Origin of the sequence: Janthinobacterium sp. HH104 (genome assembly GCF_001758715.1) — a bacterium.
Lineage (GTDB): Bacteria > Pseudomonadota > Gammaproteobacteria > Burkholderiales > Burkholderiaceae_D > Janthinobacterium > Janthinobacterium aestuarii.
Map to the genome: position 1 here is coordinate 1 of NZ_LRIB01000042.1, position 57671 is coordinate 57671.

Consider the following 57671-nt stretch of genomic DNA (forward strand, 5'->3'; position numbering starts at 1 on the left):
TCGGGTTATGAGCCCGACGAGCTGCCAGACTGCTCCACCCCGCAGGCGAATTATAACCGAGTTTGTTGCATTGCGAAAGAGCGGATTGACACGAAGGGCATTTGCTTTGCATGAGGGCGGTAGGCATGCTGCGCCGCAATGGAAAAAGCCGCCGATCCCTTTGCAAGAATCAGCGGCTTTTTATATATCTGGTTGCGGGGACAGGATTTGAACCTGTGACCTTCGGGTTATGAGCCCGACGAGCTGCCAGACTGCTCCACCCCGCAGGCGAATTATAGCGGGGTTTGCTGCAATGCGCAATGGCCGGGTTTCAGACCCTCGATTACGCCCCCGCCAGGCGCCACAGCGACGTGACTTCCTTCGAACGGGCCGCATGCAGGCTGTCGGTGGCGTCCTGCGCGCGCGGGTGCGTAGGTTTGACGTCCAGGCGGTCGACGACTTTCAAGCCCGCCTGTTCTATCCATTCGAGCAATTGTGCGCGCGGGCGCAAGCCCAGGTGCTCGGCCAGGTCCGACAGGATCAGCCAGCCTTCGCCGTTTGGCTCCAGGTGGTCGGCCAGGCCGGCGAGGAAGCCGCGCAGCATGCGGCTGTCCGGATCGTAGACGGCGTATTCGATCGGCGAGCTGGGGCGGGCCGGCAGCCAGGGCGGATTGCACACGACGAGCGGCGCGCGGCCGGCAGGGAACAGGTCGGCCTGCACCACCTCGACCTTGTCGATCACATCGAGGCGGGCCAGGTTTTCGCGCGCGCAGGACAGGGCGCGCGGGTCCTGGTCGGTGGCGACGATGCGGGCGACGCCGCGCTGCGCCAGCACGGCGGCCAGCACGCCCGTGCCGGTGCCGATGTCGAAGGCCAAGTTGGCGCGCGCGGGCAGCGGCGCTTCCGCCACCAGGCCCACGTATTCGCCGCGGATCGGCGCGAACACGCCGTAGTGCGGATGGATGCGCTGGCCCAGGGCCGGCAGTTCCACGCCCGTGCGGCGCCATTCGTGCGCGCCGATCAGGCCCAGCAGTTCGCGCAAGGAGGCGATAAACGGCTCTTCGCCGCGGCCATACGCTTCATTGCACGCCAGTTTCACGTCCGGCGCGCGGCGCAGCGGGATCGTGTAGTCGGCATCGAAGGGCAGCAGCAGCATGGCCAGGGTGCGGGCGCGCTGCGACTGGGCCTGGCGGTGCAGATGGAACGCTTCCGTGGCGGTCGGTTCCGGCTTGGCCAATTTGGCGGCCTTGGCCTTCTTGCTTGGCTTGTCGTTCTTGTGGTCGGCGCGCCGCGCCAGTGCCTGCAGCAGTTGGCGCGCGTTCTGGAAGTCGCCGCGCCACAGCATGGCCGTGCCTTCGCAGGCCAGGCGGTAAGCCTGGTCGGCCGTCGTGCGGTCATCGGCGATGACGACGCGCTTGGGCGGCGGCATGCCGCTTTCCGAACGCCAGCGGGCCGAATGCTCGGCGCCGTTTTCGCTCCAGTGGATCTGCGGATGAACGGTAGGTGAAGAGGTGTCGGACATGGGATTCAATCGATAGAAGGGGGCGCGCGGCATGGTCGCCTGCGCAGGCCGTCTTCCATTATACGTTGCTGGCCGTGCCGTCTGTGCTGCTGGCACTGTCCGTGCCATAGGCGAGCGCCAGCGCGCGGGCGCGCGCCTGGTCTTCCGGCGTGGCTTCCACGATTTTCTTGCCGGCGTCGGCCACCGCGTCCGGCTGCACCAGCTTGAGCAAGCGCAAGCTCAGGCTGCCCGCCAGGTCGCCATCGTTGCCGCTGGCGCTGGCGCCATCGGACATGCCCTGATAGAGATTGCTTTGCAATTGCTGGCCCAGCAGCTTGAACAGGTCGTGCAGATTGCCGCCGAAATGCGTGTCGGGCAACTGTTTGGCGGGCAGGACGCCGTCATCGGATACCGGGGCTTCCGGCGTTTCATTTTGCGTTTGCTCAAGCACGCCCGCGCTGATGTTCGATTGATATTGCACTTCCACTTCGAAGTCGAAGGTCTGGCCGTCGGCCGTCGTGATCTTGCCCTTGCCGATGAAATGCGCGTTTTCATCGAGGCTGAAGGCGGCCGCGCGGCTGCTGCCATTGGGGCCCGAAACACTGGCGCTGCCGCTGCTGAAACTGGCTCCCGCCTGCAGATCGACGGAATCGAAGGCAATGGTGGCGCCGTCGCCGAACAGCTGGCGCGTCATGTTGCTCAGAAAATCCTGCGCCACGTCGACGGTCGCGTTGCCCAGCGCATCGGTCCGTTGCGACAGCCCCTTGGCCGACAGGTCCAGGCCATTTTTCGACAGGGCCACGACGTCTTGCGCCGTGCGCTGCATCAGGGGTGAGCCGGCCAGGCCCGTGGCGCCGTTGCCCGCGCGGGACGGCTGCTGGCCAGCCAGCGTATTCGGGGCGGGTTGACGGCTGGCGAGGGCGGGGAGCTGGGACATGGCGGTTTCTCAATGAGCGAAGTACCGTTATTAACGGCGTTCTACGCCCATTCTTTAACCATTAGTGGTGGTGCGACCAGCTACCGTCCGCCGACTCCAGGTAGGACTTGACGGCATCGGCCTGGCCCGTGGCGTGGCGCTTGAGTTCGCCGCACGCGCAAATGCCCTGGTACGGCTGGATATGCGAGCAGGCGGAGACTTTTTGCAGGTAGACCTGCATGGATTTGTGACATTTGACGCACTTGAAGGTGAGGCTGCGGGCGGCTTTCATGGGGTTCCTTGAACTGTTGCGGGGCGCAGGCGGTAGCTGCGCGAAGGCGGCGATTTTAACCCACTCCGCCTGCCGTTACATACTGTTGCAACTGCGCCACGCTGAAGTCAACTGAATCAGGTCTATCACGTTGAGACACTACGGAGGCCATCTGGCATCCATTGACGAGGTAGCACCATGGACAAGCATGACAAGGAAAAGCCTGCACAGCCCGCCAAGGAGCTGGTCAGAAAGTGGCTGAAAGCGGAGCTGGAACAGCGCCGGCCGCCGCCCGACCCCGAGCAGATCCGCCGCGAGCTGGGCTGGGATATGCTCAGATTGTGCCGGGAGCCGGCCAGCCGCTAGCGACCTAACGCACCGTCACCACGCTCTTGCCGCCGGATCCCGGCTGCACGAGAATGCGGGTGGCGATGCGCTCCGTCATTTCCTGTACGTGCGAGATGACGCCCACCTTGCGGCCCATCGCTTGCAAGCCGTCGAGCGCATCCATGGCCACGCGCAGGGTTTCCGTGTCCAGGCTGCCGAAGCCCTCGTCGATGAACAGCGATTCCACGCGCACGCGGTTCGAGGACAGCGAGGCCAAGCCCAGCGCCAGGGCCAGCGAGACGAGGAACGATTCGCCGCCCGACAGCGAATGCACGGAGCGCAGCTCGCCGCCCATGTCCTGGTCGCGCACCATCAGGCCCAGCGACGGATTGTTCGGGTTGTCGATGCGTTCCAGCTGGTAGCGGCGCGCCAGGTGGTTCAGGTGCGCGTTGGCATAGCCGAGCAGCACTTCCAGGGTGAATTGCTGCGCGTAGTTGCGGAATTTCTTGCCGTCGGCCGAGCCGATCAGTTCATTCAGGCTGGCCCAGCGCCGCTCGATGACGGCTTGCGCCTCGATTTGCGCCAGCATCGCTTGCGCGCTGTGGCGCCGTGCATCGTCCTGCGCGATGGCCAGGCGCAAGCGCGTCGCTTCTTCGTTGGCCGCCTGGCGTTCCTGCAGCAGGGCGCCGAGCGCCGCCTGCAGCGCCGCCACGTCCATTTCCAGCGCCTGCGGCGGCTGCTGCACATGCGCGGCCAGTTGCTGCCGGCGTTCGGCCAGCACGGAGACGGCTGCCGTGTGGCGGTCGGCGATCACTTGCAGGGCGTCGCGTTCGGCGCGCATGGCGTCCGGCGCGATGGCCAGGTGCGCGCGCAAGCCGGCCATGTCTGCGGGTGCGTGGGCCGGATGGGCATCCTGGAACTGGCGCAGCCAGTCGTGCAGGGCGGCGGTGGCGCCGCGTTCCTGTTCCCGCAGGGCGGCCAGGCGCTGCGACAGCTGCGCGCACGCTTCGTCGAGGCGCGTGCGTTGCTGGCTGGCCGACTGCGCCGCCGTTTGCTGCCGCGCCAGCTGTTCTTTGGACTGCGCGATGGCCGCTGCCAGGCTGCGCTCGACCTCGGCCACGCTCTGGCCCTGCCATAGCGCGTTGCGCTGCGCTTGCAGTGCCGTTCGCTGTTTGTCGGCGGCGGCAAAGACGGCATGGGCTTCCTGCGCCGTGTGCCGCGCCTTGCCGGCGGCCAGCAGCGCCGCTTCCAGTTGCGCGGCCAGGGTCGCCAGTGCGTGGCCGCGCTTGTCCTGGTCCGCCTGCTGTTTCAGCCATTGCCGGCTTTCCGATTCACGCGCCGCGCGGAAGTCGGCCGGGCCGGCGCGCCAGCCCTCTTTCCAGTCCTCGGCGCCGTCGGCGTCGGCAAAGGCGCCATCGAGCTGCGCCAGCAAGGCATCGAGCGTGGCGCGCGCCGTCTCGCCCTTGTCTACGCTGGCCGCTTGCTGCGCCTGCAGCTGCGCCAGCCGCGCTTGCGCATCGGCGACGGTGCTGGTGCAGCGTGCGTGCTCGCTGGACGCCAGTTCGTGCGCCGCCTGCGTCTGCTCGCGCCGCGCGCCGGCCTGGCGCAGCGCCGTTTCCTGCCGCGCCAGCGCCTGCAAGCCTGCCGCATTGGCCGCCAGCTGCTGCGTGAACCAGTCCGCGCGCTCGTCTTCCGGCGGCAGCTGCAAGGTATCCGCATGCGGTTGCCATTGCGCATTCAGACTATCGATGGCGGGCGGCAGTGCAGATAGTTCTTCCGCCGTTTGCGCCTGTTCGCGCATATGGGCGGCCAGTGCCGCCTTGTGCGTGGCCAGCCTTTCCAGATTGCCGCGCGCCTGCGTGCGGCAGGCCAGCACGTCATCCTGCAAGCTGGCCAGCATCGCCTGCAAGGCATCGTCGGCGTGGCTGTACGGGTGTTCCAGCGCGCCGCAGACGGGGCAGGGCTGCTCGTCCTGCAAATTGGCCCGCAGCTGCTCGACGCTGGCCGCGCATGCCGCTTCGGCGCCCTTCAAGGATTTTTCCGCCTGCGCCAGGCGTGCTTCCAGCAGCGCCGTTTGCGCCGCTTCCGCCGCCAGTGCCGTGCTTTCCGTCTGCGCGGCCTGCGCCAGCTGGGTCGCCTTCGCTTGCCAGTGCGCCAGCGCCTGCCGCTGGCGTGCCAGTTCGCTCCAGGTTTTTTCCGCGCTGCTCAAGATGCGCGCGCGTGCCTCCAACTGGCCGCGCTGTTCCTGCAGCCCCAGGCCATCGATGGCTTGCACGGCCGCCAGCGCCTCGCGCCGTTCGGCCTCGCGCAGCGCCAGTTCGGCAGCGGCGCTGGCCAGCGCCGCTTGCGCCGCCTGCGTTGTGTCAAGGGCCTGGCGCACCTGCCGCGCCGATGCGGCCATGCTGGCGTCGGCCGCATCGGCTTGCGCGGCCGCTTGCCCGGCCTGGGCAAACAATTGATCCCATAATTGCCACGATTGCGCCAGCGCCTGCCACTGCTGGTGCGATGCCAGCCACTGGCTGCCCGCTTCCTGTTCCGCCTGCGCGGTCTGCTGGCGCTGCTGCAGCGTGTGCAGCGCGGCGCGCGCAGCCTCGTTGGCCTGGTCGGCACCTTGCGCCGCTTGCTTTGCCTGCTCATGCGCGGGCAGCTGGGCCAGGATACCGGCATCGAGCGCCTTGGCCTGGTCGAGCAGGGGCGCCGCATCGTGTTGCGCCGCTTCTTTGGACAGCAAGTCCGCTGCCGCCAGCTGCACGGCCTGCGCCAGTTGCGCTTCGCTGGCCACTGCCTGCGCCGCTTCCGCGCGCGACGCTTCCAAGGCCGCGCCCGTGCTGGCGATGTCGTTCGCCAGGCGCGCCACGTCGTCGACGAGGGGCCGCGCCGGCTGCAGCAATTCCCACTGCGCCAGCGCCGCGCGGCGCGCTTCGGCGGCGGCCCGTTCGGCATCCGCGCCATCGAGCGCCTCTTGCGCCGCCGCCACCTGGGTTTGCAGCTTGTGCGTCTCCTGGTGCCAGCGCTGCTGCAGTTCCAGCACGGCCTTGCGCAAGTCGATGGTGTGCAGGGCGGTGTCGGCAGCGCTGCACAGCGTTTCGGTATCGGCCCGTTCTTCCGGCGACAGGGGACGCTGGTCGGCCAGTTTTTCGCCCAGGCGTTCGAGGACCTGTTTTTCCTTTTTCGCCCGCTCGAAGGCGCGCATGGAGATATCCGTATAGATGCTGCTGCCCGTCAGGGTTTCGAGCAACTCGCCCCGTTCATTGTCTTCCGTCTTGAGGAAGGTGGAAAACTCGTTCTGCGCCAGCAGCACGGCGCGCGTAAACTGGTCGAACGACAGGCCGATGCGCTTTTCGATCTCTTCCTTGACTTCCGTCTTGGTACCGCCGATGGGCTGCAGCGCGGGCAGCTGGTGCAAGCTCATGGCGGTGGCCTGCAGCGCGCCTTCCGCCTTGGTGCGCGAGCGGCGCACGCTCCAGCGGGCGCGGTAGCTTGCGCCGTCGTTGCCGACGAAGTCGACTTGCGCGTAACCGTCCGGCGTGCCGCGGCGCAGCAGGGTGCGCGTATCCTGGGCGTTGACGGTTTCCTTGCCCACGTCGGGCAGGGCGCTACCCCGTCCCAGCACTTTCAGCAAACGCGGCGTGGCGTCGTACAGGGCCAGGCACAAGGCGTCGAGCAAGGTGCTCTTGCCCGCGCCCGTGGGGCCGCTGATGGCGAACAGGCCGGAAGACGCCAGCGGCTCCTGCTGGAAGTCGACTTCAAATTCGCCGGCCAGCGAGGCCAGGTTCTTGCCGCTGATTTTCAGTATTTTCATGGTTCTTCAGTTGCGCTCACGCGCCGGGCAGCAGCAGTTCGGCCAGGGCCGACAGTTGTTCGGGTGATGCTTCCTTGCCGTATTTTTGCAGGTACAGGCGGCGGAAGATGTCGTCGGGCTGCAGCTGGGCCAACTGGTCGAGCGTCAGGTTCTCGGGCGCGCTGCTGCGCGCGGCGCTCGACGTTTCGATCTTCGCCAGGCGCACGTGCTTGCCGTCGAGCGCCGTTTCGATGCGCATGCGCAGGCCAGGTTCCGGCGCATCGAGACGCACGCGCACTTCCAGGAAGGGTTGCGCTTCCGCTGGCGCCGCGGGCACGTCGAGGGCGGCCAGCTGCGCCAATACCTCGTCTATCGGTGCCGGCGTGCCTGGCACGCGCAACAGGGGCACGGCGCGCGGCACTTCGATGACGCGCACCTCAGTCAACTGCTCGCCATCGATATCGAGGCACAGCACTTGATGCCGATAATTCACCTCCGCGAACGACAGGGGAATCGGGCTGCCGCAGTAGCGGATGTGCTCCTGACCGCCCACGGCCTGCGCCTTGTGCAGATGGCCCAGCGCCGCATAGGCGATGGCGGTATCGAAGATCCCCGACGGCAGCATTTCCGTGCCGCCGATGACGATGCGGCGCTCGGAGTCGTTCGACATTTCGCCACCCACCATGTGGCAGTGGCCCATGGCGACGATGGCTTGCCCGGGCTGGCGGCGCGCCAGCGCCAGGTCCGCCAGTTGGCGGTACAGCAGGGCGATGCCACCCAGGTAGGCGTCCTGCGTGTCGCCGGCCGGCAGTTTCGGCACGTCGCCGGGACGCAAAAAGGGCACAGCCAGGCACCAGGCCTGCACTTGCCCGTCGCCGCCGGCGAGCGGCAGCAGCAGGCGTTCCAGGTCGATATTGCCTGCCTCGTCGCGCAGCAGATGGCCGATTACGTGGGTGCCATGCGCGGCCAGCAGGGGGCCGGGCGCTTCGAGCCGTCCCGCCGAATCGTGGTTGCCGGCCACGACGACCAGTTGCAGCGCGGGCAGGCGCGCGCGCGCCTGCTGCAGGAAGACATATAACTGTTTTTGCGAGGCGGCCGACGGGTTGGCGTTGTCGAATACGTCGCCCGCCACCAGCAGCACGTCGGCCTGTTCTGCCACGAGCGTGTCGAGCAGCCAGTCGAGGAAGCGCTGGTGTTCGTAGCCCCTTTCAAAATTGTGCAGGGTCTGGCCCAGATGCCAGTCGGAAGTGTGCAGCAGGCGCATGGTGTGGCAACGGTAGGGAGGACAGGCGCCAATATAGCAGGAATGATAGGGGTCAGACCCGTTGGGGGCATGTTTCCTGGTAGGGAACTTGCCGATCGCGAAGCGACTGACCCCAGCCTTCAGTTGGGCTTGCCCTCAGCCATCAAGCCGTCAATGCGCCAGCTCTGTATGTATTGCGTCCATCCTGCTTGGCCTTGTACAGCAGCACGTCGGCGCGCTGCAGCAGCACGGCGGGGGAAATGTCTTCGTCGCGGTAGAAGGCCAGGCCGATGCTGGCGGAAATGCGCACGGTGATGCCATCGAGTTCGAACGGCTGCTGCATGGCGGCGACGATTTTTTCCGCCAGCACGGCCGCGTCTTCTGGCCGGGTGATCTGTTCCATGATGATGGTGAATTCATCGCCGCCCAGGCGGGCGATGATGTCGGTGGCGCGCATGGTGTGCGTCAGGCGCTGGGCGAAGGCGCGCAGCAGGGCGTCGCCGGTGCCGTGGCCGTGCGTGTCGTTGACGGGCTTGAAGCGGTCGATATCCATGTACATGACGGCCATCAGGTGCTGCTGCTGGCGGCTCGCGTGCATGGCGTCGCTGAGTTTTTGCTGGAAGCCGGCGCGGTTCGACAGGCCTGTGAGCGCATCGACCTGGGCCAGCTTCAGCAGGCGCTGTTTTTCGCGCTTTTGCACGGTGATATCCTGGCGCATCACGTGAAAGCCCACCACCTGCAGCTTGTCTTCGCCGATCTGCGGGATGTAGATCACTTCCAGGCAGCGCTCGATGCCTTCCTTCTCGTCTTCTTCCTCGAAGCTCAAGGTTTCACCGGCCAGCACTCTTTCGATATACGGCGCCACCGTGCGGTAGCGCGTCTCGCCCACCGTGTCGCGCACGCGCTTGCCCAGCGCCTGGCGGCCCGTCAGGCCGAATTCGCGTTCATAGGCGATGTTCAGGAAGCGGTAGACCTGGTCGGCGTCGATGTAGGCGATCATGGCCGGCAAGGTGTCGGCGATGGTGCGCAGGCGCGCTTCGCTTTCCAGCAGCGCCACTTCCGATTCGCGCAAGGTGGTGATGTCGTCCAGGGTCCCCACGTAGCCTTCGATCTGGCCGTCGATGAGGATGGGGGCGATCTTCACGGAGACCCAGACCAGCCTGCCGTCGCGCTGCAGGTAGCGCAAGGTGGACTGGAATGGCGCATGGCTGCGCGTGAGCTGTTCCAGCGCCACGTGCATCAGCGGATAGTCGTCCGGGTGCAGGGCGCTGGTCCAGCCGGCGCCCAGGGCGGCCGCGCGCGGCAAGCCCGTGATCGATTCGAAGGTGCGGTTGACGTAGGTGCAGCGGCGCTGGCGGTCCAGGCGCACCAGGCCCAGCGGCGAGGCGTCGTTGACGGCGGCCAGCTCGGCCTGTTTCTGGCGCAGTTCCAGCTCCTGTTGGCGGCGCTGCGAGATATCCTCGGCGATGCACAGGATGTGTTCGATCTGCTGGCGCTCGTCGAACACGGGCACCGAGACGGCGCGCAGGTAGCGCAGGCTGCCGTCCGCCAGACGCAGCGGCTTTTCCGTATGGTCGATGACGCCGTGTTCGGCCAGGATGGCGCGGTCGTCCTCGGCATCGTGCAGGCCGAAGTCGGGCGGGAAGGCCTGGAAATCGGTCTTGCCGATGACGTCGGCGGCCAGGTGGCCGGTGATGTCTTCGGCCGCCTTGTTCCACACTTCCATCTGGCCGAAATTTTCCGGTCGCGCGCTTTTCACGTAGACCAGCACGGGCAAATGATCGATCAGCGATTGCAGGAAGCTGCGGTTGTCCTGCAGCGCCAGTTCGTCGTGCTTGCGCGCGCTGATGTCGCGCGAGGTGACGGCCACGCCGTCGGTGATCGGCACCACCTGGTGGCGCAGCCAGCGCGTGGCGCCCGAGGCCAGTGTCAGCTCGAATTCATCTTCCAGCGGCTGGCGTGTTTCCATCACCAGCACGAAGCGCTGGAAGAAACGCTCGCCGCGCAGCAGCGGCATGTGCGCCAGCACGCGCTGGCCCAGCAGTTCGGAGCGCGGCTTGCCCAGCATGTCGGCGGCCCGCTCATTGACGTCGGCGAAAATGAAGTCTTCCACCGGCTTGCCCGGGGCGGGGCGCCAGGCTTTCAGCAGCAGCACCGAGTCGAGGCTGCCGTGGTGCGCCGCGCGCAGCAGCGCCTGCGTTTCCGTTGCCTGGCGGATGCTGCGGCGCAGGCGTGCGCTCTGGCGCATCAGCAGGGCCGTAAAGCCGGCAATGAGCACGCTGGCGGCGAGCAGCGCGCCCACATACAACAGGCGGCGGTGTTCAAAGCGGGCCAGGGCAACGGCGCGGCTCACGCCCACCACGGCCAGCAGCGGGTAGCGCGGCAGCTCGCGGTAGCTGTAGATGCGCGGCGTCGCGTCGACGGGCGGCTCGATCAGCAGTTCCTCGGGGGCGTGCCGCGGCGGACCCGGCATGCGGAAGTCGATGCGGTCGCTGAGGATCAATTGCTCGCCGATGCGGCCCACCGTCAGGCCGCTGTCGCGCGCCACCAGCATCAGCGCGCCATGCTCGTCGAGGTTCAGGCGGTCGTAGTCGTCGACAAAATACGTGGGGTCGACGTGGATGACGATGGCGCCGGCAAAGCGGCCCCGCGCATCGTTCAGGCGGCGCGCCAGGCGGATGGTCCAGCGCTTGCCGTCCGCGTCGAGCATCGGTGTGTCGACCAAAACCGTGTCGGATGCATTGGCGGCCAGCGCCCTGAAAAATGGCTGCGCGGCCAGGTTTTCCGGCAGATAGGCGTGGGCGCTGTCGATGACGTTGCCATGCGCGTCGATGAGGGCGATCGGCAGTTCCAGCTTCGATGGCAGCACGCTGTCGAGCAGGCCCTGGCGGCGCGTGAATTCATTGAGGCGCAGGCCGCCGTCCGTTTCCTCGTATTTGAGCTTGAACAATTGCGTGGCATGGTCGGTCTGGCGCAGCGTGAAACTGGTATGGTCGGCCAGGGTACGCGCCAGCGACTGGCTCGCGGCCACGGCGTCGCGCACGGCGCTGGCCCGCTCCTGGCCCACCTGATAGTAGACGGCCGCCCACAGCGCCAGCAGCAGGATGAGCGCGAACAGGGGCACCAGACTGATGCGGTACAGGCGGCGGGCAAGGCGTTGCAGGGGTCTCGTTATCGCTATCACGGGCGCTTGCAGGCTAGATTCATGGAAAAAGGGAGGGGCGGCGTGGCGCGCATGATAGCCGAAATCGGCTGCCTTGCGCATAAGCCCGTCGCCGCCACGCCCATCGTCTGTTCGCGGTCTGTCGCTGGGCTTATTTTGCGTTAAATCAAGTATCTGTGGTGCCGCGCACGCTAAAAAAGGTGCGCCGGTGGCGACACGGGCTGGCGGCGTGGCAGAAAAAGTACAATTGCGCCCCCATCCTCATTAAAATGGATGCTTCTACCTCCCATATCGAAAGTTGTCATGCAGAGTAAAAAGCCCGATGCGGCACGGCTGGACAAGATCGTGGCCGAAGCGCGCCGCGCCGCCGACCAGCGCGAGAGCGGCTACCGCGAGCGCTCGCTGAAGATGTACCCGTGGGTCTGCGGCCGCTGCATGCGCGAATTTACGCGTGCCAACGTGCAGCAGCTGACCGTGCACCACCGCGATCATAACCACGACAACAATCCGCCCGATGGCAGCAACTGGGAACTGCTGTGCCTGTATTGCCACGACAATGAGCACTCGCGCTACCTGGAAGCGTACCGTGGCGCCGGACTGCTGTCGGCCGAGGTGGCGCCGGCCACGCACAATCCGTTTGCCGCGCTGGCGGGCCTGATCAAGAAAAAGGACTGAGCGGGCCGCGCCGCTTCGCCATGCGCATCTTGCTGACCGAAGACGACCCGCAACTGGGCCGCGCCACGCAGATCGGCCTGGAGCAGGGCGGCTACGCCGTCGACTGGGTCACGAGCGCCGAACACGCGCACACGGCCGTGCGCCTGCACGACTATGGCTGCATCCTGCTCGACCTGGGCTTGCCCGGGCAGGACGGCATGCAGGCGCTGGGCGTGCTGCGCGATAATGGCTACAGCGGCGCCGTGCTGGTCGCCACGGCGCGCGACACGGTGGGCGAGCGCATCGCCGGTCTCGACGCGGGCGCCGACGACTTCATCGTCAAACCGTTCGACCTCGACGAGCTGGCCGCGCGCATCCGCAGCGCCTGCCGCCGCGCCGCCGGCCGGCTGCGCGAGCACCTCGTGCACGGCGACCTCGTGCTCGATATCGCGGACCGGCAGGTGACGCAACGGGGCTTGCCCGTGACCCTGACGGTGAAGGAATTTCGCATCCTGCAACTGCTGCTGGAGCACGGCGGCCGGGTGCTGAGCCGGGAACAGCTGGAGAAAAACCTGTACAGCTGGGGCGGCGAAGTGGAAAGCAACGCCGTGCAAGTGCACATCCACCACCTGCGCAAGAAGCTGGGGCGGGACTTGATACGCACCGTGCATGCGATCGGTTATTGCATCGACAAGCCGAAAGCGGCCTGACAAAGAAAACGGGCCGCCCTGAGGCAGCCCGTTGTGCTCTATGGCTGGTCAGCCATCAACTCATCAGAAATCGACGGTGGCCGACAGCCACAGGCGGCGTCCGTCCAGGCTATTGACATAGCGGTTGGCGTAGGTCAAGGTCGGCGCCGACGAACCACGGTACGGCTGGTAGTCGATGAAGTCCTTGTTGAGCAGGTTGTACACGGCCGCGTTCAGGGTGACGCGCTTGTTCAGCTGGTAGCTGGTGCCCAGGTGCAGCATGGTGTAGCCCTTGTAGTCGCCCAGCGCGGCCTTGGCGGCGCGCGTGGAAGCCGAGGTGCCCGGATCGCGGAAGCGCTCGCTGCGGTACTCGGCGCGTAGCCAGCCGTTCCATTCGCGCGAGATATCCCACGACAGGCGTGCATTGACGGCGTGCTTGGGCGTGTCGCTCAGCGGCTTGCCCGCGTTGCTGCCACTCTTCTGTTCGCTTTCCGTGTACGTGTAGTTGGCGCTGGCCGACAAGGTCTTGCCCAGCGGGAAGCGCGTGTTCAGCTCGACGCCGCGTGTGACGGCCTCATCCACGTTGACCGACTGGCCAAACGCATCGACGTTGGGCCAGTTGCCGAAGCTGACGCAGCCTGGACGGTTCGGCGACGGACGATAGTCGCAGTTGACGAGACCGGTGCCCGTCGTGATCTTGTCCTTGAACTCATTGTTGAACAGGGAGCCGCTGGCCGTCCAGCCGGCCAGGTTGTCGAAGTAGGCGCCGATTTCCGTTGTCGTGCTCGTTTCCGGCTTCAAGTCCGGGCTGCCGACGAGGGGGATCGTGCCCTGGCCGCCGAAACCGTTGATGCCGGGCGACAATTGCTCCACGCGCGGCGTCTTGTAGCCCTTGCTGATGCCGCCTTTGACGGTCCAGCTCGGCGTCGCGTTCCACACGGCATACGCGCGGGGGCTGGTCTGGCCGCCGAAGATGCTGTGATCGTCATAACGGGCACCGAAGGTCAGCGCGACGTTCTCCAGCACTTGCCATTCGTCTTCCACGAACAGGGCTTTTTGCGTGAATTCGAATTTCTTTGGCGCCACGCCATCCGTCATTTCCGCCTTCCACCATTGCGCGCCGACGGTCGCCATGTGCTTACCTAATGGCATGACCAGCTTGGTGTCGAACACCTGGCTTTCCACTTCCAGCGTGCGCGCGCTGCCGGCCACGGCGCCGGGCGTGCCTGGCGGGATCGTGCGGCCCAGAGTTTTCGTCTTGTTCACCATATAGCTGCTGTCCACGGTGCCGAAGCCGAAGCGGCCCGTGTGCGACAGGGTCCACTGGTCGCGGTTATATTTTTGTTCCGGGCCGTAGCCGCCCTGCAAGCCCAGGGTGCCCAGCTGTTTCTTCGAATTATCGTAGGTCTGGCGGCCCGCATCCGCGTCGAGGATGACGGTGTGGTAGCGGTTCGGCGTGAAGGCCAGGCGCGCGCCAAAGTTTTCAATGTCCGCACGCACGGGGTTGGCGCCCATGTTCGGCACGACTTCCGTACCGGTACCGTCGTTGTAGCGGATGTCGGCCGCATCGCGGCGCTGCTTGCTGCCGCGCAGGGACAGGCCCAGCAGGTCGGTGGCGATGGGGCCGCTCAGGTAGAAGCGGCCGGCCTTGACGTCGCCGAAGTCCGATTCCTGCTGCACGGTGTAATCGGCCGAGACGGAGCCCATCCACTGCTTGCCCACCTTGCGCGTGATGATGTTGATCACGCCGCCCATGGCGTCCGAGCCGTACAGGGTCGACATGGGGCCGCGGATGATCTCGATGCGCTCGATGGCGGCCAGCGGCGGCATGAAGCTCGTCTGCGTGCCGCCGAAGCCGTTCGGGGTGACGTTGCCGGCCGCGTTCTGGCGCCGTCCGTCGATCAGCACCAAGGTGTAGTCGCTGGGCATGCCGCGGATGCTGATGTTCATGCCGCCCGTCTTGTCGCCCGCCGCGCCCACGTCGATGCCTTCCACGCTTTCCAGCGCCTGCGTCAGGTTGCCGAAACGTTCTTTCGACAGTTCCTGGCGCGTCAGCACCGTGATCGAGGCGGGCGCCTGCTTGATGTCCTGCTCGAAACCGGAAGCGGAGACCACCACTTCCGGCATGCTGGCAGGCGCGCCCGTCTGGGCGTGCGCCGGCAGGCAGGACAGGGCGGCCACGGCCAGGGCCAGGGTGGTGGGACGCGGCAGGCGCGCGCGGCGGGTGCTGTTGGACATGCAAACTCCTGATGGTGGATGAGTTATTGGTGTGTGTTGCTGTGCAAGCTAATGGGAATCATTGACGCAATAAGAATCATTTACAATTGCGGGCATGGCATCCCAAAAAATATTTCGCTCCGGATCTTGCGCAGAAGTTCTTAAGAGATTCTTAACGGCTGGCGGCGGCCTGCAAACCTGGTCCTTGCGGTGCACCCTGCTGGCCGTGCTGCTGGGCCTGACCTTGGCCCTGTGGGTGGGCAGCGCCGCCATCGTGTACGTGGAAGCGCGCCGCGAAAGCCAGGAATTGTTCGACCAGTCGCTGATCGAGACGGGCCATCTGCTGCTGTCGCTGGTGGAAAAGGATGCGCGCAAACACGGCTTGACGGGGCCGATCGACGTGCCGCTGCGCGGCCATCCGAATCCCCATCAGTATTTGCTGTTCAAGGTGCGCGACGCGCAGCAGCGCGTGCTGTACCGCAATGACGCGGCGTCCGATATCGCCCTGTCGCGCAGCGCGCCGGACGGCCTGTCCTGGACCAGCATCGGCGGCCAGCGCTGGCGGTTGTTTTCGCTGTGGGACCCGCAGCGCACTTTGCAACTGCTGGTGGCCGAGCCGACCAGCCACCGCGACGACATCAGCCGCGGCTTCTTTTACCGCATCGCGCTGTTCGGCCTGCTGCTGGTGGCGCTGGCCACGATCGCCATCTGGTGGAGCATCCATCGCGTGTTTCGCGTGCTGCAGGCGTCGGCCGATGAAGTGTCGGCGCGCACGCCCGATGAACTGGCCGACGTCAGGCTGGCGGGCGCGCCCGCCGAACTGCATTCGCTGCTGCTGGAAATAAACCGCCTGTTCGGCAGGGTGCGGCAAAGCCGCGACAACGAGCAGCGCTTCACGGCCGATGCGGCGCACGAATTGCGCACGCCGCTGGCCGCCATCAAGACCAATCTGCAAGTGCTGCAGCGGGCCCGCAGCGCGGACGAACGCGAGGAATTCATCGCCGCCCTGGGCGCCAGCGTGGAGCGCGCCACGCGCCTCGTCAACCAGCTGCTGGCGCTGGCGCAGCTCGATCCGCAGTCGCAGGCGCAGGATACTGTACTGGCGCTGGCGCCGGGCGACCTGGCGCACCTGCTGGCGCAGCAGGGCGCCCAATGGCAGGCGCTGGCCGCGCCGTACGGACTGTCGCTGAGCGTGAACATGGCGCCGGCGCCGTGCGCGCTGCATGCGGACAGCCTGCAGCTGCTGCTGCGTAACCTGGTCGAGAATGCGCTGCGCTATACGCCTGCGCCGGGCTTTGTGGCCGTCAGCTGCGGCGTGGAGGCGGGAGGCAGCTATCTGCGCGTGACCGATACGGGGCCCGGCATCGCCGAGGAACTGCACGAGCGCGTGTTCGAACGCTTCGTGCGCCTTGGGAGCACAGCGCTGCCCGGCAGCGGCCTGGGACTGTCCATCGTGCGCCGCATCGCCGAACGGCATGGCGCGCACATCGTCCTTGGCGAAGGGCTGCAGGGCAGGGGGCTGGCGGTGACGGTCGTGTTTCCATGACGGCCCCGCCAGGGCAAGGTGCTTAGACCGACTTTATAGCGACTTCAGGAAAGCCAGCAGCGCGTCGCGGTCCGTCTTCGACAGGTTCTCGAAACGCTGGCGTGCCTTGGTCCCTTCGCCGCCGTGCCACAGGATCGCTTCCGTCAGGCTGCGCGCGCGGCCGTCATGCAGGTAGCCGGCCTTGCCGCCATTGCCCATGACTTTTTCCGTGTAGCCGATGCCCCACAGGGGCGCCGTGCGCCACATGCTGCCTTGCGCCTGGCCTTCCGTGAAGGTGTCGGCCAGTTCGGGGCCCATGTCATGCAGCAGCAGGTCGGTGTACGGGCGGATGGTCTGGTTGCGCAGTTCCGCGAACAGATGTCCCGCGCCCGTCTTCATTTCCACCGTGTGGCAGGCGGCGCAGCGCATGCCCTGGAACAGCTTCGAACCGGCGGCCACCTGCTGCGGGTCGACCTTGAGTTCCTCGATCGGCGCCACGCCTTTCGGGAAACCGCTGGCGATGCTGCGCTGTGCCGGCACGGCCACCAGGGCCAGATATTGCGTGATCGACTGCAGGTCCGCTTCCGAGATGCCCGGCTGGGCGCCGCCCGCCGCGCAGGCCACCGGCCCCGCCATGCAGGCGCGGTTGCGGTACACGGGCGAGGTGACGGCCATGTCCAGCAGCAGCGCGTCGGCGGCCTGGTGGCGCAAGGTGGCTTTCGCGGCTTTCCAGCCGAAGCGGCCCAGGCGCACGGCGCCCGTCTCCGGTTCATACACATAGTTGGGCAGGCCCATGACGCCGTCGGCATCCGGCGTGCTGCGCGCGCGCGCCAGGATGTCGGCTTCCGGCACGGCTTCCAGCAAGCCCGTGCCGATCATCGGTGGCGCCGCGCGCAGCGAGACGATTTGCGGCACGGGGCCTTCGAAGGCCAAGGTCGGCTTGCGCAGTTCGACCTGCGTGCCATCTGCCAGGGTACTCTTGCGTGTCGTAAAACCGCCCACGCTGACGCTGTTGCCCCAGTTTTGCGGCACGCCGGACGGCGACACGGCATTCATCTGGATCGCCGTGCCGTATTGCGGGTGCGGCACCTGCTGGCCCGCCGCATTGATGCTGGCGACGCGCACGGCCATCGTGTCGAGGCGCTGGTTCACGGCCATCGGCGCGGGGCTGCGGCCATTGTTGACGTGGCAGGCGATGCAGGCCGACTGGCCGTAGCGCTGTCCCTGCAGGCCGACGGCGGGCGCGTAGCGGTCGTTGCCGCCTTCGTTGTGGTCACCGGTGGTGAAGTTGGTGTGCACCAGGCGGCGGCCCTCGACAAAGCGCTGCATGTTCTGCATGCCGATGTTGTTGTGCGGCTGCTGGAACATGAACAGGGCGTTGTCCGAGTAGTTATACGACACGGAACCGAGGCCGCCGGACAGCGTTTCTTCCGGCAGGGGCACGCCATTGAGGCGCGGCTGCACGCCATACCACGGCCGCAGTCCCGCGCCCACCACATACGTCCATTCGTACGAGTAGTAGCGGATGCCGCCATCATCGCCTTTCGATGCCATTGACGCGGTGGTGGAAAACATCGATGGCGACACTTCGATGATGTCGCCGGCCGTCAGCGCGCGCGCCTTGACGTCGGTGCCGTTTGGCATGCCGACGGCATCGAGGCCGCCATGGCCCGGATATTCCTTGATCAAAAGGGTGCAGGCGCCGTTGATGCCGTTGGCGTTCGTCAGCCTGTCGTTGGCCGGGTAGGCCATCGGCTTGCAGACGGGGACGTTGCGGTCCACCAGTTCGCCCGGCGACATCCAGCCGTAGCCCGTCACGCCGGGACGGTCGAAGCCGCGGAAGAAGGCCACGCCGCCGGACAGGAAATCGACGGTGGTGTACTGGTTGACGATCAAGGTGGGCTTGGTGACGCCGCTTACCTTGCTGTTGTCGATGATTTCCACGCCCCAGGTGCGGTTCTTGAAGTACTGCGGCACGAAAGTCAGGTAGTTGCCCGGACCCTTGTCCTGCGGCAGGCCCGTGACGGGATCGACCGTTTCATTCGGGCCGTAGCCGATCTCATTCCATTCCTCGCCCCGCTCGCGGCCATGGCGCGCCAGGCCGCGCGCGCCGAAGCGCGTCACCAGCGTGCCGTCGGCAAGCGTGAATTGCAGGCTTTCCAGCGGCTGCGCGGCGGCGGGCAGCGGTGTCCAGCCGGCACCGTTGGCGGGGAATTTCAGCGCCGACGTCGCGGTCGACGGCAGGCTGTTGTCGCTGCCCGGCGTCTTGAAGCTCACTTCCAGCAGCGAATAGCCATACTGCGTGGCGCGCGCCACGCCCTGCAGGCGGATGTAGCGGGCATGGATGCCCAGGTTGAAGAATTCCTCGGTGCCGCCGTGGCCATTGCTCACGTAGCGCACTTGCGACCAGTTCTGCCCGTCGTCGGATACCTGCAGCGCGTACTGCTTGCCGTACGCGTTTTCCCACAGCAGTTTCATGTAGCCGACGGGCGTCTTCGCGCCGAAGTCGAACTGTATCCAGGCGCCGTCCTCGAACTTGCTGGCCCAGCGCGTGCCCGTCTTGCCGTCGATCGCCATGGCGGCCGACATGCCGGCGTTTTCCACGGGAGAGGAAGTGGCGGCCACAGGCGAGATGGCCACGCCGGGCTGGCCCGGATCGATGGTGACCGGGGGCGGTTCGGTGACGGGTGGCGTCACGGGCGGCAGTACGGGTGTGCCCGAGAATGCCTGGATTTCAAAGATGGAGTAGCCGTACTGGCCCGCGCGTTTGACGCCCTGCATGCGCAGGTAGCGTCCTTGCGCGTCGAACCCCGTGATGTCCTCGATGCCGCCCTTGCTGTCGCTGACGTTCTGGATGGTGGTCCAGTGCGTATTGTCGTCCGATACCTGCAGCAGGTAGGCGCTGGCGTGCGCGTTTTCCCAGGCGATATGCACGCGCGTGATGCGCTGCGAGGTGCCGAAATCGAGGGTCAGGTATTCGTTGTCGGTAAAGCCGCTGCCCCAGCGCGTGCCGTCGTTGCGGTCGATCGCGGCGCTGGCTGACAGGTCGCCCCGTTCCGCCGAGCTGGCCGTGGCGGCGACTGGCGTCAGTGCCGTTTCGGCCGATGCCTGCGCCAGCAGGTGCTGGGCCATGGCGGGCGTGGCCGGCTTGTCGCCGCCACCGCCGCATGCCGCCAGCAGCAGGGCCACGGCCAGCGGCAGGCGCCGCCTGGAAAAGTGGATGAAGCCGGCCTGGTGCTGCCGGGGCCGAAGCAGGGATGTGTGCATGCGATCTTCCTTGTTTTTATTGGTTATGCGAGATTGGTCAGACGGGCTACCTCCGCATCCCGCCTATGGTGTTGCGCGTGCTTCACCGCCACGGCAGCGCCTTGCGGGCAAAGATAGGGGAACAATTTAATTGCCTTATGGCAATATTATTCTTAAGTTATAGAAGCGCATGAGGCATGTCAAGAAGTCTCGTGCGCTTGTCATCAACTGTTCATATAGCCCGGGTTTTTTGCACTATGCTGGTGCGCAAGGTGAGTAAAAATGTGCGATGGCATGAATAAAATTCAAGAAAAAAATGCATGGCGCGCGACGGGAATGCGGTATCTTCCTGAAATGCCTGCCGCCGACGCGTCCCCTTTTTTTGAGGAAGAACTGAACTTGCCGATTCCGCCTGCCGCACCGATACTCGCGCCGTTCTCCCTGGCCGCCGCGCGCGCCTTGCACCTGGCCGCGCAGGGCTTGCTGCAGGCGCGCCGCAAGAAGGCCGTCAAGGCCGACGTGCTGGCCGCCGTGCGCCAGATGGGCGTGCTGCAGATCGACACCATCCACGTGGTCGCGCGCAGCCCGTACCTGGTGCTGTGGAGCCGGCTGGGCGACTATCCGCAGCCGTGGCTCGAGCAATTGCTGGCCGAGGGCGCGCTGTTCGAATACTGGGCGCATGAAGCGTGCTTCGTGCCCATTGAAGACTATGGCTTGTACCGCCACCGCATGCTGGACCCGGCCGCCATGGGCTGGAAGTATTCGGTCAAATGGATGGCCGAACAGGGCGAGGCCGTCGCTTCCGTGCTCGAACATATCCGCGCCAACGGCGCCGCGCGCTCGGCCGATTTTGAGCGCACGGATGGTCAGGCGGGCGGCTGGTGGAGCTGGAAGCCGGAAAAGCGCTCGCTCGAAGTCTTGTTTACCTCGGGCGTGCTGATGATCGCCAAGCGTCATCAGTTCCAGCGTTATTACGACCTGGCCGAACGGGTGCTGCCGGGCTGGCACGACGGCTTGCTGCCGACCGAAGAACAGGTGCGCCGGCGCCTGCTGCTGGCCAGCGTGAAGGCGCTGGGCCTGGCGCGCGCCAGCTGGATCAGCGACTACTTCCGCACCAAACAGCCGCGCGCCAGCCTGGCGCACGATTTGCAGGCGCTGGTGGACGAGGGTACGCTGCTGCGCTGCACGGTCGATGGCTGGATGGACGCCGTGTACGTGCATGCCGATCACGCGGAACTGGCGTGTGCGGCGGCCGCCGGCAAGCTGGCGCCCACGCTGACGACGATATTGTCGCCGTTCGACCCTGTCGTCTGGGACCGCCGCCGCGCCCTGGAATTGTTCGGCTTCGACTACCGGCTCGAATGCTACACGCCCGCTGAAAAACGCCGCTACGGCTACTTCACCTTGCCGATCTTGCGCCGTGGCGCGCTCGTGGGACGGCTGGACGCCAAGGCGCACCGCGCGCAGGGGCGCTTCGAGATCAAGTCGCTGGCGCTGGAAGACGGCGTGCGCGTCAGTCCCCGCCTGGTGCAGGACGTGGCTGGCGCCGTGCGGCGCCTGGCGCTCTGGCATGTCTGCCCGGATATTGAGATAGCCCAGGCGCAGCCGGCCGCTTTTGGCGCGCTGCTGGCCGAGGCGCTGCACGACGGCGGCGCCGCCGCAAGGCAGGCCGCATGATGCTGCCGCCGGCTCCGCCCGCGCTGCTCGACGCCGACGGCCAGCTATGTTTTGGCCGCTATACGGGCCAGCTGGACGCTTTCGACTGGGCCGCGCTGGCGCCGCCGTACGCGCGCGGCGGCCTCTGGCGCTTGTTCCACCACAAGCGCTGGCATTACGTGGCCCTGTCGACACCGGCCGTATTTTGCGGCGTGGCCATCGTCGACCTGGGCTGGACCAGCACGGCCTTCGCGTATGCCTTCGACCGCCACAAGGGCAAGATCGTGGCCAGCTTTTCGCAGGATGGCATCCCCGGTCTGTGCGCATCGGTGGCGCCGCATGCGGGCGCCAGCAGCCGTTTCCGTTTTTTGTCGCAAAAAATCAGCATTGAGGCCCAGCCCCAGCAGCGTTACCGTTTGCGGCTCGATTGCGGCCATTTCGGCATCGATGCGGAATGGGGCCCGCCCGTGGCGCCCACCCTGCTGGCCATCGGCCCCGTGGGCGAGGGGGGCAGCGTGCATGCGACGCAAAAGTCGGGCGGCTTACCCTTGTGGGGCACCGTGCGCTGCGGCGCCGTCGGCTACAGTTTGGACGATGGCGTGGCCAGCTTCGATTATTCGAACGGACTGCTGGCGCGCGAGACGGAGTGGCGCTGGGCTTCGGCGCACAGCCTGGACCTCGGTTTCAATCTGCAGGCCGGCTATTTCGGCGCGCATGAAAACGCGCTGTGGCTCGATGGCCAGCTGTATCCGCTGGGCCGCGCGCATTTCGATTTCAATCCCGACAATCCGCTGGCGCCGTGGCATGTGTGGACGGACGACGATTTGCTCGACCTGCACTTCAAGCCGGAAGGCGCGCGGCGCGAAGACAAAAACCTGTGGATCGCCGCCAGCCGCTACATCCAGCCCATCGGCACTTTCAGCGGCTGGGTGCGCACCAGCGCGGAGTCTCCCAAGCGTATCGTGGCGCAGCTGGCCGGTGTCACGGAAAGCCACCGTTCGCGCTGGTAGGCGCGTGATTTTTTGCGAAACGCGTGACAAGGTCAAGTTTTTTTGGCAACGCATCCTATACACTGGGACGTGACCAAGCCGCTTCGGCAAACCATGAGGCCAGAACATGAGTATCCGTAATCTCGACAAGCTGTTCAAGCCGGCCTCGGTGGCCCTGATCGGCGCCACGGCGCGCGAGCGCAAGCTGGGCGCCATCGCCCTGTACAACCTGCTGGGCGGCGGCTACCAAGGAGAGATTTGGCCCGTCAATCCCAAGTACGACGAACTGATGGGCCTGAAATGCTACCGCAAGCTGGCGCACTTGCCGAAGGCGCCGGACCTGGCCATCATCTGCACGCCGCCCGCCACCATCACGGCCCTGATCCGCGAACTGGGCGCGCTGGGCACGCGCGCGGCCATCGTCATGACGTCGGGCCTCGTTCCCGTGCGCGAACAGTCGCTGCGCCTGGCCATGCTGAAAGCGGCCAAGCCGCACCTGCTGCGCATCCTGGGCCCCAACAGCATGGGGCTGCTCGTGCCGAAACTGGGCTTGAACGCCAGCTTCGCCCATGTCGGCGCGACGAGCGGCAAGATCGCCTTCGTGTCGCAATCGGGCGCGCTGGTGTCGGGCGTGCTTGATTGGGCCAACGCGCACGGCGTGGGTTTTTCCAAGTTCATTTCGCTCGGCGCCAGCTACGACATCGATTTCGGCGACCTGCTCGACTACCTGGCCGGCGACATCGACACGGCCGCCATCCTGCTATACATGGAAGATATCCAGGCCGCGCGCAAGTTCATGTCGGCCGCGCGGGCGGCCGCGCGCAGCAAACCCGTGATCGTCCTGAAAGCGGGGCGCGAGGCGGAAGGCGCGGCCATGGCGGCCTGGCACACGGGCGCGCTGGCCGGCTCCGACGCCGTGTACGACGCGGCCATCCGCCGCGCCGGCATGCTGCGCGTGTATTCGGCCGAAGAGCTGTTCGACGCCGTGGAAACCCTCACGCACATCCGCTCGCAGCGCGGCGAGCGCCTGGCGATCCTGTGCAACGGCGGCGGCCTGGGCGTGATGGCGACCGATGCGCTGGTGAGCAGCGGCGGCAAGCTGGCCGAGCTGTCGCCCGACACCGTGATCGCGCTGGAAAAGGCGCTGCCACGCGGCTGGTCGCACGACAACCCCGTGGGCTTGCCCGGCGACGCGGCCGTGCAGCGCTATGCCGACGCCATCAAGCCGCTGCTCGACGAGCCGCAAGCGGACGCCTTGCTGCTGCTGCACGCGCCAACGGCCATGGTCTCGTCGATCGACATCGCCGAAGCCGTCACGCCGCTGATCAAGGCCACCTCGCGCACGGTGCTGTCATGCCTGCTGGGCGGCACCACCGTGGCGCCCGCACGCCAGGTCTTCAACCGGGCCGGCATTCCCACCTACGACACGCCGGAAAAGGCCGTGCATGGTTTCATGCAGATCGTGCAGTACCGGCGCAACCAGGAAACCCTGATGCAGGTGCCGGCGCAGCTGCCCATGTCGGCCACGCCGCGCCGCGCCAGGGTGCGCGAAATCGTCGCCGCCGCGCTGGCGGCCGGCCAGACGGTGCTCGGCGAATGCCGCTCGAAAGAGATTTTGGCTGCTTACGGCATTCCCGTCGCCACCACGCGCATGGCAGCCGACGTGGAAGAGGCGCTGGCCGTGGCGGCCGACATCGGCTATCCCGTCGCGCTGAAGATCCATTCGCCCGACATCGCGCACAAATCCGACGTGGGCGGCGTGGCGCTCGACCTCGACACGCCCGACATCCTGCGCACGGCCGCCGCCGCCATGCTCAAGCGCGTGCGCCGCATGCGGCCCGACGCGCTGATCGACGGCTTCACGGTGCAGCAGATGGCGCGCCGGCCGCAATCGCATGAACTGATCGTCGGCGTGACCACCGACGCCGCCTTCGGCCCCGTGATCCTCGTGGGGCAGGGCGGCATCGCCGTGGAAGTAACGGCCGATCACGCCATCGGCCTGCCACCGCTGAACATGGTGCTGGCGCGCGACATGCTGGCGCGCACGCGCGTGTCGAAACTGCTGGCCGGCTACCGCAACCAGCCGCCGGCCGACATCGACGCTATCTGCTACACGCTGATCCAGGTGGCCGAACTGGTGGCCGACATCGGCGAACTGGCCGAACTCGACATCAACCCGCTGGTGGCCGACGCCGATGGCGTGATCGCCCTCGACGCGCGCATCCGTTTGCAGCCGGGCCAGCAGCGCGACCGCCTGGCCATCCGCCCGTATCCGCAGGAACTGGAAGAGCAGGTGACGTGGATGGACCAGCCGATTCTGCTGCGCCCCATCCGCCCCGAGGACGCGCCGCAGCACATGGACCTGTTCCACGCGCTGGACCCGGACGACGTGCGCCTGCGCTTCTTTACTTCCATGCGCGAGCTGCCCGTGTCGCAGCTGGCGCGCCTGACGCAGATCGATTACGACCGCGCCATGGCCTTCATTGCCACGCACACGGGGCCGGACGGCAAGCCGGAAACCCTGGGCGTGGTGCGCGCCGTGGCCGACCCGGATAACATCCACGCCGACTTCGCCATCGCCGTGCGCTCGGCCCTGAAAGGCAAGGGACTGGGCCACATCCTGTTCGAAAAGCTCGTCGATTATTTCCGCAGCCGCGGCACGGAGGCGCTGGTGGGCGAGGCCATGGCGCGCAACAAGGGTATGCAGCGGCTGGTGAAAAGCTTTGGCGGCGACGTCACGCCGTCGGAAGAGCCTGGTGTTGTCAACCTGCATATCGGCTTGCGCGCGCCGTAAAAGAAAGCGCGGCTGGCCCACCGCGGGTTTGTGCAGGATCAAACCGGCCGCTGTCGGTAGTCTTTACACTTTCACTTCCAGGATCAGATATCCAGCCCATTTTCGGGAGTGAGTGCATGCTTACGGCAACATATATATTGGTTTCCCTGTCGGTGGAACAGGCCAGCATCCGCATGAGTCTGCTGGCCTTTCAGAAGTACATGCATGTGCAGCTGCGCCACCAAAGCCGGCTCAACCTGGCCCAGCTGCAGTATGCGGGCGACTGGCTGAGCCGGCTGTACCAGGGCGGCTACTGGCGCAAGGTGGAGATGTATCTGATTCCCGCCATCCGCCAGGCCGCGCCGCATGCGGACGGTTTGCTCAATGAGCTCAACGGCTTGAACCACGCGGCGCTGGAAAGCATCAACGTCGTGCAGCAGCGCGCGGGCGCCGCCATCGACCATTCCGAATTGCAGGCCGAGCAGCTGTGCGCGGCCATCGACGCCTTTTGCGCGGCCTTGCTGCAGCGCCTGGAAAAAGAAGAGCGCGAACTGTTCGCGCTGGCGCGCAAGGTCATCGTCGGCGAAACGTGGTTTGCCATCGCCTACCAGTTCCTCGCCCATGACGCGCGCGCGCAGGAAGCGCGCCGTGGCAAGGCGCAGGTGCTGCCTTTTGTTTTGCCGGCAGCCGGCGGCAGCGCCGAAACGATAGCGGATGGCACAGAGTCCACGTCGCCCGTGCCGCCGCAGCCGCTGCGCGCGCAGGCTTGAACGGGGAGCGAGCGCACACCCCGTTCTCGCGTTTGCGCCGGGGACGCCGCCCTGATTTTGCGCTGGCGCTCCCATGGGGGAAATGCTGTGTTACTCACTGTGCTAATCACTGTGTTACTCAATTGGTAACTTGTACATACCTGTCCGATGCAATACCCCGGGCTTTGTTATGATGGTGGTTTTGATCCACGCGAAACCCGTCATGTTCGAATTTCTCTTCAAGCGTTCTGCCAGCAAGACTGCCGCACCCGATCCTGTCGTGGCAGAACAGGCCGCCGCCTCGGCGCAGAGCGCATCGCGCCGCGCCGAACAGGTTGCGCGTGCCCATGCCGTGGCTGGCGACGAAGCCGCCGCTGCCGATTTCATCATGTCCAGCGAATTTGCCGATGCCCGCCTGATCGCGGCCGAACACGTCCATGCCTTGCCCTTGCTGGAAAAAGTCCACCACGCCATGCGCAACACGGACCGCCGCGTTGCCAAACTGATGCAGGGTCGCATTGACCTGATCCGCCACCAGGCAGCCGAGACGCAACGCGCCCAGGCCAGCATCGACACGGCACAGCGCCTGTTGAACGATGAAAAGCTGAGCCCGAACCAGGTTGCCGAGCTGGACCGCCAATGGCAAGTCATCAAGGCCACGCCCGAGCTGGCGACGGCGTTTGCCGCCGCGCGTGCCGCGCTGGCCGCCCGCCTGGAAGCGCAAGTGGCGCTGCAGCGCGCCGTGATCGACGCCGTTGCCGCCACGCGTGCCTTGGCTGCCAGCGGCCAGTCCGCCGGCGAGCTGGCGCAGGCGCTGGCACGCCTCGACGCAGAACATGCGCAGCATGCGCAATCGCCCGAGCGCGCCTCCGTGCCGAAACACCTGGAAACCGATTTCATCCAGGCGCGCGAGCAGGCGCAGTCCGCCTTGCAGGCGCTGCAGCAGCACCAGGCCGTGTTCGACGTGCGCCAGGCCGCGCTGGCAGAATGGCAGGCGCAGGACGCCGCCACTCTGGACGTGGATGTCTTGAAACGCGCTTGGCAAGCCTTGCCGCGCCTGCCGGAGTCGCCATTGTCCGACAGCTTGCAGCAGCAATTTGCGGCCGTGCTGGCCAGCGCGCCGGCGCCCGTGCACGCGGTGCCAGAGGCCGCAGCGGCCCATGCCGAGCCTGTACCTGTACCGCGCAAGCCGCGCCAGGAACACGCACCCGTGTCGAAAGAAGCGACAGAGCAATTCTTCAAGGTGCTCGACGCCATGGAAGCGGCCCTGCAGGATGGCTTGCTGCACGTGGCTTCCGAACACGACAAGACTTTGCGCGACACCAAGCACGGCCGTTTGACGCCGGCGCAAGCTGACCGCCTGGCCCATGTGCGCGCAGAGTTCAAGCGCCTGGCCGACTGGGCGCGCTGGGGCGGCAACGTGTCGCGCGAGGAACTGGTCAAGGCGGGCGAGGAATTGCCGGCGCAGCAACTCCCAATGGCCGAGCTGGCCAAGAAAGTGGGCAGTCTGCGCGAGCGCTGGAAGTCGCTCGACACCTTGTCCGGTCCCGCACCGAAGTCTTTGTGGGAACGTTTCGACGCGGCCTGCAGCGTGGCCTATGCGCCAGCGGCCCAGCATTTCAAGCAGCTGGCCGAAGAGCGCCACGGCAATGCGGCGAAGGCCCAGGAACTGATCGCGGAAACGGCGGCCCTGGCGGCCGAAGAGAGTACCGACTGGAAACACGTCGCGTCCGCCTCGCAGCGCTTGCGCCAGGCGTGGACGCGCCTGGGCACCATCGACCGCAAGGAAAAGAAACGCCTGGACGCGGAATTTGGCGCCGCGCTGGACGCCCTGTCGAAGCCGCTCGATACGCAGCGCCAGATCGAGACGGCGCGCCGCGAACAATTGATCGTCGAAGTGGGCTTGCTAAAGCCTTCGGAGCGCAACACGGTCGACATGCTGAAAGCCTTGCAGGATAAATGGCAGGAACTGGCGAAAGCCTTGCCGCTCGAGCGCCGCGCGGAACAGGCGCTGTGGCAGCGTTTCCGCGCCGCCTGCGACGACATCTTCGCCAAGCGCAAGGAAACGGCCCACGCGGCGGACCACGAGCGCCGCGAACACCTGCATGCGCGCGAAGCGCTGTGCGCGGCGCTGGAAACGGCCGTCGTGCCCGAGGGCGATGACAAGAGCCGCACCGCCTTCATCAACCACTTGCTGCGCGACACCCGCGCCGCCTGGAACGCCACGGGCCCCGTGCCGCGCGCCAGCGAAGCGAAGATCGAGCAGCGCTACCAGGCGGCCGTCGCCGGCGTGCAAGCGCAGGCGGACGCCATCGCCGAACGGGCTGGCGCGGCCCAGGCCAATGCCCTGCGCGACAAGCTGCGCCTGGTGCAGTCGCTGGAAGCGGCACTGGCTGATGGCGCTGGCACCGATGCGCAAGCATGGAGCGAGCGCTGGAGCGCCTTGCCGCCGCTCGACGCACAATACGAACGCAGCCTGCAGCAGCGCTTTGCCGCCGCCCAGGCCGCGCTGGGCGAGGGCAGCGCCGCCTACGTGCGGCAATTGCAGGCCAACCAGGAGCGCTTGCTCGATGAAGTGTTGCGCCTGGAAATCGTCGCCGGCGTCGACAGCGGCGCCGAATTTGCCCGCGACCGCCTGAAAATGCAGGTGGAAGTGCTGCAATCGTCGCTGAAATCGGGCCAGAAGCCGCTCACGCAAGCGTCGCAGCTGATGCAGCTGTGCGCGATTGCCGCCGCCACCGATGCGCGCACGGCCAGCCGCATCGAAACCTTGTTGCGCCGTATCGGAGGCAACGTCAAATGAGTACCACCGTCCGCGTCCAGCAGGCTGATTTTGACTTGAGTCAAGAAATCGCACAATTGCGTGCAGGCAACCCCAAGGTGGGCGCCGTCGTCGGCTTCGTCGGCACGGTGCGCGACATGAACGAAGGACTCGACGTGGCCGCCATGGAGCTCGAGCACTATCCGGGCATGACGGAAAAGTCCATTGTAGCCATCGTCGAGCAGGCGCGGGGCCGCTGGCCCCTGTCCGGCGCGCTGGTGATCCACCGCGTGGGGCCCCTGCTGCCGCAGGAGCAGATCGTGCTGGTGGCGGTCTCGTCCGCCCACAGGGGCGAGGCCTTCGCCGCCTGCGAGTTCATCATCGACTACCTGAAGACGGAAGCGCCATTCTGGAAGAAGGAAGACACGCCCGAAGGGGCGCGCTGGGTCGATGCGCGCGACAGCGACGAGACGGCGTTAAACAAGTGGGCCGCAAAAGCAAGCGCCATTTGAATCGTACGGGTCCCGCACCGTAGCTTTTGCCCAAATGCATCGGTTTTCTGCTTTGTGTATGCTTGAAAAGTACTCTCTCACCCCAATTTGGTTAACAACTAATTAACCGGGAGCGCTTTTCATGCGACAAGACAAACTCACTACCAAATTACAGGAAGCCCTGGCCGATGCGCAAAGCTTGGCCGTGGGCAACGACAACCCCTATATCGAACCAGTCCATTTGCTGACGGCCCTGCTGAACCAGGACGACGGCGGCGCCCGCTCGCTGTTGCAGCGTGCCGGCGTCAACGTGGGCGGCCTGTCGAAAGCCCTGGGAGCCTCGATCGAACGCTTGCCCAAGGTATCGGGCACGGGCGGTGACGTGCAGGTCAGCCGCGAATTCGTGGCCTTGCTGAACCTGGCCGACAAGGAATCGCAAAAGGCGGGCGACCAGTTCGTGTCCAGCGAAATGGTCTTGCTGGCGATGACGGACGACAAGTCCGACTGCGGCAAGCTGGCGCGTGAAAACGGCCTGACCCGCAAGGCACTGGAAGCGGCCATCGACGCAGTGCGCGGTGGCAACAAGGTCGACTCGCAAGAGGCCGAAGGCCAGCGCGAAGCCCTGAAAAAATACACCTTGGACCTGACGGAGCGGGCGCGCAAGGGCAAGCTCGACCCTGTGATCGGCCGCGACGATGAAATCCGCCGCACCATCCAGATCCTGCAGCGCCGCAGCAAGAACAATCCCGTGCTGATCGGCGAACCGGGCGTGGGCAAGACGGCCATCGTTGAAGGCCTGGCGCAGCGCATCGTCAATGGCGAAGTGCCCGAGTCCCTGAAAGGCAAGCGCGTACTGTCGCTGGACATGGCCGCCTTGCTGGCCGGCGCGAAATTCCGCGGCGAGTTCGAGGAACGCCTGAAATCCGTGCTGAAAGAACTGGCCATGGATGAAGGGCAAACCATCGTCTTCATCGACGAGATGCACACCATGGTGGGCGCGGGCAAGGCCGAAGGTGCGATGGACGCGGGCAATATGCTGAAACCGGCGCTGGCGCGCGGCGAGCTCCATTGCGTGGGCGCGACGACCCTCGACGAATACCGCAAGTACATCGAGAAGGATGCCGCGCTGGAACGCCGTTTCCAGAAGGTGCTTGTCGACGAGCCGACCGTGGAAGCGACGATCGCCATCCTGCGCGGCTTGCAGGATAAATACGCGCTGCACCACAAGGTGGAGATCACGGACGCGGCCATCATCGCCGCCGCCGAGCTGTCGCACCGCTACATCACGGACCGCTTCCTGCCCGACAAGGCGATCGACCTGATCGACGAGGCGGCGGCGAAGATCAAGATCGAGATCGATTCGAAGCCGGAAGTGATGGACAAGCTGGAACGCCGCTTGATCCAGCTGAAAATCGAGCGCGAAGCCGTCAAGAAGGAAAAGGACGAAGCGTCGTTGCGCCGCCTGGGCCTGATCGAGGAAGAGATCGTCAAGCTGCAGCGCGAATACAATGACTTCGAGGAAATCCTGAAGGCGGAAAAAGCCGTGGTGCAAGGCAGCACGCACATCAAGGAAGAGATCGAAAACGTCAAGCTGCAGATGGAGCAGGCCACGCGCGAGAGCAACTGGCAGAAAGTGTCGGAGCTGCAGTACGGCAAGCTGCCGCAGCTGGAAGCCCAGCTTAAGCAGGCTGACAGCGGCATGCCGAAACTCGACCCCGACCAGCCGAAGCTGCTGCGCACGGAAGTGGGCGCCGAGGAAATCGCCGAAGTGGTGTCGCGCGCGACGGGCATACCCGTGTCGCGCATGATGCAGGGCGAACGCGACAAGCTCTTGCACATCGAAGAGAAGCTGCATGAGCGCGTCGTGGGCCAGGATGAAGCGATCACGGCCGTGGCTGACGCCATCCGCCGCTCGCGCGCCGGCTTGAGCGATCCGAACCGTCCGTATGGTTCGTTCATGTTCCTGGGGCCGACGGGCGTCGGCAAGACGGAATTGAGCAAGGCGCTGGCCACTTTCCTGTTCGATACGGAAGAATCGATGATCCGCATCGACATGAGCGAGTTCATGGAGAAGCATTCCGTGGCCCGTCTGATCGGCGCGCCACCGGGCTACGTGGGCTACGACGAGGGCGGCTACCTGACGGAAGCCGTGCGCCGCAAGCCGTACAGCGTGATCCTGCTCGACGAAGTGGAAAAGGCGCATGCCGACGTCTTCAACGTGCTGCTGCAAGTGCTCGACGACGGACGTATGACGGATGGCCAGGGCCGCACGGTGGACTTCAAGAATACCGTCATCATCATGACCTCGAACCTGGGTTCGCATAAAATCCAGGCGATGGAAAGCGATGATCCCGGTGTCGTGAAGCTGGCCGTGATGGCCGAGGTACGCTCGCACTTCCGTCCCGAGTTCGTCAACCGCATCGACGAAATCGTCGTGTTCCACGGCCTCGACGAGAAAAACATCGGCGCGATCGCGAAGATCCAGCTGAAGATTCTCGAAGAACGCCTGGCGCGCATGGACATGCAGCTGAGCCTGACCGACGCGGCCTTGCAGCAAATCGCCGAAGCGGGCTACGACCCGGTGTATGGCGCCCGTCCGCTGAAACGGGCGATCCAGCAGCAGATCGAAAATCCGCTGTCGAAGCTGATCCTGGAAGGCAAGTTCGGCCCGAAAGACGAGATCCGCATCGACGCCCAGAACGGCAACCTGGTGTTTACGGGTGCGCAGGTGGGGTTGGATAAGGTGTAATGTCGCAAAGGCCGGGGTCAGACCCTCGTCATTGTTAGCGCTGAATTTTGCGTTGGCGGTGTTGGGGGTCTGACCCCAGCGGTGAAAGCAGGGCGGTATGAGGCTAGACCTGATGCCGCCCTTCTTGCTATCATCGTCACTATTTTCTGACTAATTCCGGAGGCGGTACGATGGCAAACACATGGCAAGCAGGGCGGCGCATTGGAGTGGGATTGGCCTTGGCGGCGGCCGTACTGGCTTTGCCTGCGCACGCTCAGGCTCAGGAAGAGAAGGTCCTGAACATCTATAACTGGTCGGACTATATCGGCGACGATACGATCAAGAATTTTGAGAAGGAAACGGGCATCAAGGTGCGCTACGACGTTTTCGACAATAACGAAATCCTCAATGCGAAACTGGTGGCGGGCAAGTCCGGCTACGATATCGTCGTGCCGACGGCCCAGTGGGCGCGCCTGCAGATCGATGCGGGCCTGCTGCGTAAACTCGACAAGAGCAAGCTGACGAACCTGGGCAATCTGGACCCGAACCTGCAGGCCAAGCTGTCGAAGATCGACCCGAACAACGATTACCTGGTCGACTGGCTGTGGGGCTACACGACGGTGGGCATCAACGTCAACAAGGTCAAGGCCGCGCTGGGCGGCATGCCCATGCCCGACAACGCGTGGGAACTGATCTTCGATCCGAAATATGCAGCCAAGCTGAAATCGTGCGGCGTATCCTTCCTCGACTCGCCGTCGGAAGTGCTACCGGCCGCCCTGCAATACCTGGGCAAGCCCGCGTACTCGAAAACGGCCGCCGATTACCAGGAGGCGGGCAAGGTGCTGCAGGCGATCCGTCCCTACGTGACCCTGTTCAGCTCCTCAGGCTACATCAATGACATGGCCAACGGCTCCGTCTGCGTGGCGCTGGGGTGGTCGGGCGACATCAATATCGCGCGCCAGCGCGCCATCGATGCGAAGAACGGCAACGTGATCCAGGTGCTGGTGCCGAAGACGGCCGCCTTGATGTTCGACACCATGGCCATCCCGGCCGACGCGCCGCACCCGAACAATGCGCACCTGTTCATCAACTATATTTTGCGCCCGCAAGTGCATGCCAGCCTGAGCAACAAGGTGTTTTATGCGAATCCGAATCTGGCCAGCATCAAATATGTGCGCAAGGACATCGGCGAGAACAAGGCCATCTTCCTGTCGGACGCCGACAAGCAGCGCATGGCCGCGCCTGAAGCGACCACGGCCGATATCCGCCGCTTGATGACGCGCATCTATACGAAGTTTAAAACGGGAGTGTAAGACGGGAGTATAAAAACGATGATGGCGCGAGGGACGGGCCTGTTTGGCCGTCGCTGGCGCCATGCGATAGTGCCGAGGTGAGCGCTACTCGTGATAGCGGTCCATCAGCTTATGGTGGCTGCCGCGCATTTCTTCGACCAGTTCAAAGGCGACAAAGCCGATGATGGCGGCGAAGATGGCGATGAAGAGAAAAACGAGGAAGGTAATTAACATGGTCTTTCAGCCGCCGTTGGACGGCTGTCCGCTGGGTTGCTCAATGTGCGGGAGCAGGGCTCTTGCACGTAGTTGATGCAATTAAACTCTAGCAGATCGGCAGCGCTTTACAAGGCTGCTGAGTTGCGAACGCCACTAGTATTTGTCCCAGCGCACTTTTTGCGCATTTCTCCGCATCGCCCCCTTATTTCACGACCCTTACTTCACCACCAGGTCATGCGCCATCACGGCCTTCAAATAGACGCTGACGGGGTCGCCTGGCTCGCGCTGCGAAAACCACCAGGCGCTGGCCTTGCGCATTTCCCATTCCTGCTCCTCGCCCGTCAGCAGCAGGGCGGCCGCCTGGCCCAGGGTGGGCTGGTGGCCGACGATGAGCACGGTTTCCTTGCCGCCGGGCCAGTTGGCCGCCTTCAGGATGTCTTCCGCCTCGGCGCCGGGCGCCAGTTCCGGCATCAGCTTGAACTTGCGCCCCAGCGCCTCCGCCGTTTGCAGGGTGCGCAGGGCGGGGCTGACGAGGATACGGCAATTTTCCGGTAGTTGCGAGGCCAGCCATTCCCCCATGCGGCGCGCCTGTTTCTGGCCTTTGACGGTCAGGGCGCGTTCGAGGTCGGGGACGCCCGGCTCGGCTTCTGCGTGTCGCCACAAGATGAGATCCATGCTGTACTCCTCTGTGTAGAATTGCCTATTCGCCGACCTCCGCGCCCGGCGTGCCCAGTGTGTGCATCAGGTATTGCTGGGCGCTGAACGGCGTTTGCTTGCCGCGCGGCTTGCGGCGTGCGTAATGACCGGTCGGCTCCAGTTCCCATGCATTTGTATTATCCTTCAAATACGGATTCAAGCCCTCGGCGATCACGCGCCGTTTCAGCGCCCGGTCAAGCACGGGGAACGCCACTTCCACACGGCGGAACAGGTTGCGGCTCATCCAGTCGGCGCTGGCCAGGTAGACATCGTGCGCCAGGTCGTTGCGAAAGTAATAGATGCGGCTGTGTTCGAGGAAGCGGCCGATCACGGAGCGCACCTTGATGTTTTCCGACAGGCCAGGCACGCCCGGCTTCAGGGTGCAGGCGCCGCGCACGATCAGGTCGATCTTCACGCCATCGGTCGAGGCCGCATACAGGGCGCGGATCACGGATTCGTCGACCAGCGCGTTGACTTTCACGATGATGCGCCCGCGCCGGCCCGAACGGGCGATCTTCGCCTCGTTGCGGATGGCCTTGATGATCTCGCTTTGCAGGCCGAACGGCGCCAGCCACAAGTGGTTCAGGTTGTGCGGCTTGGTCAGGCTGGTCAGGTGGATGAAGACTTCATTGACTTCGACGGCCAGGTCCTGGTTCGCCGTCAGCAAACCGAAGTCCGTGTACAGCTTGGTCGTTGTCGGGTGATAGTTGCCGGTGCCTAAGTGGGCGTAGAAGCGCAGCGCGCCTTCTTCGCGGCGGATGACGAGCGCTACCTTGGCATGGGTTTTCAATCCCACGACGCCGTACACGACCTGTGCGCCCGCCTGTTCCAGTTTGTCGGCCCAGTTGATATTGGCTTCTTCGTCGAAACGCGCCATCAATTCCACGATGACGGTCACTTCCTTGCCCATCTTCGCCGCCGTGATCAGCGACTCCATCAGGTCCGAGTTCATGCCCGTGCGGTAGATCGTCTGCTTGATGGCGACGACGGACGGGTCATAGGCGGCGCTGCGGATGAAGTCGATCACCGTCTGGAACGACTGGTAGGGGTGGTGCAGCAGGATGTCGTGCTTGCTCAGCGCGGCAAAGATGTCGTTGCCGATGGCTTTATGCGCGAGGCCGGGGAAGAACGGCGGGAAGCGCAGCTCGGGCTGCTTGACGTGGTCGATCATTTCCGACAGGCGCACCAGATTGACGGGGCCGTTGACGCGGTACAGCCGGCTTTGATCCAGGCTGAACTGGTCGAGCAGGAATTGCGACAATTCTGGCGGGCAATTGCGCGCCACTTCCAGGCGCACCGAGGTGCCGAACTGGCGGCCGACCAGCTCGCCTTTCAGGGCCTGGCGCAGATTCTTGACTTCGTCCTCGTCCACCCACAGGTCGCTGTCGCGCGTGACGCGGAACTGCGAATAGGCAATTACTTCGCGCCCGGCGAACAGGTCCGAGATGTGCGCATGGATGACAGACGACAATAAACAGAAGGACACGCCATCGCCGGAAATTTCGTCCGGCAGCTTGATGACGCGCGGCAAGACGCGTGGCGCCTTGACGATGGCGATCGCCGTGCCGCGGCCGAACGCATCCTTGCCGCTCAGCGAAACGATGAAATTGAGACTTTTATTGACTACTTGCGGGAACGGGTGGGCCGGGTCGAGGCCGATTGGCGTCAGCAGGGGGCGCACTTCGCGGTCGAAATACTGCTTGACCCACGCGCGCTGCGCCTCGTTGCGGTCGCTGTCGCGCAGCAAATGCACGCCCGCTTCGCGCAGGGCCGGCAAGACTTCGCTATTTAATATCTCGTACTGGCGTTCCACCAGCGCATGGCATTCCTTGCCGATGCGCTCCAGGTTGGCCGCCAGGGCAGGGTGGCCGGCCAGCGAACCGCCGATGCTGCCAGCCGCCAAGAGGCTGGCCACGCGCACTTCGAAGAACTCATCCATATTGCTGCTGACGATGCACAGGTAGCGCAGGCGCTCGAGCAGCGGAATGTTCGGGTCTTCCGCCTGGGCCATCACGCGCCGGTTGAAAGTCAGTTGCGACAACTCGCGGTCAAGCAGGATGCCCGATTTGGTCACTTCCGTGTGCAGTTCAGGTTTCATATTCTTTTGTCTTTGCAGATAGTTAATTCTAGCCGTATTTCATCATGTATGACGCGTTGTGAGTGTAATCATGAAATATGACGTAAGCGTGACATAAGCTGTCATAAAGCGTCGCCGGTCCTGTCATTTTTCGCGCCGAAAATGGCAATTTCCCGGGCGTAGGCAATTATTTCAGGATTTTTTACCCATGTCATAAAGCTGTCATATTCGCTTGCTAGACTGCGCAGCATTCAACCGGGACTTTGAGCCCTAACAACCCTGAGGACTTGATATGCAAATGAAGCAAATGTTCAAATTTATCGTCGTGGGTGCTTCGGCAGCGATGGCATTTTCTTCCGCTTCCGTCATGGCGGCAGATATGACAGGTGCTGGTGCAACCTTCCCGTACCCGATCTACGCCAAATGGGCTGAGACGTACAAAGCCAACACGGGCAATGGCCTGAACTACCAGTCCGTCGGTTCCGGCGCTGGCATCAAGCAAATCAAGGCAAAAACTGTTGAATTCGGCGCTTCGGACATGCCTTTGAAGGCGGAAGAGCTGGAAGAAGCGGGCCTGATGCAGTTCCCGGCCATCATGGGCGGCGTGGTCACGATCGTCAACCTGGACGGCGTAACCCCAGGCCAGCTGAAAATGACGGGTAAAGTCGTTGCCGACATCTACCTGGGCAAGATCACCAAGTGGAGCGCGCCTGAAATCGCCGCACTGAACAGTGGCGTCAAGCTGCCGGACACGGAAATCACCGTGGTGCACCGCGCCGACGGTTCGGGCACGTCGTTCCTGTTCACCGACTTCCTGTCGAAAACCAACCCGGAATTCAAATCGAAAATCGGCGCTGGCTCGGCTGTGAAATGGGCCGTGGGCGTGGGCGGCAAGGGTAACGAAGGCGTCGCCGCCAACGTGCAGCGTATCAAGGGTTCGATCGGCTACGTCGAGTGGGCTTACGCCAAGAAAAACAAGATGTCGCACACCCAGCTGCAAAACAAGGACGGCAACTTCCTGCAGCCTGACGACGAAAACTTCAAGGCAGCAGCCGCTTCGGCACCTTGGACGCAAACCCCAGGCTTCGGCGTGGTCCTGACCGACCAGGCTGGCAAGAACAGCTGGCCTATCACGGGCGTGTCGTTCATCCTGATGCACAAAGTCCAGGCTGACGCAGCCAAGGCCAAAGAAGTCCTGAAATTCTTCGACTGGGCCTACAAGAACGGTGGCGCCGCTGCCGTTGAACTGGACTACGTGCCGATGCCGGCATCGGTCGTGAAACTGGTGCAGGAATCGTGGAAAGCCAACCTGAAAGATTCTTCCGGCAAGTCGATCTACTAATCGCATAGCCTGAGTCATTCATCCTTGCCCCGCCAGCAGCACGGCGGGGCAGGGAGTTAGCCAGGACCGCCCGCAAGCCCTTGCAGGCGTTCCCGGCTAAAAGAGCACGATAAAAATAGCAGTACCTGCAGTACCACCCATATGGCACACTATGAGCGCACAATCTACCTCCTCCACGATCCCCATGCCAGGCGGCACCATGACCGATTCCATCAGTCACGCGCAAATGCTTTCCACCATGCGCAAGCAGCGCTTCCAGGATTTCATGTTCCACAAGGTGACGATGCTGTTCGCCCTGTCGGTGCTGATCGTCCTGGTCGGCATCATCATTTCGCTGATCATGGAATCGATACCGGCCTTCAAGACCTTCGGCCTGCATTTCATCGTGTCCGCGGAATGGGACCCCGTCAATGACCAGTACGGCGCCCTGATCCCCATCATCGGCACCCTGGTGACGTCGGTCATCGCCTTGCTGATCGCCTTTCCCGTCAGCTTCGGCATTGCCCTGTTCCTCACGGAAATCTGCCCGGCCTGGCTGCGCCGCCCGCTGGGCACGGCTGTCGAGCTGCTGGCCGGCGTGCCATCGATCATCTACGGCATCTGGGGCCTGTTCGTGTTTGCGCCCCTGTTTGCCGACCACGTCCAGCCCATCCTGAAAGCTACCCTCGGCAACGTGCCTGTCATCGGCCAGCTGTTCAGCGGCCCCATGATGGGCATCGGCCTGCTGACGGCCGGCCTGGTGCTGGCCATCATGATCATCCCCTTCATCGCTTCCGTGATGCGCGACGTGTTCGAGATCGTTCCTGCCGTGCTGAAGGAATCCGCATACGGCCTGGGCTGCACGCGCTGGGAAGTGGTGCGCAAGATTGTCTTGCCATACACCAAGACCGGCGTCGTCGGCGGCGTCATGCTGGGCCTGGGCCGCGCGCTGGGCGAGACCATGGCCGTGACCTTCGTCATCGGTAACGCGAATAAACTGTCGTGGTCGCTGTTTGCCGCCGGTAACAGCATCACCTCCTTGCTGGCGAACGAGTTCGGCGAAGCGCAATCGGCGCTGCACGTGTCCTCGCTGTTCTCGCTGGCCCTGATCCTGTTCGTCATCACCTTTATCGTCTTATCCGCCGCCAAGCTGATGCTGGCTGGCATGTCCCGCAAGGAAGGCACGAAATGAGCCAAGTAAGCACTCTCGACGCTCCGGCCAAGCCGGCCATGAACCCTGTCTACCGCAAGCGTTTGCTGATGCACCGTGTCGGCATCGCTCTGTCGGTGGGCGCCATGGCCCTGGGCCTGGCCGTGCTCGTGTGGATTCTGTTCACCCTGGTGATCAAGGGTTTTGGCGCACTGTCCATCGACCTGTTCACGCAAACGACGCCCGCTCCCGGCAGCGAAGGCGGCGGCTTGATCAATGCCATCGTCGGCAGCGCCCTGATGGTGGGCCTGGCCACCGTCGTCAGCACCCCGATCGGCATCCTGGCCGGCATCTACCTGGCCGAATACGGCGAAGAAAACAAGCTGGCGCAAGTGACGCGTTTCGTCACCGACATCATGCTGTCGGCGCCATCGATCGTCATCGGCCTGTTCGTGTATGCGCTGTACGTGGCCCATGTGAAACACTTCTCCGGTTATGCGGGCGCCATCGCGCTGTCGCTGATCGCCGTGCCCGTGGTCGTGCGCACGACGGACAATATGCTGCGTCTGGTGCCGAACAGCCTGCTGGAAGCCGCGTTTGCCCTCGGCGCGCCGCGCTGGAAAGTCGCTACCCTGGTGCGCTTGCGCGCCGTGAAGGCTGGCGTGATCACCGGCGTACTGCTGGCATTGGCCCGCATCGCCGGCGAAACGGCGCCGCTGCTGTTCACGGCCCTGAATAACCAGTTCCAAAGCTTCAACATGAATGCGCCGATGGCCAACTTGCCGTCCGTCATCGCATCGTTTGCGATGAGCCCGTACGACAACTGGCGCTCGCTGGCCTGGGGCGGCGCACTGCTGATCACCTTCAGCGTGCTGGCCTTGAATATCCTGTCGCGCACCGTGTTCAGCCAAAAAGTCCCTAATTAAACAGATACCGAGCGAAGCGAACCCATATGAATACGCAAATGAATCCAGCACAAGACCTGGCACCAAAGAAAAAAACCATCGAGATTTCGGGCCTGAACTTTTTTTACGGCAAAACGCAAAGCTTGCATAACGTCAACCTGGACATCCACGAGAAGAAGGTCACGGCCTTCATCGGCCCGTCCGGTTGCGGCAAGTCGACCCTGCTGCGTACGCTGAACCGCATGTATGACCTGTACCCGGGCCAGCGCGCGGAAGGCTCGATCCTGTACCGCGGCCGCAACGTGCTCGACGCGGACCAGGACGTCAACATGCTGCGCGCCAAGGTCGGCATGGTGTTCCAGAAGCCGACGCCGTTCCCCATGTCCGTCTACGACAACATCGCCTTCGGCGTGCGCCTGTATGAAGACCTGTCGAAGGGCGAGATGGACGAGCGCGTCGAGTGGGCCCTGAAAAAGGCGGCGCTGTGGGGCGAAGTCAAGGACAAGCTGACGAAAAGCGGCCTGTCGCTGTCGGGCGGCCAGCAGCAGCGCTTGTGCATCGCGCGCGGCGTGGCCGTCAAGCCTGACGTCTTGCTGCTCGATGAGCCGACCTCGGCGCTGGACCCGATCTCGACCTCGAAGGTGGAAGAACTGATCAGCGAACTGAAACAGGATTACACGATCGCCATCGTGACGCACAATATGCAGCAGGCGGCGCGCTGCTCCGACTACACGGCCTATATGTATCTGGGCGAGCTGGTGGAATTCGGCGAAACGGACCAGATCTTCATGAATCCGGCCCGCAAGGAAACGCAGGATTACATCACGGGCCGCTTCGGCTGATCCGCCCCGCGCATACACAACAACTGAATACGGAGAGACAGCATGATAGGCGAACATTCATCCAAGCAATACGACAACGAACTCGAAGCGATCCGCTCGAAAGTGCTGCTGATGGGCGGCATCGTTGAAACCCAGTTCCTCGACGCGATGACGTGTTTCCGCATCGGCAATGCCGAGCGCGCGGATCGCGTGATGCGCGAAGACGACGTCGTCAACCAGCTCGAAGTGTCGCTCGACGACGCGTGCAGCCACTTGATCGTGCGCCGCCAGCCGGCCGCCAACGACTTGCGCACCATCATGGCCACCATCAAGGTGATTACCGACCTCGAGCGCGTAGGCGACGAGGCGACCAAAATCGCCCGCGTGGCGAAGAATCTGCACAAGCGCGGCAACGGCGTCGTCAACCATTACGAGATGGTGCGCGGCATTGCCAACACTGCCACCGACATGCTGCATGATGCGCTGGACGCATTCGCGCGCAACGATGGCAAACAGGCATTACAATTAATTGCGCAAGACGCCATCATCGACCATGAGTTTCGGTCTATCATGCGCAACCTGATTACCTTTATGATGGAAGACCCGCGCACGATTTCGGCGGCGCTCGATACCCTGTGGGTGGCCAAGGCCATCGAACGGATCGGCGACCATGCGAAAAACATCGCCGAATACGTGATTTACGTGGTTGAAGGCAAGGACATCCGCCACACCAAGGTGGCTGCTCCCGCCATTTCCGAGGAGCTCCCTGAGTAAGCTTTATGGCATCTGATAAAACCACGGTATTGATTGTTGAAGATGAGCCGGCCATCGTTGAACTGGTGACCTATTCGTTGCGCGAATCCGGCTGGAATTGCTGTTCTGTACAAAACGTCGCCGATGCCTGGGAATTCATCCAGCACCGCACGCCGCACCTGATCCTGCTCGACTGGATGTTGCCGGATCAAACAGGCTTGCGCCTGCTGTCGCGTATCCGCGCCGACCGCAATTTCGCCGCCATCCCCGTCATCATGCTCACCGCCAAGAGCATGGAAGAAGACAAGCTGGCCGGCCTGAACAGCGGGGCCGACGATTACGTCACCAAGCCGTTCTCGCCGCGCGAGCTGCTGGCCCGCGCCAAGGCTCTCTTGCGACGCAAGAGTCCGGAACACGCGCAGGCGCCCATGCGCGCCGGCAACGTGGCCCTGGACCCGGTCAGCTGCACCGTGATGATGGATGAACAGAAGATCGATATCGGCCATGCCGAATACAAGCTGCTGAAATTCCTGCTGGCCCATCCGGAGCGCGTGTTTTCGCGCAGCCAGCTGCTCGACAAGGTGTGGGGCGACCATGTGGTGATCGAGGAACGCACGGTCGATGTCCACGTATTGCGCTTGCGCAAAGCCTTGAAAGAGGCGGAAAGCCTGATCAAGACCGTGCGCAGCGTCGGCTACATGTTGTCTGAAAAGTAAAGCTTGACTCTATGAATCCGAAATTGCTGTTCTGGGTACCGGCCGCCTTGCGCATGGTGCTGGCGCTGCTGGGCGTGGCCGTCGTCTGGTATCTGTTTGGCGCCACGTATGCGCTGGGCATCGCCTTCGTGCTGATGGCCATGATGGTGTTCGTGCAGCTGTCGTATCTGTTCCAGCTGAGTAACTGGCTGGACAATCCGCAAAGCGCCAAGCTGCCCGACGGCTGGGGCGCCTGGACCAGCATTTTCGCGCGCCTGTACCGCATGCGCCGCGACGACGAGAAAAACCAGGCCGAGCTGACGGAATGGCTGGCGCGTTTCCGCCAGGCCATGCACCTGCTGCCCGACGGCGTCGTCATCATGGACGACGTGCTGTTCCTCGAATGGTGCAACCCGGCCGCCGAGAAACACCTGGGGCTCACGCACGAGCGCGACAAGGGCATGCGCGTGACCAACCTGATCCGCAGCCCCGAGTTCATGGATTACATCATCCTGGGCCGCTACGACCAGCCGCTGACGATCACCTTCCGCAACCGCAAGCTGATCGTGCAGATCATTCCATTCGAGAACCGCCGCCAGATCCTCGTCACGCACGACGTGACGGAGACGGAACGCATCGAAATGATGCGCCGCGACTTCATCGCCAACGCGTCGCACGAACTGCGCACGCCGCTCACCGTCATCGTCGGCTTCCTGGAAATCGCTTCCGCCGAGCTGGATCTGGACGCCACCACGCGCGCCTCCCACCTCAAGCTGATGACGGAGCAGGGCCACCGCATGCAGCATCTGATCGAGGACATGCTGACCCTGTCGCGCCTGGAGTCGGTCGACTACCCGCTGCGCCCCGAGCCCGTGGATATCAAGAAACTGATGCAGCAAGTCTTGCGCGACGCCAAGGGCTTGTCAGCCGGCAAGCATGAGGTGACCATGGAATGCGACGGCCCTGACGTGCTGGGCAGCTATGACGAGCTGTACAGCGCCTTCGGCAACCTGGCGTCGAACGCCGTGCGCTACACGCCGGCCGGCGGCACCATCACCCTGCGCTGGCAGGATGGGCCGGCCGGACCGCAATTCATCGCGCAAGATACGGGCATCGGCATCAGCCAGGAGCATATTTCGCGCCTGACGGAACGTTTCTACCGCGTCGACAAGAGCCGTTCGCGTGAAACCCAGGGCACGGGCCTGGGCCTGGCCATCGTCAAGCACGTGCTGCTGCGCCATGGCGGTACCTTGGCCATCCAGTCCGTGGCCGACAAGGGCAGCAGCTTCATCGTCAGCATGCCCAAGTCCGTCGTCACGCCGCTGCAGGGCGAATTGCTGGTCAAGTAAGCGAGGGAAGGGGAGGACTTCTTCCCTGTTTCCTCTGCGACTAGTGCAAGGTTGGCATAAGTCGTTACAATCAGGCCATGACTTTAATCAACACCTCTTTTCGCCACGCTGGCGCGCAACAACTGGCCCAGTCGCTGCAGGCTGCGCGCCACGATACTTTATCGCTGTTCGACTGTTACGTTACTGCCGGCCTGGACGTGGTGGCCGGCATGCCCCGTCATCCGCGCCTCAATCCGCCTTTGTGGCAACTCGCACAGATCGCCTGGTTTGCCGAGTGGTACATCCTCCGCGAAGCCGCCTCCAGCCATCCGGCCGACGCCATTTATAACTCGCTGCTGACGCGCGGCGACGACTTGTTCGACGCCAACATGGTGGCGCACCGCGAACGCTGGAAGCTGGAATTGCCCAGCCCGGGCGCCGTCAAGACGTATTGCCGCGAAGTGCTCGACCGGGTGCTCGATAAACTGTCGCGCGAAGCCAATGTCGACAGCGCCCTGGCGCCGTACCGTCTGGCCTTGGCGCACGAAGACTTGTGTGGCGAGGAAATGCTGGCCGGCCTGCAATGGCTGGGCCTGGAAGCACCGGAATCGCTGGCTGCCAGCCCGGCCTTGCCGCCAGGCGCGGGCGAGATTGCTTTTCCAGGTGGCACCATCGAACTGGGCTCGCCGCGCGGGGCCGGGTTTGCCTTCGACAATGAATCGCCGCCTTATGCCTGCTACGTGCCGCCGTTTTCCATCGATGCCTGCGCCGTCTCGAACGCCCAGTTTGCCGATTTTGTCGCCGACGGCGGCTACCAGAACCGCCAGTTCTGGAGCGCGGCCGGCAGCGCCTGGCTGATGCAGCAGGAGCGCTCGTCGCCCCTGTACTGGCTGCGCGAAGCAACACAATGGCGTACCATGCGCTTCGGCCAGCGCACGACCTTGCCGCCGAACGAGGCCGTGCGCCATATCAACCTGTATGAAGCGCAGGCGTACTGCGCCTGGGCGGGGCGCCGCCTGGCGACCGAGGCGGAATGGGAGTATGCTGCGCTGTCCGGCCACCCGCGCTTTCACTGGGGCCAGGTGTGGGAGTGGACGGCGACGCCGTTCGAACCGTATCAGGGCTTTGCGGTCGATGCCTGGCGCGAATATTCGGCGCCGTATTTCATGCAGCACCAGGTGCTGCGCGGCGCCGCCTTCGCCACGCCGCCGCGCCTGCATTCGCCCCGCATGCGCGCTTTCCACGCGCCCGAACGGGGCGACGTCTTTGCCGGCCTGCGCACTTGCGCCTGGTAACGGCGCAGAGAGTAGCAACCATTTCAGGAATTCTTTTGAGTACAGATAACGCCCCGCAGTTCATTCCCAAACGCATCACGCCCACGCCGGAGCAGGTCGCCATCCAGACGGCGCAAAAGAAGGTGGTCTTGATCGACGCCAATGCCGGCGCGGCCAAGACGACGACCCTGGCCCTGCGCCTGGCCGAAGCGCTGCACCGGGGACGTGCGCCCGAACGCATGCTGGCCCTCGTCTTCACGGAAGCGGCGCGCGTGGCCCTGCGCCAGCGCCTGCTGGAAGTAGGTGTGCCGCTCGGTGTCGTCAAGCGCCTGACGGTAGACACCTTCGACGCCTTTGCCGCCAAGGTGCTGTTGCAGCTGGAAAACATGCAGGTGGCAGCCATGCGCAGCGATGAAGAGCTGCGCCCGATTGCCTGGGAAGCGCTGGAAGTCGTGTCGGAAAAATATGCTCACCGCTATCCGCTGGAAATCAACACGACGAACGGGGCCATCGCCGAATTCTTGAAATTGCAGTTGCGCACCAAGGCGCGCCTGGATTTCCAGAATCCCGACTTCGAAAGCAATTCCCTGGACGACAACCTGGAGCTGCTGGGCATGTCGCGCACGCATTACCTGTGGCTGCGCGAATATGAAGGCTTGCGCGGCGCCGACACGGGCGACATCCAGTTCCGCGCGCCGTTCGACGCCACCTACGACCTGGTGCGCATGCTCGACGGCGACGAGCCGCTGCGCCAGCAATTGCCGGCCTTCCAGATCATCGTGGCCGATGAATTGCACGATTTGAATGAAGCATCGTTCCGCCTGCTGACCATGCTGATACGCCGCGGCAACGCGTTTTTCTGCGGCGCCGGCGACAAGGATCAAGTCATTTACACGTGGTCGGGCGCCGACCACCGCTTTCTGCGCCAGCGCTTCGAGCAGGAATTCCCCACCTTGCAGCGCTTGCCGCTGACCGCATCCTACCGTTACGGCCCGCAGCTGGCGCAGGCCGTGGGCGTGCTGAAAAACAAGCCCAGCGTGTCGGCCCTCACGCGCGCCACCCACATCGAGCTGCTCGAATATGACCACGCGCAGCCGCAGGCGTGCAGCGCCCAGCTGATCGCCGCGCTTGAACACGCGCATGCGGGCACGACGGCCATTTTGCTGCGCGACCGCGACCAGGCCATCCGCGTGGAAACGGCGCTGTTCCAGAGCGGCATCGCGTATGGGCTGGTGGACATGAACAGCTATCTGCTGAGCCTGGAAGTGCTGATGCTGCGCGGCATGGTCGCCATCGCCCGCAAGGACTTGCATGCGATCAAGAGCGGCCCGCGCCGCGGCGAAATCCTCGAAGCCCTGGTGGCGTTCGCGGAAATCCCGTTTACACGCGCGGAACTGCAGCAAGCCAAGGCCGACGTGGCCAACTATCCCGACTTGCTGGAAGGCTTCTTGACGAACCAACTGGCCAAGTCGCAGAACCAGGACAAGGCGGCGCTGACCCTGGCCGCCGTCGATTATCTGCGTGCGCTGCCTCCCGATGCGCTGGCGGGCGATGCGCTGCAGCACATCTTTGGCTTGATGCAGCTGGAACAGACGGCGCGCCGCATCTACGTCGATCCGGCTCAGGCGCGGGTTGTCGCCCGCTCCCTGCACGGTTTTATCGCCGTGTGCAGCGAAGCGGGCGTGGCGCTGGGCGGCTTTGCCGGCTGGCTGGGCGAGATGGAAGAGGCCGTGACGGTCTCGACCGGCAAGGCCAAACTGGTCATCGCCTGCATCGACCAGATCAAGGGCCTCGAATACAATCACGTGATCTTGCCCTACCTGGCCGTCGACGAATTCCCGCGCAGCAAGACCGACCCGCTGGAAGAAGAAAACCGTTTCTACGTGGCCGCCACCCGCGCGCGCGACAGGCTCACCTTGCTCACGCCGGAAGACCCTGCTTACCGGAGCCGCTACATCGCCGCCCTGCAGCTGAAACAGAGGATTGTTGCGCCGAAGTCATAGATCTTTTGCCGCGTGGCCGCTTTTTGCGAAAGACGAAAGCGGGCATACTGGACTGGTGTGATTGAAAGCAATCTAACCAGACAGGAGTGAAGCATGAAGATTTTCTTGACAGGCGCGGCAGGTTTCATCGGCAGTTCCATCGCGGCGGGCCTCGTGCGCGCCGGCCACCAGGTGACGGGCCTCGTACGCAAGCCAGAGCAGGTGGCCGAGCTGGCCAAGGTCGGTGTGTTGGGCGTGCACGGCGATTTGAACGACTGCGCATTGCTCATCGAACAGGCGAAGGCGGCGGACGCCGTCATCAATGCGGCCAGCAGCGACCACCGGGGCGCCGTCGAGGCGATCCTTGAAGCGCTGGCCGGCACCAACAAAGTGTTTCTGCACACGAGCGGCTCGTCCATCGTGGGCGATGCGTCGGGCGGCGAGGGCACGGAACAGATTTACTTTGAAGACAAGCTGCCGGCGCCGACGGCCGACAAGGCGGCCCGGGTCGCCATCGATGACCTGGTGCTGGCCAGCGCAGGCCAGGGCGTGCGCGCGAGCGTGCTGTGCAACACTTTGATCTACGGCCATGGCGCCTTGCCGCGCGACAGCGTGCAGCTGCCCCGCTTATTGAAACAGGCGCGCAAGAGCGGCATCGTGCGCCATGTGGGTCCGGGCCGTAACATCTGGTCCAACGTGCACATCGACGACGTCGTCAGCCTGTATCTGCTGGCGCTGGAAAAGTCGCCCGCCGGCACCTTTTACTTCGTCGAATCGGGCGAAGCGGCTTTCCGCGACATGACGGCCGCCATCGCCACCGCACTGGACTTGGGTCCCGCGCAGGACTGGCCGTTGCCCGAGGCCATTGCCGAATGGGGCTACGAGATGGCTTCCTACGGCCTCGGTTCCAACAGCCGCGTGCGCGGCGAGCGGGCACGCAAGCTGCTGGGCTGGCAGCCACAGGGAACGTCCGTGCTGGCATGGATCGAGAACGATATGCTTAAGCCGCCGCACGCCACCGCCGGTTGATGCAGCTCAGCAAAACAGCACCAGTGTGCGCTAGCGAACGGTGCTGTTTTGCGATCGGGAGTATGATGGCTTTGCTTGGTTGAGACGCACTGCCGTGAAGTTGGCGGCATGTTCGATCTTCCAGCAGGTCAGCCGGTCGCCTCAAGGATCGGCACCAGATTTCCGCCGCCGGCGCCGTTTGCGCTCTGCGGCTGTGCACTGCAACTCCAGGTCGCGGTGTGTGCTGCGAACCCCTTCAAGGCCGGCCTAGCCGGTCTTTTTTTTGCCTGTTTTTTGTCTGTTGTTTCTGCCGTTGCGCCATTCACCGCCACCTGTCCGCCATTCGCCGAAGCGCTGTTTTCGCGCGCCCGAAATCCGCGTATCTTTACGATCAACCAACTTCAAGGGGTGACCGTGAAACCTGAACCAGCGTATTACCGCCGTACCCAGCTGCTGTGGGGCGTGCTGCTGATCGCCATCGGCGCCATCATCCTGCTGGACCGGCTCGATGTGATCTATCTCCATGACTACTATGCACTATGGCATTATTGGCCAGTGATACTGGCCGTCTTCGGCCTCAACAAGCTGCTCACGCCCGTGTCCGCCAAGCAGGTGCTGAGCGGCCTGTGGCTGATCTTCTTCGCCGCCTGGTGGTATGTGTCGTATGAAGAACTGTGGAACTTGAATTTCTACAATAGCTGGCCCGCCTTGCTGATCGCCTGGGGCGTGGGCCTCGTGCTCGAACCGCTGTTGAACAAACATTTTATTGCCTACCGGGAGTCCGAGCATGAAAAATAGACCGCCGCTGCACTCGCCATCGCAGATCGTGCTGGGCGTCATCGTCATCGGCCTGGGGCTGCTGTTCCTGCTCGATAACCTCGGCTTCATCAATGTGCGCTATACCTTCCGCTTCTGGCCCACCATCCTCATCATTTTCGGCTTGCTGAAAATATCGCAAAGCCATTCCCGCTCCGGCCACATCGTCGGCGGCGTGATGGTCTTGCTGGGCCTGAGCTGGACCTTGAAAGCCATGGGCTTGTTCTATATCAACTGGAGCATGCTGTGGCCGCTGCTCATCATTGCCGCCGGCGTGGCCGTCGTGTCGAAATCCCTGCCCGGCGGGCGGCAGCGCCAGCGCCGCCGGCACTTTGCCGCGCCGCCCGATGCCAGCGCCGCGCCTGATTTCTTCGGCCAGGCCCGCAATGGCGCCGTATCGCTCGACAAGGAAGCCGCCGATGCGACTGCAGCGCCCAGCACCGGCGGCCAGGCGGACGACGACAGCATCATCGAAGTGACGGCCATCCTGGGCGGCTACGTGCGGCGCGTATCGTCGCAGCGCTTCAGGGGAGGCGATATCAACGTCATCATGGCAGGCTGCGAAATTGACTTGCGCCAGGCATCGATCGAAGGCGAAGCCGTGCTCAACGTATTTGCCCTGTGCGGCGGCGTCACCATCAAGATCCCGCCCGACTGGAGCGTGGTCCTGCAGGGCACGCCCATCCTTGGCGGCTTCGAAGAAAAGACCATCGTGCCGCCGAACCAGAACAAGCGTTTGTACGTGACGGGCTACGCCATCATGGGCGGCCTGGAAATCCGCAACTAGGCGCGCATGTCCGGACCCTTGTCGAAGCGGCGCGGCGCCGTGGTGGTGTTCCTGGTCTGCATCGCGCTGGGCCTGGCCCTGGCCTCCATCTTGGCCAGGGTGGCGCACGCGCCCTGGCTCAATGCGATGCTGCTGGTGGTACCCGCCACGCTCGTGTATGCGATCGGCTCGGGGTTTTCCGCGTTTTATTTGTGCCGCGCCTATCCCTTGCACGCCCGCCATCCGTTCGCCATTGCCAGCGTGATGGGCGTGGCGGCCCTGTTCGCGGGCTTGCTGTGGGCGACCCTGCTGCAATTTTTGAACAGCGTCAGCCTGTTGACGGAACAGCACTGGCTGGGCGTGAACCTGACGCCATCGCTGCTGGCCCTGTTCTTCGGCCTGGGCGCGCTGCTGTATTGCCTGGCCGCCGCCGTCCATTATCTGCTGCTCGAATTCGTGCGCGCCAGGATGGCCGAGCAGCGGGGCCTGGAAGCGCAGCTGATGGCGCAGGAAGCGCAACTGCGCATGCTGCGCACGCAGATCGATCCGCATTTCCTGTTCAACAGTCTGAACTCCATCAGCGCCCTGACGTCTATCGATGCGGCGGGCGCGCGCCAGATGACGGTGCAACTGGCCAGTTTCTTTCGCCAGAGCCTGAGCCTGGAAGCGCACAAGCACATCACCGTGCAAGAGGAACTCGTGCTGATCCGCCACTTTCTCGCCATCGAACAAGTGCGTTTCGGCGCGCGCCTGCAGGTGGCGGAAAGCATCGACACTGCCGCGCTGGCGTGTCTGTTGCCGCCCATGCTGATACAGCCGCTCGTGGAAAATGCCGTCAAGCATGGTATCTGCGGCTTGACGGAGGGCGGCCTGATCGCCATCGAGGTCCGGCGCGCAGGCAGCTTGCTGCAGATCGCCGTGCGCAATCCCGTCGATGCGGATCAGGGGCCGGCGCGCGGCAACGGCGTGGGCCTGGAGAATGTGCGCCAGCGCCTGGCCGGTGCGTATGGCCACGAAGCGGGCGTGCATTGGGCGCGGCGCGGCGCGGCGTTTGAAGTAACGCTATCGATGCCGGCACAGACCGGCGACACGGAGGAAGCATGATGCAATCAAGAATGCGGGTGGCCATCGTCGATGACGAATTACTGGCGCGCAGCGTGCTGCGCGAATACCTGGCACGCCATGACGATATCGAGATCGTCGCCGAGTGCGCCAACGGCTTTGACGCCGTCAAGGCCATCGCGGAACTGGAACCGGAGCTGGTGTTCCTCGACATCCAGATGCCGCGCCTGGACGGTTTTGAAGTGGCCGAATTGATCGGCGCGAAGACAAAGTTGATCTTTGTCACGGCCTACGACCAGTACGCCTTGAAAGCGTTCGAATGCCATGCGCTCGACTATCTGCTCAAGCCGTTCAGCGAACAGCGCTTCGACCAGGCGCTGGCCCATGCGCGTGCCCACCGCAGCATGCCCGAGACTGTACAAACGCTGGTGCGCGAAGCGGCCACGCGCGCCGCGCCCCTCGACCGCGTGCTGATACGCGACGGCGCCAAGGTCCACGTCATCGCCAGCGCGCGCATCGACTACATCGAGGCGCAGGACGATTACATCAGCATCCGTTCCGAAGGCAAGTCCTATCTGAAAAGCCAGCGACTGTCGGAGCTGGAGACCCAGCTTGATCCCGCCAAGTTCCTGCGCGTGCACAGGTCGTATCTGCTCAATATTGACGGCATCCGCCGCATCGAGGCGGCAACGAAAGACAGCCACGTGGCCATCCTGCGCGATGACACGCGCATTCCCGTGAGCAAGGCGGGCTACCAGAAGCTGAAGTTACTGGTTGGCTAGCTGCACATCCCACCACGTGGGTAGCAGCTGGCGTATTTCCGGGCGCGAAAAACGGTCGTCGATCAGGTAGACGACGCCCTTGTCCGACTGCGTGCGGATCACCCGGCCTGCCGCCTGCACCACCTTTTGCATGCCCGGATACAGATACGTGTAGTCGTAGCCGGCGCCGAAGATGTCGCCCATGCGCTGGCGGATCTGCTCGTTGACGGGATTGATCTGCGGCAAACCCAGGGTGGCGATGAAGGCGCCGATCAGGCGCGCACCGGGCAAGTCGATGCCTTCGCCAAACGCGCCGCCGAGCACGGCAAAGCCGATGCCGCGCGTGTCCAGGCCGAAACGTCCGAGGAATTGCGCGCGGGCACTGTCATCCATGCGGCGCGGCTGTTGCCACAGGGGCACGTCCGGATAATGCTGGGCGAACAAGTGGGCCGTCTTTTCCATGTAGTCGAAGCTGCTGAAGAAGGCCAGGTAGTTGCCCGGCGTTTCCGCGTATTGCTTCGCCATCAGCTGGGCGATGGGCAGCAAGGAGGCGGCGCGGTGCTGGTAGCGCGTGGAAATCGTGTCGGCCACGCGCACGGACAATTGTTCCGCCTGGAATGGCGATTCCACGTCGACCCAGGCCGTGTCGGCCGGCATGCCCAGGGTGTCGCTGTAGTAATTCCACGGACTCAGGGTGGCGGAAAACAGGGCCGTGCTGTGACTGGCCGCGAAGCGTTCCTTGAGAAACGGCGCCGGCACGATGTTGCGGATGCAGACGGTGGAGCCCGTCTCCGTTTTGCTGACGTCGAACAGCGAATGTTCGCCGAAGCTTTCCGCCAGGCGGTTGATCAGCAGCACGTCAAAGTAAAAGCGCTGCAAGTCTTCGTCCAGGGCCGTGGCATGTTCGGCCATGTAGTCGCCGATGGCCGTCGCCACGCCTTGCAGGGCGCCAAAGAATTTCTCGGGCAAGGCCGCATGCACGTGGTAATCGCCATCCTGCTCTTTCAACAAAGCCGTCCACTGGCGCGACAGGCGGTCGAGCGGCTTTTTCAAGGTGTCGGGCGCGAACTTGCGCAGCATCTTCAGGTCGATCTGCGCCAGTTCGGCGGTATACATGCTGCGCGCGCGCGACACCATATTGTGCGCTTCGTCGACCAGCACATTGACTTTCCAGTCGTGGGCCAGCGTCATGCCGTACAGCATGGCGCTGAGGTCGAAATAGTAATTGTAGTCGCCGATGACGACGTCACTCCAGCGCGCCAGCTCCATGCCCAGGTAATAGGGGCAAATACCTTGCTGCAAGGCGATGGCGCGCACGGCTTCCTTGTCGAGGATCAAGCCGCTGGCCAGCGCCACCTCGCGCGCCAGTGGCAGGCGGTCGTAAAAACCCTTGGCCAGCGGACACGATTCGCCATGGCAGGCTTTGTCCCGATGTTCGCAGGCGCTGGTCTTGGCGCTCAATTCCAGCACGCGTAGCGGCAGCAGCGGCGCGCTGTCCTTGAGGATGGCGCAGGCGTCGAGCGCCATCTGGCGGCCGGGCACCTTGGCGGCCAGGAAAAACAGTTTATCGAGGCCATGTGCGGCCGTCGCTTTCAACATGGGGAACAGGCTGCCCACCGTCTTGCCGATGCCGGTCGGCGCCTGCGCCAGCAAGCCGCAGCCGCGGCTGCTGGCCTTGTACATGGCTTCGGCCAGCTGGCGCTGGCCCGGGCGAAAGTCCGCATGGGGAAAGGCCATGGCCGTGAGTTGTGCGTCGCGGCTGGCGCGGTGCGCCATTTCCTGCTCGGCCCAGTCGAGGAACAGCGCGCAATGCTGTTCGAAGAAGGTGCGCAGCGCCTCGGCCGTGCACTCCTCGTGCATGACGGTTTCCTTCTGGCTCACGATATCGAAATACACGAGCGCCACGCGCAGCATGGGCAAGTTCAGTTGCTGGCACAGCAAGTGGCCGTAGATGCGCGCCTGCGCCCAGTGCAACTGGCGATGGTTGGCGGGCATGGCGTCCAGTTCACCCCGGTAGGTCTTGATCTCTTCCAGCTGGCGCCGCGCCGGGTCGTAGCCATCGGCGCGGCCCCGCACGTGCAGGGGGCCGAAGTCGCCGGAAAGACTAATTTCACGCTGGTAATCATCATCGCGCCGGCCCGTCACGGTGGCGTGGCCGGCCATGCCTTCCTGCGCCGTGGGTGAGGGCGTGAAACGCAAGTCCAGGTCGCCCACCTTGGCCGTGAATTCGCACAGCGCGCGCACGGCGATGGTGTAAGTGTTGCGGCTCATGTGGCCGCCTGCCACTGCAGGTAGCACACGCTGACGGGCATGGCGTGTTCGGCGCAATACGCGATCCAGCGCAGCTGGTTGTCTTGCAGGCGGTCGCCGGGACCCTTGACTTCGATCATGCGGTAGCGCTGTTCCTGTGGCCAGAACTGGATCAGGTCGGGAAAGCCGCTGCGGTTGCTTTTGATGTCGAGCAAGATGCGCTCGAACGCCTTCTTCAGGTGGACTGCCGGGATGCAGGCCAGCGCCAGGTCCAGCAAGCCGTCGTCCAGCACCTCCCAGCTGACGAAGGGCGAGACGATGCCGTGCTTGGCGGCAAGCGTGGCGCGGATGGCCGCGTGGTAGCGGCCGTCGTCCAGTTGCGCCAGGCAGGCGGCAAAGTCCGTGCTGCGGCGCTGGTAAAAATCGGCGCTGTGCAAGTCGGCCGGGCCACGGTGGAACGGGTGGAAGAAGGCGCCCGGCATGGGCTTGAAGATGGCGGGCCAGCACAGCAGGCCGAACAGCGAGTTGATCAGGGTGTTTTCCACGTAATACACGGGCGCATCCTCCCGCATCAAATGCTGCTGCACCACGCCTTCCACGTAGCACGCCAGTTCCGGATAGGGCAGCAGCAGGTCGATGCGCTCCACGGCGGCGGCCGCATTGGCCGCCTGCTTCGCATGGCCCAGCTTGCGCCGCAAACGGGGCGCCATGCGCAGCAGCAATTGCTGTTCCGCCTCGCTTTCCGGCGCGGCCAGGGCGATCAGCAGGCGTTCGTAGGCCGCTTGCGGCTGCTCGTCTTTTTCCAGCACGCGGATGGCGCGGCCACGCGCGCCCGGATAGCGGCAATCGGCGTAGGCACGGTAGGCGGCCAGCCAGTCCTGGCATTTTTCCAGGTGCTGGGCGATCTGGAAGCGCAGCTTATCGCGCCGGCTGGCCAGCCAGGTATTGTCCTCGGACAAGGGCAACGCAGCCAGTTCCTGCAGCACTTCGTCGGCCGGCACGCTGTCGTTGTAACGTTCGCGGCACTGGTGCAGCACTTCATAGTGCTCGATATCCTGGCGCGTGCGAAACCCGCGCGACTGCGGCGAGAATTCCACTTTTTCGTATTGATACACGCCAAGGTCGGACAGCACGAATTCCGACCAGTCCTGGTGATAGTTGCCAAAGTAAATCAGGCGCAGGCGGTCGCACAGCACTTGCAAGCCGATGCGGTACAGCACGTCGGTGCAGGCTGGATGCCAAGCGGAAAACGGTTTACTTTCCCCATGCTGCTCGCGCAAGGCGTCCAGCTGCTCGGCCTTGCGCGCCGCTTTCAGCGGGGCGGCGAGGGCGAAGGCCTGGACGATTTCTGCTTTCAGCAGCAGTTCGAACAGTTCATCGAGCGAGATCGCTGGATCAGCCTCGACCCAGCCCGTGGCCAGCAAGGGCAGGGCGGCCGCGCGCGCGTCGCCGATTTCCGGGTAATTGAGCTTGCTGGCGCGAAACAGGCAGCCCTTGCGCATGACGAGGCGCACGAACAGGGCGCGCGACGGCTGCGGCAGTGCGCTGAAGGCGGCGATGAACTGCGTTTCTTCAACGCTCAGCAGATCGGCGTAACGCGCGCTGATCCAGTTCAGCACGTCCTGGAAATTATCCAGATAGTACAGGGGATTTTCCAGGACTCTCAACATGGGGGCAATAGGGCAAGGTGAACGGTTTTACTGTGTTTATATACAGTTTAAACCTTCAGCCGCCGCTTGCCCAGTGATTTTATGTTCAGTCAGCCGTGCTGTAGGCAAAATAGCTGTCGAACTTTTCACAGGGAATCAGTTCTGCGCGCAGGCTGGCCAGTTCTATATCGGTCAGCAATCCCCGATGCGTTTCCGTGCGTCCCTTCGGCAGCGCCACCTCGTAATCGATGATGTCCCTGGCCAGCAAGGCGTGCAACACTTCGGCTTGCCGCGCCGTCAGGTAGCGCGCGTGCGTGCCCAGGGTTTTTGCCAGTTGCTCCTTGAATGCTTCGTCGCTGACGTCGTTGTACGTATCCTGGTCCGCCATGCTGTTCAACAACATGTGAACCATGAAATCTTGCAGGTTTTTTGCCAGGTACTGGGCTTCATTCTCGTCATGCCACAGCAGCACGATGGGCATCTCGCCGTCTTGCTCGCTTGACGCGAAAAAGCAGTAGTGGTCGCCCGCACCCGTTTGCGCGAAAGGGATGAACTGGAAGGCGGGATCGATCTGCCGGTAATCGTCCGTATCCAGCAAGGTTTCCGCTTCCGCGGCGACGGCCTCGATGTTGAGCAATTCGAAATCATCCGCATGCAGCAGCAGGGTGGGCCGCTCCGTCAATGTGGGATAGACCAGCTTGTACCAGTCGGGGCCGTATTCGCCCACGGCCAGCATGCCGTCGCGCTCCAGCTGCCGATACAATGCGGGATAGGTGAAGCCGTGCTGCTGTTCAATTTCTGACAGTGTCATGTTTGCCCCGTTAAACGTGATTCGTCTGGGCATGATAGCCGAGGCCGTGTCTCGCACGCTTCACGGCAGCAACGACGGACATCATTAATAAACATTTAAGTTTGCTTATGTGGCATGGTCACGTATGCTTGCCAGACTAACATCCGCCGAACCCGCATGAAAAACATCATCCTGATTTCCGCCGCCTGCCTGCTGGCGCTGCTGTCGACCATCGGCGCCTCGCTGCCATACCCGATCCTGCCACCCCTGTTCGCGGCCGAGGCGCCGAATGCCTTCAACAATTTCCTGGGCTTGCCGTCGAAATTGCTGTTCGGCCTGGCGCTGACCATCAACCCGCTGGGCTTGCTGATCGGCTCGGCCTTGCTGGGGCCCTTGTCCGACCGTTATGGCCGCCGCCCTTTGCTGATGCGCACGGCCGTGGGCGCCGCCATCGGCCACGCCATCACGGCCTGGGCGCTGGTGATCCAGTCCTACCCTCTGTTCATCGTGGCCCGTTTCATCACGGGTTTGCTGGAAGGGAACGGCGCCGTGGCGCGCGCCATGCTGGCCGACCAGTTGACGGGGCCGCTGCGCCTGCGCGCCATGTCGTGGCTGAACGGCGCGTTTTACCTGGGCTGGCTGGTGGGCCCGATCCTGGCGGGCGCGACCCTGCATTGGGGTGTGACGGTACCGTTCTGGATTGCCGCCGCCGCCCTGATGCTCGTCGCCGTGCTGGTGGCCGTGGGTTTACAGCGTGAAACGCCCTCGCTATTGACGACGTCGTGGTGGCAAGTGGCGCGCGACCGCCATTCGCTCAATTTGCTGCGCCATGAGGAGCTGCGCACCCTGTTCATCGTGCAATTGGCGTTTACGTGCGGCGTGGCCAGTTTTTACGAGTTCTATCCGCTGTGGCTGGTCGAGACGGCCAATTACCATGCACAGGAGATTGCCTGGGTGAATGTGGGCCTGTGCGGCACGATGACCATCACGTCCTTGCTGGCGGGCGGTCCCAGCCGCCATGCGCCGCTGCTGCGGGCCTGCTGGTATGCGTGCGGCGTGGCGCTGGCCGTAGGGATATTGGCGCTGGGTAATATCTGGGTGGGCATCGCCGCCATCGTGCTGTTCGGCATTCCGAATGCCCTGTACAACACGGTGATACAGGGCTGGTGCGCCGAGCGCTTCAGCGCGCACGGACAGGGCGCCGTGATGGGTTTGCTGGCCACGACGTTTTGCATCGCCAACATCGTCGTCGCCCTCAGCGGCTCCGTGCTGACCCTGATCGATACGCGGCTGATCCTCGTCGCAGGCGCCTTGTCCGCCGCCTGGGCCGCGTGGCGCATGGTGGCCTGGCGCCGCCAGCTGGACGGCGCCGTCGAGGCGAAGGCATGCCAGGATTTCTGCAGCTAGGCGCTGCCTATCTTTCGGGGGGAGGGAGGGGGGCGAATACCGGACCCTGCCGGTGAATTCTTGTAGGTGGTAGGTCGGATTAGCGCGCATGCGCGTAATCCGACATCACCATTAACGCCAACAATGCGTCGGATTACTTTTTGGCAGCCTTCGGCTTGGCCGCCGGCGCTGCTTTTTCAGGCGCAGCAGTGGCACCGGTCGTGGCTTTTTCCGTGGCCTGCGCCACTTGCGCGCTGGCCTTGGCGATCTGCTCTTCGACGGTCTTCACGGCCTGTTTCGTGGCCTTGGTCACTTGCTCGTAGCCGAGGAAGGCATTGTCGATGGCGGCCTTGACGATGGCGACGGCGTTTTCCGAGCCTGGGGGCACGTTTTTCGTGACGTCGTAGATCAGGGCGCTCAGATTGCTTTTCGCTTCGGCCACGTGGGCTTCTGCGGCCGTGGTGAATTCCGTGTGGATTTCCTTGATGATGTCGTCGAGTTGCTGTTTATACGCTTTGGCGCCGGCCACGCCCGGTTGCAGCTGGGCAGCGGCGGCGGCCATGGCGGCCTTCGGATCCTTGGCCTGGCTGATTTCCTTGCCGGCGGCGATGCCATCCTCGATGCCGGACTTGGCGGTGGCCATGTTCAACGCCAGCACCTGTTCCACGCCTTGCACGGCCTTCGAGGTGAGGGTGTTGAAGGTCATCAGCTGGAATTCAAACAGGGCCTTGGTGGCCGTTGCGAATTGTTCGGGATTCGTAAACATGTGGTCTCCTCGGTTTGAATAGATACGTTCTTATCGTTCCATACTCTTTCGACGCCGCAATGCCATCGCTTGCAATCAAGCCGGTGCCCCCGTGTGGTCATGGCCCCATTATTTAACAAGCGCCGGTTTTTCGCAACGGCTATCTTTGTACGGTCCCGAGGCCAGTTCCCAGCCAAATCCCAGGGTCGATTGGGCGCACGACAGGGTGCCGTCGATCTTGCTGCGCCATTTGTACCAGGGGGCAGGTC

The 57671-nt window shown here is 64.0% G+C and carries 43 protein-coding genes and 1 tRNA gene (1 of these 44 running past the window's edge); 27 read left to right on the forward strand and 17 right to left on the reverse strand.

Going from position 1 to position 57671, the window contains the following annotated elements; all coding sequences use genetic code 11:
- Positions 1-189: 189 nt before the first annotated feature.
- The 4 genes from JAB6_RS19525 to JAB6_RS19540 all read right to left on the reverse strand — a co-directional run bounded on the left by JAB6_RS19525 (position 190) and on the right by JAB6_RS19540 (position 2688).
- Positions 190-266: transfer RNA gene (locus JAB6_RS19525), tRNA-Met, on the reverse strand.
- A gap of 56 nt (positions 267-322) precedes the next feature.
- On the reverse strand, positions 323-1501 hold the full coding sequence (locus tag JAB6_RS19530) for a class I SAM-dependent methyltransferase (RefSeq protein WP_070304167.1): 1179 nt from the start codon (positions 1499-1501) through the stop codon (positions 323-325).
- A 58-nt stretch (positions 1502-1559) separates the two neighbouring features.
- Entirely contained in the window at positions 1560-2417 is an 858-nt protein-coding gene (locus JAB6_RS19535) for a hypothetical protein (protein ID WP_070304168.1), read from the reverse strand.
- A 61-nt stretch (positions 2418-2478) separates the two neighbouring features.
- Positions 2479-2688, reverse strand: a complete 210-nt coding sequence (locus JAB6_RS19540; RefSeq protein ID WP_034755039.1) for a hypothetical protein — start codon at positions 2686-2688, stop codon at positions 2479-2481.
- A gap of 177 nt (positions 2689-2865) precedes the next feature.
- On the opposite strand from JAB6_RS19540, the gene JAB6_RS29395 reads away from it, so the two are divergent.
- Positions 2866-3033, forward strand: coding sequence for a hypothetical protein (locus tag JAB6_RS29395; RefSeq protein ID WP_166449232.1), 168 nt, complete (start codon positions 2866-2868; stop codon positions 3031-3033).
- 4 nt (positions 3034-3037) lie between these two features.
- Here JAB6_RS29395 and JAB6_RS19545 read toward each other — a convergent pair whose 3' ends face one another.
- From JAB6_RS19545 to JAB6_RS19555, 3 genes are all read right to left on the reverse strand, one after another.
- Positions 3038-6796 carry an AAA family ATPase gene (locus JAB6_RS19545; protein ID WP_070304169.1) on the reverse strand — a complete coding sequence of 1253 codons (3759 nt, stop codon included), beginning with the start codon at positions 6794-6796 and terminating at the stop codon, positions 3038-3040.
- Positions 6797-6812: 16 nt separating this feature from the next.
- The gene (locus JAB6_RS19550; protein ID WP_070304170.1) at positions 6813-8039 is read right to left on the reverse strand and encodes an exonuclease SbcCD subunit D C-terminal domain-containing protein; all 1227 of its coding nucleotides are present in this window, start codon (positions 8037-8039) and stop codon (positions 6813-6815) included.
- A 142-nt stretch (positions 8040-8181) separates the two neighbouring features.
- The gene (locus JAB6_RS19555; RefSeq protein WP_254671699.1) at positions 8182-11202 is read right to left on the reverse strand and encodes a PAS domain-containing protein; all 3021 of its coding nucleotides are present in this window, start codon (positions 11200-11202) and stop codon (positions 8182-8184) included.
- A gap of 282 nt (positions 11203-11484) precedes the next feature.
- Here JAB6_RS19555 and JAB6_RS19560 point away from each other — a divergent pair, with 282 nt between their 5' ends.
- Together JAB6_RS19560 and JAB6_RS19565 are read left to right on the forward strand one after the other, a co-directional pair.
- On the forward strand, positions 11485-11856 hold the full coding sequence (locus tag JAB6_RS19560) for a YajD family HNH nuclease (RefSeq protein ID WP_070304171.1): 372 nt from the start codon (positions 11485-11487) through the stop codon (positions 11854-11856).
- Positions 11857-11876: 20 nt separating this feature from the next.
- Positions 11877-12545: a response regulator gene (locus JAB6_RS19565; RefSeq protein WP_070304172.1), complete on the forward strand. Its 669-nt coding sequence runs from the start codon at positions 11877-11879 to the stop codon at positions 12543-12545.
- A gap of 63 nt (positions 12546-12608) precedes the next feature.
- Here the strand turns inward: JAB6_RS19565 and JAB6_RS19570 are convergent, their stop codons facing one another.
- Positions 12609-14762 carry a TonB-dependent receptor gene (locus tag JAB6_RS19570; RefSeq protein WP_070304173.1) on the reverse strand — a complete coding sequence of 718 codons (2154 nt, stop codon included), beginning with the start codon at positions 14760-14762 and terminating at the stop codon, positions 12609-12611.
- Positions 14763-14946: 184 nt separating this feature from the next.
- On the opposite strand from JAB6_RS19570, the gene JAB6_RS19575 reads away from it, so the two are divergent.
- The gene (locus JAB6_RS19575) at positions 14947-16287 is read left to right on the forward strand and encodes an ATP-binding protein (RefSeq protein WP_254671701.1); all 1341 of its coding nucleotides are present in this window, start codon (positions 14947-14949) and stop codon (positions 16285-16287) included.
- Between the two features lie 33 nt (positions 16288-16320).
- Here the strand turns inward: JAB6_RS19575 and JAB6_RS19580 are convergent, their stop codons facing one another.
- Positions 16321-19533, reverse strand: a complete 3213-nt coding sequence (locus JAB6_RS19580; protein WP_070304174.1) for a di-heme oxidoredictase family protein — start codon at positions 19531-19533, stop codon at positions 16321-16323.
- A 378-nt stretch (positions 19534-19911) separates the two neighbouring features.
- Between JAB6_RS19580 and JAB6_RS19585 the strand changes: the two genes are divergently transcribed.
- The 8 genes from JAB6_RS19585 to JAB6_RS19620 all read left to right on the forward strand — a co-directional run bounded on the left by JAB6_RS19585 (position 19912) and on the right by JAB6_RS19620 (position 32972).
- Positions 19912-21189: a winged helix-turn-helix domain-containing protein gene (locus JAB6_RS19585; RefSeq protein WP_254671702.1), complete on the forward strand. Its 1278-nt coding sequence runs from the start codon at positions 19912-19914 to the stop codon at positions 21187-21189.
- On the forward strand, positions 21186-22178 hold the full coding sequence (locus JAB6_RS19590; protein ID WP_070304175.1) for a DUF2804 domain-containing protein: 993 nt from the start codon (positions 21186-21188) through the stop codon (positions 22176-22178). The genes JAB6_RS19585 and JAB6_RS19590 overlap by 4 nt, the downstream gene beginning before the upstream one ends.
- Before the next feature lie 106 nt (positions 22179-22284).
- On the forward strand, positions 22285-24951 hold the full coding sequence (locus tag JAB6_RS19595; RefSeq protein WP_070304176.1) for a bifunctional acetate--CoA ligase family protein/GNAT family N-acetyltransferase: 2667 nt from the start codon (positions 22285-22287) through the stop codon (positions 24949-24951).
- A 116-nt stretch (positions 24952-25067) separates the two neighbouring features.
- A complete protein-coding gene (locus JAB6_RS19600) occupies positions 25068-25700 on the forward strand; it encodes a hypothetical protein (RefSeq protein WP_139143450.1) in 633 nt (210 codons plus the stop codon).
- A 202-nt stretch (positions 25701-25902) separates the two neighbouring features.
- Positions 25903-28482 (forward strand): DUF349 domain-containing protein, encoded by a 2580-nt coding sequence (locus JAB6_RS19605; protein ID WP_070304199.1) that lies wholly within the window; start codon positions 25903-25905, stop codon positions 28480-28482.
- On the forward strand, positions 28479-28952 hold the full coding sequence (moaE, locus tag JAB6_RS19610; protein ID WP_070304178.1) for a molybdopterin synthase catalytic subunit MoaE: 474 nt from the start codon (positions 28479-28481) through the stop codon (positions 28950-28952). The genes JAB6_RS19605 and moaE overlap by 4 nt, the downstream gene beginning before the upstream one ends.
- Before the next feature lie 121 nt (positions 28953-29073).
- Positions 29074-31680 carry an ATP-dependent chaperone ClpB gene (gene clpB / locus JAB6_RS19615; RefSeq protein WP_070304179.1) on the forward strand — a complete coding sequence of 869 codons (2607 nt, stop codon included), beginning with the start codon at positions 29074-29076 and terminating at the stop codon, positions 31678-31680.
- Positions 31681-31850: 170 nt separating this feature from the next.
- Positions 31851-32972, forward strand: coding sequence for a polyamine ABC transporter substrate-binding protein (locus JAB6_RS19620; protein WP_034755057.1), 1122 nt, complete (start codon positions 31851-31853; stop codon positions 32970-32972).
- An 84-nt stretch (positions 32973-33056) separates the two neighbouring features.
- On the opposite strand, the gene JAB6_RS29885 is transcribed toward JAB6_RS19620, so the two are convergent.
- From JAB6_RS29885 to ppk1, 3 genes are all read right to left on the reverse strand, one after another.
- Positions 33057-33185, reverse strand: coding sequence for a hypothetical protein (locus JAB6_RS29885; RefSeq protein ID WP_256267160.1), 129 nt, complete (start codon positions 33183-33185; stop codon positions 33057-33059).
- A 198-nt stretch (positions 33186-33383) separates the two neighbouring features.
- Complete coding sequence (gene sixA, locus JAB6_RS19625; protein WP_070304180.1) at positions 33384-33842, reverse strand: phosphohistidine phosphatase SixA; 459 nt, start codon at positions 33840-33842, stop codon at positions 33384-33386.
- A gap of 25 nt (positions 33843-33867) precedes the next feature.
- Positions 33868-35961 (reverse strand): polyphosphate kinase 1, encoded by a 2094-nt coding sequence (gene ppk1, locus JAB6_RS19630; protein WP_034755061.1) that lies wholly within the window; start codon positions 35959-35961, stop codon positions 33868-33870.
- A gap of 271 nt (positions 35962-36232) precedes the next feature.
- Between ppk1 and pstS the strand changes: the two genes are divergently transcribed.
- From pstS to JAB6_RS19700, 14 genes are all read left to right on the forward strand, one after another.
- A complete protein-coding gene (gene pstS, locus JAB6_RS19635; protein WP_070304181.1) occupies positions 36233-37282 on the forward strand; it encodes a phosphate ABC transporter substrate-binding protein PstS in 1050 nt (349 codons plus the stop codon).
- Between the two features lie 199 nt (positions 37283-37481).
- Positions 37482-38453, forward strand: coding sequence for a phosphate ABC transporter permease subunit PstC (gene pstC, locus JAB6_RS19640; protein ID WP_235194289.1), 972 nt, complete (start codon positions 37482-37484; stop codon positions 38451-38453).
- Positions 38450-39337, forward strand: coding sequence for a phosphate ABC transporter permease PstA (gene pstA, locus JAB6_RS19645; protein WP_070304182.1), 888 nt, complete (start codon positions 38450-38452; stop codon positions 39335-39337). Before pstC ends, pstA begins: the two co-directional genes overlap by 4 nt.
- Before the next feature lie 26 nt (positions 39338-39363).
- Positions 39364-40158 carry a phosphate ABC transporter ATP-binding protein PstB gene (gene pstB, locus JAB6_RS19650; protein WP_034755069.1) on the forward strand — a complete coding sequence of 265 codons (795 nt, stop codon included), beginning with the start codon at positions 39364-39366 and terminating at the stop codon, positions 40156-40158.
- 42 nt (positions 40159-40200) lie between these two features.
- Positions 40201-40911 carry a phosphate signaling complex protein PhoU gene (gene phoU / locus JAB6_RS19655; RefSeq protein ID WP_034755071.1) on the forward strand — a complete coding sequence of 237 codons (711 nt, stop codon included), beginning with the start codon at positions 40201-40203 and terminating at the stop codon, positions 40909-40911.
- A gap of 5 nt (positions 40912-40916) precedes the next feature.
- Positions 40917-41606, forward strand: a complete 690-nt coding sequence (locus tag JAB6_RS19660; RefSeq protein WP_034755074.1) for a response regulator — start codon at positions 40917-40919, stop codon at positions 41604-41606.
- A gap of 11 nt (positions 41607-41617) precedes the next feature.
- On the forward strand, positions 41618-42934 hold the full coding sequence (phoR, locus tag JAB6_RS19665) for a phosphate regulon sensor histidine kinase PhoR (protein ID WP_034755076.1): 1317 nt from the start codon (positions 41618-41620) through the stop codon (positions 42932-42934).
- Positions 42935-43011: 77 nt separating this feature from the next.
- Complete coding sequence (gene senA, locus JAB6_RS19670; protein WP_254671707.1) at positions 43012-44208, forward strand: selenoneine synthase SenA; 1197 nt, start codon at positions 43012-43014, stop codon at positions 44206-44208.
- A gap of 35 nt (positions 44209-44243) precedes the next feature.
- A complete protein-coding gene (locus tag JAB6_RS19675; RefSeq protein ID WP_070304183.1) occupies positions 44244-46190 on the forward strand; it encodes a UvrD-helicase domain-containing protein in 1947 nt (648 codons plus the stop codon).
- A gap of 93 nt (positions 46191-46283) precedes the next feature.
- Positions 46284-47198: an NAD-dependent epimerase/dehydratase family protein gene (locus tag JAB6_RS19680; RefSeq protein ID WP_070304184.1), complete on the forward strand. Its 915-nt coding sequence runs from the start codon at positions 46284-46286 to the stop codon at positions 47196-47198.
- Between the two features lie 393 nt (positions 47199-47591).
- Positions 47592-47975, forward strand: a complete 384-nt coding sequence (locus tag JAB6_RS19685; protein ID WP_034755139.1) for a DUF5668 domain-containing protein — start codon at positions 47592-47594, stop codon at positions 47973-47975.
- The gene (locus tag JAB6_RS19690) at positions 47965-48780 is read left to right on the forward strand and encodes a DUF5668 domain-containing protein (RefSeq protein ID WP_070304185.1); all 816 of its coding nucleotides are present in this window, start codon (positions 47965-47967) and stop codon (positions 48778-48780) included. The genes JAB6_RS19685 and JAB6_RS19690 overlap by 11 nt, the downstream gene beginning before the upstream one ends.
- Before the next feature lie 6 nt (positions 48781-48786).
- The gene (locus JAB6_RS19695) at positions 48787-49863 is read left to right on the forward strand and encodes a sensor histidine kinase (RefSeq protein WP_070304186.1); all 1077 of its coding nucleotides are present in this window, start codon (positions 48787-48789) and stop codon (positions 49861-49863) included.
- 11 nt (positions 49864-49874) lie between these two features.
- The gene (locus JAB6_RS19700; RefSeq protein ID WP_070304187.1) at positions 49875-50603 is read left to right on the forward strand and encodes a LytTR family DNA-binding domain-containing protein; all 729 of its coding nucleotides are present in this window, start codon (positions 49875-49877) and stop codon (positions 50601-50603) included.
- On the opposite strand, the gene JAB6_RS19705 is transcribed toward JAB6_RS19700, so the two are convergent.
- The 3 genes from JAB6_RS19705 to JAB6_RS19715 form a co-directional block, all read right to left on the reverse strand.
- Positions 50589-52853 (reverse strand): ATP-dependent DNA helicase, encoded by a 2265-nt coding sequence (locus tag JAB6_RS19705; protein WP_070304188.1) that lies wholly within the window; start codon positions 52851-52853, stop codon positions 50589-50591. The genes JAB6_RS19700 and JAB6_RS19705 overlap by 15 nt on opposite strands.
- The gene (locus tag JAB6_RS19710; RefSeq protein WP_070304189.1) at positions 52850-54502 is read right to left on the reverse strand and encodes a VRR-NUC domain-containing protein; all 1653 of its coding nucleotides are present in this window, start codon (positions 54500-54502) and stop codon (positions 52850-52852) included. Before JAB6_RS19710 ends, JAB6_RS19705 begins: the two co-directional genes overlap by 4 nt.
- Positions 54503-54587: 85 nt before the next feature.
- Positions 54588-55292: an SMI1/KNR4 family protein gene (locus JAB6_RS19715; RefSeq protein ID WP_070304190.1), complete on the reverse strand. Its 705-nt coding sequence runs from the start codon at positions 55290-55292 to the stop codon at positions 54588-54590.
- 156 nt (positions 55293-55448) lie between these two features.
- Here JAB6_RS19715 and JAB6_RS19720 point away from each other — a divergent pair, with 156 nt between their 5' ends.
- Positions 55449-56678: an MFS transporter gene (locus JAB6_RS19720; RefSeq protein ID WP_070304191.1), complete on the forward strand. Its 1230-nt coding sequence runs from the start codon at positions 55449-55451 to the stop codon at positions 56676-56678.
- A 133-nt stretch (positions 56679-56811) separates the two neighbouring features.
- On the opposite strand, the gene phaP is transcribed toward JAB6_RS19720, so the two are convergent.
- Both phaP and JAB6_RS19730 read right to left on the reverse strand, forming a co-directional pair.
- Positions 56812-57423 (reverse strand): TIGR01841 family phasin, encoded by a 612-nt coding sequence (gene phaP / locus JAB6_RS19725; protein WP_070304192.1) that lies wholly within the window; start codon positions 57421-57423, stop codon positions 56812-56814.
- A 108-nt stretch (positions 57424-57531) separates the two neighbouring features.
- Positions 57532-57671, reverse strand: the 3' portion of a protein-coding gene (locus JAB6_RS19730) for a hypothetical protein (protein WP_070304193.1). The gene runs 55 nt beyond the window's last position; only the last 140 of its 195 coding nucleotides appear in the window; its start codon lies beyond the right edge, outside the window — the gene reads right to left on this strand; the stop codon is at positions 57532-57534.

Coding starts and splice junctions, on each gene's coding strand:
- JAB6_RS19560 (WP_070304171.1), top strand. CDS start 11,485: ATGCAGAGTAAAAAGCCCGATGCGGCACGGCTGGACAAGATCGTGGCC.
- pstB (WP_034755069.1), top strand. CDS start 39,364: ATGAATACGCAAATGAATCCAGCACAAGACCTGGCACCAAAGAAAAAA.
- ppk1 (WP_034755061.1), bottom strand. CDS start 35,961: ATGAAACCTGAACTGCACACGGAAGTGACCAAATCGGGCATCCTGCTT.
- JAB6_RS19705 (WP_070304188.1), bottom strand. CDS start 52,853: ATGAGCCGCAACACTTACACCATCGCCGTGCGCGCGCTGTGCGAATTC.
- senA (WP_254671707.1), top strand. CDS start 43,012: ATGACTTTAATCAACACCTCTTTTCGCCACGCTGGCGCGCAACAACTG.
- JAB6_RS19715 (WP_070304190.1), bottom strand. CDS start 55,292: ATGACACTGTCAGAAATTGAACAGCAGCACGGCTTCACCTATCCCGCA.
- JAB6_RS19695 (WP_070304186.1), top strand. CDS start 48,787: ATGTCCGGACCCTTGTCGAAGCGGCGCGGCGCCGTGGTGGTGTTCCTG.
- JAB6_RS19690 (WP_070304185.1), top strand. CDS start 47,965: ATGAAAAATAGACCGCCGCTGCACTCGCCATCGCAGATCGTGCTGGGC.
- JAB6_RS19540 (WP_034755039.1), bottom strand. CDS start 2,688: ATGAAAGCCGCCCGCAGCCTCACCTTCAAGTGCGTCAAATGTCACAAA.
- JAB6_RS19545 (WP_070304169.1), bottom strand. CDS start 6,796: ATGAAAATACTGAAAATCAGCGGCAAGAACCTGGCCTCGCTGGCCGGC.
- pstS (WP_070304181.1), top strand. CDS start 36,233: ATGCAAATGAAGCAAATGTTCAAATTTATCGTCGTGGGTGCTTCGGCA.
- sixA (WP_070304180.1), bottom strand. CDS start 33,842: ATGGATCTCATCTTGTGGCGACACGCAGAAGCCGAGCCGGGCGTCCCC.
- clpB (WP_070304179.1), top strand. CDS start 29,074: ATGCGACAAGACAAACTCACTACCAAATTACAGGAAGCCCTGGCCGAT.
- pstA (WP_070304182.1), top strand. CDS start 38,450: ATGAGCCAAGTAAGCACTCTCGACGCTCCGGCCAAGCCGGCCATGAAC.
- JAB6_RS19565 (WP_070304172.1), top strand. CDS start 11,877: ATGCGCATCTTGCTGACCGAAGACGACCCGCAACTGGGCCGCGCCACG.
- JAB6_RS19680 (WP_070304184.1), top strand. CDS start 46,284: ATGAAGATTTTCTTGACAGGCGCGGCAGGTTTCATCGGCAGTTCCATC.
- JAB6_RS19570 (WP_070304173.1), bottom strand. CDS start 14,762: ATGTCCAACAGCACCCGCCGCGCGCGCCTGCCGCGTCCCACCACCCTG.
- JAB6_RS19700 (WP_070304187.1), top strand. CDS start 49,875: ATGCGGGTGGCCATCGTCGATGACGAATTACTGGCGCGCAGCGTGCTG.
- JAB6_RS19600 (WP_139143450.1), top strand. CDS start 25,068: ATGCTTACGGCAACATATATATTGGTTTCCCTGTCGGTGGAACAGGCC.
- JAB6_RS19595 (WP_070304176.1), top strand. CDS start 22,285: ATGAGTATCCGTAATCTCGACAAGCTGTTCAAGCCGGCCTCGGTGGCC.
- JAB6_RS19660 (WP_034755074.1), top strand. CDS start 40,917: ATGGCATCTGATAAAACCACGGTATTGATTGTTGAAGATGAGCCGGCC.
- phoU (WP_034755071.1), top strand. CDS start 40,201: ATGATAGGCGAACATTCATCCAAGCAATACGACAACGAACTCGAAGCG.
- phoR (WP_034755076.1), top strand. CDS start 41,618: ATGAATCCGAAATTGCTGTTCTGGGTACCGGCCGCCTTGCGCATGGTG.
- JAB6_RS19580 (WP_070304174.1), bottom strand. CDS start 19,533: ATGCACACATCCCTGCTTCGGCCCCGGCAGCACCAGGCCGGCTTCATC.
- JAB6_RS19535 (WP_070304168.1), bottom strand. CDS start 2,417: ATGTCCCAGCTCCCCGCCCTCGCCAGCCGTCAACCCGCCCCGAATACG.
- JAB6_RS19550 (WP_070304170.1), bottom strand. CDS start 8,039: ATGCGCCTGCTGCACACTTCCGACTGGCATCTGGGCCAGACCCTGCAC.
- pstC (WP_235194289.1), top strand. CDS start 37,482: ATGACCGATTCCATCAGTCACGCGCAAATGCTTTCCACCATGCGCAAG.
- JAB6_RS19605 (WP_070304199.1), top strand. CDS start 25,903: ATGTTCGAATTTCTCTTCAAGCGTTCTGCCAGCAAGACTGCCGCACCC.
- JAB6_RS19530 (WP_070304167.1), bottom strand. CDS start 1,501: ATGTCCGACACCTCTTCACCTACCGTTCATCCGCAGATCCACTGGAGC.
- JAB6_RS29395 (WP_166449232.1), top strand. CDS start 2,866: ATGGACAAGCATGACAAGGAAAAGCCTGCACAGCCCGCCAAGGAGCTG.
- JAB6_RS19710 (WP_070304189.1), bottom strand. CDS start 54,502: ATGTTGAGAGTCCTGGAAAATCCCCTGTACTATCTGGATAATTTCCAG.
- JAB6_RS19590 (WP_070304175.1), top strand. CDS start 21,186: ATGATGCTGCCGCCGGCTCCGCCCGCGCTGCTCGACGCCGACGGCCAG.
- JAB6_RS29885 (WP_256267160.1), bottom strand. CDS start 33,185: ATGTTAATTACCTTCCTCGTTTTTCTCTTCATCGCCATCTTCGCCGCC.
- phaP (WP_070304192.1), bottom strand. CDS start 57,423: ATGTTTACGAATCCCGAACAATTCGCAACGGCCACCAAGGCCCTGTTT.
- JAB6_RS19620 (WP_034755057.1), top strand. CDS start 31,851: ATGGCAAACACATGGCAAGCAGGGCGGCGCATTGGAGTGGGATTGGCC.
- moaE (WP_070304178.1), top strand. CDS start 28,479: ATGAGTACCACCGTCCGCGTCCAGCAGGCTGATTTTGACTTGAGTCAA.
- JAB6_RS19720 (WP_070304191.1), top strand. CDS start 55,449: ATGAAAAACATCATCCTGATTTCCGCCGCCTGCCTGCTGGCGCTGCTG.